Origin of the sequence: Streptomyces sp. NPDC005706 (genome assembly GCF_040631045.1) — a bacterium.
GTDB lineage: Bacteria > Actinomycetota > Actinomycetes > Streptomycetales > Streptomycetaceae > Streptomyces.
Window position 1 is genome coordinate 1 of sequence record NZ_JBEXYS010000038.1, and the last position, 56783, is coordinate 56783.

The 56783-nt window shown below is 68.9% G+C and carries 50 protein-coding genes and 12 pseudogenes (1 of these 62 running past the window's edge); 33 read left to right on the forward strand and 29 right to left on the reverse strand.

The features are described from left to right. The 9 genes and pseudogenes from ABZ478_RS34850 to ABZ478_RS34890 form a co-directional block, all read right to left on the reverse strand. Positions 1-104 (reverse strand): annotated as a pseudogene (locus tag ABZ478_RS34850) (DNA-directed RNA polymerase subunit alpha); the annotation flags it as partial. 150 nt (positions 105-254) lie between these two features. Then, a complete protein-coding gene (locus ABZ478_RS34855) occupies positions 255-1553 on the reverse strand; it encodes an MFS transporter (RefSeq protein ID WP_359556021.1) in 1299 nt (432 codons plus the stop codon). Then, complete coding sequence (locus ABZ478_RS34860; protein WP_359556024.1) at positions 1550-2089, reverse strand: winged helix-turn-helix domain-containing protein; 540 nt, start codon at positions 2087-2089, stop codon at positions 1550-1552. The genes ABZ478_RS34855 and ABZ478_RS34860 overlap by 4 nt, the downstream gene beginning before the upstream one ends. A 401-nt stretch (positions 2090-2490) precedes the next feature. Further along, positions 2491-2832: pseudogene (locus ABZ478_RS34865) on the reverse strand (hypothetical protein); the annotation flags it as partial. Between the two features lie 10 nt (positions 2833-2842). Then, complete coding sequence (locus ABZ478_RS34870; RefSeq protein WP_359556026.1) at positions 2843-3067, reverse strand: cold shock domain-containing protein; 225 nt, start codon at positions 3065-3067, stop codon at positions 2843-2845. 1309 nt (positions 3068-4376) lie between these two features. Continuing rightward, the gene (locus ABZ478_RS34875) at positions 4377-4727 is read right to left on the reverse strand and encodes a DUF6281 family protein (protein ID WP_359556029.1); all 351 of its coding nucleotides are present in this window, start codon (positions 4725-4727) and stop codon (positions 4377-4379) included. A 54-nt stretch (positions 4728-4781) separates the two neighbouring features. Continuing rightward, positions 4782-6254: a sialidase family protein gene (locus ABZ478_RS34880; protein WP_359556032.1), complete on the reverse strand. Its 1473-nt coding sequence runs from the start codon at positions 6252-6254 to the stop codon at positions 4782-4784. Positions 6255-6793: 539 nt separating this feature from the next. Then, positions 6794-7102, reverse strand: a pseudogene (locus ABZ478_RS34885) (VOC family protein); the annotation flags it as partial. 287 nt (positions 7103-7389) lie between these two features. Continuing rightward, the gene (locus ABZ478_RS34890) at positions 7390-8058 is read right to left on the reverse strand and encodes a TetR/AcrR family transcriptional regulator (RefSeq protein ID WP_359556035.1); all 669 of its coding nucleotides are present in this window, start codon (positions 8056-8058) and stop codon (positions 7390-7392) included. Positions 8059-8116: 58 nt separating this feature from the next. Here ABZ478_RS34890 and ABZ478_RS34895 point away from each other — a divergent pair, with 58 nt between their 5' ends. The 3 genes and pseudogenes from ABZ478_RS34895 (at position 8117) to ABZ478_RS34905 (ending at position 10965) form a co-directional block, all read left to right on the forward strand. Beyond that, positions 8117-9784 carry an FAD-binding oxidoreductase gene (locus ABZ478_RS34895; protein ID WP_359556037.1) on the forward strand — a complete coding sequence of 556 codons (1668 nt, stop codon included), beginning with the start codon at positions 8117-8119 and terminating at the stop codon, positions 9782-9784. A 277-nt stretch (positions 9785-10061) separates the two neighbouring features. After that, a pseudogene (locus ABZ478_RS34900) lies at positions 10062-10287 on the forward strand (hypothetical protein); the annotation flags it as partial. 114 nt (positions 10288-10401) lie between these two features. Beyond that, a complete protein-coding gene (locus ABZ478_RS34905) occupies positions 10402-10965 on the forward strand; it encodes a CGNR zinc finger domain-containing protein (RefSeq protein ID WP_359556039.1) in 564 nt (187 codons plus the stop codon). Between the two features lie 2 nt (positions 10966-10967). Here the strand turns inward: ABZ478_RS34905 and ABZ478_RS34910 are convergent, their stop codons facing one another. Together ABZ478_RS34910 and ABZ478_RS34915 are read right to left on the reverse strand one after the other, a co-directional pair. Then, a complete protein-coding gene (locus ABZ478_RS34910) occupies positions 10968-11117 on the reverse strand; it encodes a hypothetical protein (RefSeq protein WP_359556042.1) in 150 nt (49 codons plus the stop codon). Positions 11118-11283: 166 nt separating this feature from the next. Next, positions 11284-12726 carry an aldehyde dehydrogenase gene (locus tag ABZ478_RS34915; protein ID WP_359556045.1) on the reverse strand — a complete coding sequence of 481 codons (1443 nt, stop codon included), beginning with the start codon at positions 12724-12726 and terminating at the stop codon, positions 11284-11286. A 99-nt stretch (positions 12727-12825) separates the two neighbouring features. Here ABZ478_RS34915 and ABZ478_RS34920 point away from each other — a divergent pair, with 99 nt between their 5' ends. Continuing rightward, positions 12826-13137, forward strand: a complete 312-nt coding sequence (locus ABZ478_RS34920) for a hypothetical protein (protein ID WP_359556047.1) — start codon at positions 12826-12828, stop codon at positions 13135-13137. Positions 13138-13246: 109 nt separating this feature from the next. Here ABZ478_RS34920 and ABZ478_RS34925 read toward each other — a convergent pair whose 3' ends face one another. Beyond that, positions 13247-13504: a hypothetical protein gene (locus ABZ478_RS34925; protein ID WP_359556170.1), complete on the reverse strand. Its 258-nt coding sequence runs from the start codon at positions 13502-13504 to the stop codon at positions 13247-13249. On the opposite strand from ABZ478_RS34925, the pseudogene ABZ478_RS34930 reads away from it, so the two are divergent. The 6 genes and pseudogenes from ABZ478_RS34930 (at position 13392) to ABZ478_RS34955 (ending at position 17597) form a co-directional block, all read left to right on the forward strand. Beyond that, positions 13392-14393, forward strand: a pseudogene (locus ABZ478_RS34930) (alpha/beta hydrolase). The gene ABZ478_RS34925 and the pseudogene ABZ478_RS34930 sit on opposite strands and share 113 nt — an antisense overlap. 356 nt (positions 14394-14749) lie before the next feature. Beyond that, positions 14750-15238 carry a TetR/AcrR family transcriptional regulator gene (locus ABZ478_RS34935; protein ID WP_359556164.1) on the forward strand — a complete coding sequence of 163 codons (489 nt, stop codon included), beginning with the start codon at positions 14750-14752 and terminating at the stop codon, positions 15236-15238. A gap of 265 nt (positions 15239-15503) precedes the next feature. Then, entirely contained in the window at positions 15504-15956 is a 453-nt protein-coding gene (locus ABZ478_RS34940) for a phospholipase (RefSeq protein ID WP_359556050.1), read from the forward strand. 88 nt (positions 15957-16044) lie between these two features. Next, positions 16045-16824 carry a D-Ala-D-Ala carboxypeptidase family metallohydrolase gene (locus ABZ478_RS34945; RefSeq protein ID WP_359556053.1) on the forward strand — a complete coding sequence of 260 codons (780 nt, stop codon included), beginning with the start codon at positions 16045-16047 and terminating at the stop codon, positions 16822-16824. 113 nt (positions 16825-16937) lie between these two features. Beyond that, entirely contained in the window at positions 16938-17258 is a 321-nt protein-coding gene (locus tag ABZ478_RS34950) for a hypothetical protein (protein ID WP_359556056.1), read from the forward strand. Between the two features lie 48 nt (positions 17259-17306). Next, a complete protein-coding gene (locus tag ABZ478_RS34955) occupies positions 17307-17597 on the forward strand; it encodes a hypothetical protein (protein ID WP_359556059.1) in 291 nt (96 codons plus the stop codon). 304 nt (positions 17598-17901) lie between these two features. On the opposite strand, the gene ABZ478_RS34960 is transcribed toward ABZ478_RS34955, so the two are convergent. Beyond that, positions 17902-18642 (reverse strand): transcriptional regulator TrmB, encoded by a 741-nt coding sequence (locus ABZ478_RS34960; protein ID WP_359556063.1) that lies wholly within the window; start codon positions 18640-18642, stop codon positions 17902-17904. 290 nt (positions 18643-18932) lie between these two features. On the opposite strand from ABZ478_RS34960, the gene ABZ478_RS34965 reads away from it, so the two are divergent. The 4 genes and pseudogenes from ABZ478_RS34965 (at position 18933) to ABZ478_RS34980 (ending at position 21429) form a co-directional block, all read left to right on the forward strand. Further along, positions 18933-19667, forward strand: coding sequence for a DUF1254 domain-containing protein (locus ABZ478_RS34965; RefSeq protein ID WP_359556065.1), 735 nt, complete (start codon positions 18933-18935; stop codon positions 19665-19667). 224 nt (positions 19668-19891) lie between these two features. Further along, positions 19892-20354: pseudogene (locus ABZ478_RS34970) on the forward strand (DUF1214 domain-containing protein). A gap of 47 nt (positions 20355-20401) precedes the next feature. Further along, on the forward strand, positions 20402-20698 hold the full coding sequence (locus ABZ478_RS34975; RefSeq protein WP_359556067.1) for a hypothetical protein: 297 nt from the start codon (positions 20402-20404) through the stop codon (positions 20696-20698). Positions 20699-20823: 125 nt separating this feature from the next. After that, positions 20824-21429, forward strand: a complete 606-nt coding sequence (locus ABZ478_RS34980; protein WP_359556070.1) for a dihydrofolate reductase family protein — start codon at positions 20824-20826, stop codon at positions 21427-21429. A gap of 697 nt (positions 21430-22126) precedes the next feature. Here the strand turns inward: ABZ478_RS34980 and ABZ478_RS34985 are convergent. Then, on the reverse strand, positions 22127-22972 hold the full coding sequence (locus ABZ478_RS34985; RefSeq protein WP_359556073.1) for an SDR family oxidoreductase: 846 nt from the start codon (positions 22970-22972) through the stop codon (positions 22127-22129). Between the two features lie 96 nt (positions 22973-23068). Here ABZ478_RS34985 and ABZ478_RS34990 point away from each other — a divergent pair, with 96 nt between their 5' ends. Continuing rightward, the gene (locus tag ABZ478_RS34990; RefSeq protein WP_359556076.1) at positions 23069-23569 is read left to right on the forward strand and encodes a MarR family transcriptional regulator; all 501 of its coding nucleotides are present in this window, start codon (positions 23069-23071) and stop codon (positions 23567-23569) included. A 589-nt stretch (positions 23570-24158) separates the two neighbouring features. Further along, on the forward strand, positions 24159-24596 hold the full coding sequence (locus tag ABZ478_RS34995) for a hypothetical protein (RefSeq protein WP_359556078.1): 438 nt from the start codon (positions 24159-24161) through the stop codon (positions 24594-24596). A gap of 410 nt (positions 24597-25006) precedes the next feature. Here ABZ478_RS34995 and ABZ478_RS35000 read toward each other — a convergent pair whose 3' ends face one another. Then, positions 25007-26560, reverse strand: coding sequence for an alpha/beta hydrolase (locus ABZ478_RS35000; RefSeq protein ID WP_359556081.1), 1554 nt, complete (start codon positions 26558-26560; stop codon positions 25007-25009). A 417-nt stretch (positions 26561-26977) separates the two neighbouring features. Here ABZ478_RS35000 and ABZ478_RS35005 point away from each other — a divergent pair, with 417 nt between their 5' ends. From ABZ478_RS35005 to ABZ478_RS35025, 5 genes are all read left to right on the forward strand, one after another. Further along, positions 26978-27100 carry a hypothetical protein gene (locus ABZ478_RS35005; protein ID WP_359556083.1) on the forward strand — a complete coding sequence of 41 codons (123 nt, stop codon included), beginning with the start codon at positions 26978-26980 and terminating at the stop codon, positions 27098-27100. 253 nt (positions 27101-27353) lie between these two features. Further along, entirely contained in the window at positions 27354-28982 is a 1629-nt protein-coding gene (locus tag ABZ478_RS35010) for an alkaline phosphatase D family protein (protein ID WP_359556086.1), read from the forward strand. A gap of 275 nt (positions 28983-29257) precedes the next feature. Beyond that, on the forward strand, positions 29258-29392 hold the full coding sequence (locus tag ABZ478_RS35015; protein ID WP_359556088.1) for a hypothetical protein: 135 nt from the start codon (positions 29258-29260) through the stop codon (positions 29390-29392). A gap of 226 nt (positions 29393-29618) precedes the next feature. Further along, a complete protein-coding gene (locus ABZ478_RS35020) occupies positions 29619-30344 on the forward strand; it encodes an alpha/beta hydrolase (protein WP_359556091.1) in 726 nt (241 codons plus the stop codon). A 191-nt stretch (positions 30345-30535) separates the two neighbouring features. After that, on the forward strand, positions 30536-30871 hold the full coding sequence (locus ABZ478_RS35025; protein ID WP_359556093.1) for a WYL domain-containing protein: 336 nt from the start codon (positions 30536-30538) through the stop codon (positions 30869-30871). Here the strand turns inward: ABZ478_RS35025 and ABZ478_RS35030 are convergent. Beyond that, positions 30808-31656, reverse strand: coding sequence for a helix-turn-helix transcriptional regulator (locus tag ABZ478_RS35030; RefSeq protein ID WP_359556095.1), 849 nt, complete (start codon positions 31654-31656; stop codon positions 30808-30810). The two genes, ABZ478_RS35025 and ABZ478_RS35030, sit on opposite strands and share 64 nt — an antisense overlap. 149 nt (positions 31657-31805) lie before the next feature. Here ABZ478_RS35030 and ABZ478_RS35035 point away from each other — a divergent pair, with 149 nt between their 5' ends. The 5 genes and pseudogenes from ABZ478_RS35035 to ABZ478_RS35055 all read left to right on the forward strand — a co-directional run. Continuing rightward, a complete protein-coding gene (locus ABZ478_RS35035) occupies positions 31806-33209 on the forward strand; it encodes an MFS transporter (RefSeq protein WP_359556096.1) in 1404 nt (467 codons plus the stop codon). A gap of 421 nt (positions 33210-33630) precedes the next feature. Next, positions 33631-34641 (forward strand): zinc-binding alcohol dehydrogenase family protein, encoded by a 1011-nt coding sequence (locus tag ABZ478_RS35040; protein ID WP_359556099.1) that lies wholly within the window; start codon positions 33631-33633, stop codon positions 34639-34641. 41 nt (positions 34642-34682) lie between these two features. Then, complete coding sequence (locus ABZ478_RS35045) at positions 34683-35045, forward strand: DUF5959 family protein (RefSeq protein WP_359556101.1); 363 nt, start codon at positions 34683-34685, stop codon at positions 35043-35045. A 242-nt stretch (positions 35046-35287) separates the two neighbouring features. After that, the gene (locus ABZ478_RS35050; RefSeq protein WP_359556104.1) at positions 35288-37807 is read left to right on the forward strand and encodes a LamG-like jellyroll fold domain-containing protein; all 2520 of its coding nucleotides are present in this window, start codon (positions 35288-35290) and stop codon (positions 37805-37807) included. 238 nt (positions 37808-38045) lie between these two features. Then, a pseudogene (locus ABZ478_RS35055) lies at positions 38046-38222 on the forward strand (alpha/beta hydrolase); the annotation flags it as partial. Between the two features lie 143 nt (positions 38223-38365). Here ABZ478_RS35055 and ABZ478_RS35060 read toward each other — a convergent pair. From ABZ478_RS35060 to ABZ478_RS35105, 10 genes and pseudogenes are all read right to left on the reverse strand, one after another. Then, the gene (locus ABZ478_RS35060) at positions 38366-40828 is read right to left on the reverse strand and encodes a hypothetical protein (RefSeq protein WP_359556106.1); all 2463 of its coding nucleotides are present in this window, start codon (positions 40826-40828) and stop codon (positions 38366-38368) included. A gap of 168 nt (positions 40829-40996) precedes the next feature. Beyond that, positions 40997-41722 (reverse strand): DUF6333 family protein, encoded by a 726-nt coding sequence (locus tag ABZ478_RS35065; RefSeq protein ID WP_359556108.1) that lies wholly within the window; start codon positions 41720-41722, stop codon positions 40997-40999. A 260-nt stretch (positions 41723-41982) separates the two neighbouring features. After that, positions 41983-42689, reverse strand: a pseudogene (dmpG, locus tag ABZ478_RS35070) (4-hydroxy-2-oxovalerate aldolase); the annotation flags it as partial. A gap of 480 nt (positions 42690-43169) precedes the next feature. Then, positions 43170-44498, reverse strand: a complete 1329-nt coding sequence (locus tag ABZ478_RS35075; protein ID WP_359556111.1) for an LLM class flavin-dependent oxidoreductase — start codon at positions 44496-44498, stop codon at positions 43170-43172. Then, the gene (locus ABZ478_RS35080) at positions 44495-45550 is read right to left on the reverse strand and encodes an aliphatic sulfonate ABC transporter substrate-binding protein (RefSeq protein WP_359556112.1); all 1056 of its coding nucleotides are present in this window, start codon (positions 45548-45550) and stop codon (positions 44495-44497) included. The genes ABZ478_RS35075 and ABZ478_RS35080 overlap by 4 nt, the downstream gene beginning before the upstream one ends. A gap of 44 nt (positions 45551-45594) precedes the next feature. After that, positions 45595-46326 (reverse strand): ABC transporter ATP-binding protein, encoded by a 732-nt coding sequence (locus tag ABZ478_RS35085; protein WP_359556114.1) that lies wholly within the window; start codon positions 46324-46326, stop codon positions 45595-45597. Beyond that, positions 46323-47216 carry an ABC transporter permease gene (locus ABZ478_RS35090; protein ID WP_359556115.1) on the reverse strand — a complete coding sequence of 298 codons (894 nt, stop codon included), beginning with the start codon at positions 47214-47216 and terminating at the stop codon, positions 46323-46325. Before ABZ478_RS35090 ends, ABZ478_RS35085 begins: the two co-directional genes overlap by 4 nt. After that, entirely contained in the window at positions 47213-48109 is an 897-nt protein-coding gene (locus ABZ478_RS35095) for a TauD/TfdA family dioxygenase (RefSeq protein ID WP_359556116.1), read from the reverse strand. Before ABZ478_RS35095 ends, ABZ478_RS35090 begins: the two co-directional genes overlap by 4 nt. A gap of 665 nt (positions 48110-48774) precedes the next feature. Then, a pseudogene (locus ABZ478_RS35100) lies at positions 48775-48918 on the reverse strand (lamin tail domain-containing protein); the annotation flags it as partial. Positions 48919-49067: 149 nt separating this feature from the next. Continuing rightward, positions 49068-50348 (reverse strand): MFS transporter, encoded by a 1281-nt coding sequence (locus ABZ478_RS35105; RefSeq protein WP_359556119.1) that lies wholly within the window; start codon positions 50346-50348, stop codon positions 49068-49070. A gap of 347 nt (positions 50349-50695) precedes the next feature. Here ABZ478_RS35105 and ABZ478_RS35110 point away from each other — a divergent pair. Continuing rightward, positions 50696-50803 (forward strand): annotated as a pseudogene (locus ABZ478_RS35110) (hypothetical protein); the annotation flags it as partial. A gap of 453 nt (positions 50804-51256) precedes the next feature. On the opposite strand, the gene ABZ478_RS35115 reads toward ABZ478_RS35110, so the two are convergent. Then, positions 51257-51754 (reverse strand): hypothetical protein, encoded by a 498-nt coding sequence (locus ABZ478_RS35115; protein ID WP_359556171.1) that lies wholly within the window; start codon positions 51752-51754, stop codon positions 51257-51259. 85 nt (positions 51755-51839) lie between these two features. Here ABZ478_RS35115 and ABZ478_RS35120 point away from each other — a divergent pair, with 85 nt between their 5' ends. The 3 genes and pseudogenes from ABZ478_RS35120 to ABZ478_RS35130 all read left to right on the forward strand — a co-directional run. Next, a complete protein-coding gene (locus ABZ478_RS35120) occupies positions 51840-51992 on the forward strand; it encodes a hypothetical protein (protein WP_359556120.1) in 153 nt (50 codons plus the stop codon). Positions 51993-52018: 26 nt separating this feature from the next. Then, positions 52019-52827, forward strand: a pseudogene (locus ABZ478_RS35125) (SDR family NAD(P)-dependent oxidoreductase). Positions 52828-52855: 28 nt separating this feature from the next. Beyond that, positions 52856-52972, forward strand: a pseudogene (locus tag ABZ478_RS35130) (DUF5133 domain-containing protein); the annotation flags it as partial. 309 nt (positions 52973-53281) lie between these two features. On the opposite strand, the gene ABZ478_RS35135 reads toward ABZ478_RS35130, so the two are convergent. Next, positions 53282-53683 carry a nuclear transport factor 2 family protein gene (locus tag ABZ478_RS35135; RefSeq protein ID WP_359556121.1) on the reverse strand — a complete coding sequence of 134 codons (402 nt, stop codon included), beginning with the start codon at positions 53681-53683 and terminating at the stop codon, positions 53282-53284. After that, a complete protein-coding gene (locus ABZ478_RS35140; RefSeq protein WP_359556123.1) occupies positions 53680-54678 on the reverse strand; it encodes an NADP-dependent oxidoreductase in 999 nt (332 codons plus the stop codon). The genes ABZ478_RS35135 and ABZ478_RS35140 overlap by 4 nt, the downstream gene beginning before the upstream one ends. 122 nt (positions 54679-54800) lie before the next feature. Here ABZ478_RS35140 and ABZ478_RS35145 point away from each other — a divergent pair, with 122 nt between their 5' ends. The 3 genes from ABZ478_RS35145 to ABZ478_RS35155 form a co-directional block, all read left to right on the forward strand. After that, complete coding sequence (locus ABZ478_RS35145) at positions 54801-55676, forward strand: LysR family transcriptional regulator (RefSeq protein ID WP_359556124.1); 876 nt, start codon at positions 54801-54803, stop codon at positions 55674-55676. 151 nt (positions 55677-55827) lie between these two features. Beyond that, entirely contained in the window at positions 55828-56031 is a 204-nt protein-coding gene (locus ABZ478_RS35150) for a rhodanese-like domain-containing protein (RefSeq protein WP_359556125.1), read from the forward strand. 672 nt (positions 56032-56703) lie between these two features. Next, on the forward strand, positions 56704-56783 hold the 5' portion of the coding sequence (locus tag ABZ478_RS35155; protein ID WP_359556127.1) for a hypothetical protein. Its footprint extends 70 nt past the window's final position; only the first 80 of its 150 coding nucleotides appear in the window; its start codon is at positions 56704-56706; its stop codon lies beyond the right edge, outside the window.

The following is a 56783-nucleotide window of genomic DNA, read 5'->3' on the forward strand; positions in this document are numbered from 1 at the left end:
CCGAGGGTGTAGCCGAAGCCCGGCTCCAGCGGCTCGATCACGAACCGGGAGCGGAACTCGTCGACGACCTCTTCGGTCAACGAGGGACGCTGAGCAATCAGCATGACGTATTGCCTCCAAGATGGGGCGCCCGCTATATGACGCCGTGGACACGGGTAAGGGTACGGGCGGTTCGGCCCGCCCACGATGCCGAACCGCCCACGGACCACTCCGGAAGCAATCTGTCTCCCTGCCCGAGATCGCCACCGTGCCGGTTATCCGGGCCTCGAAACCCGCGACCGCTGGGAGGGATCCTGGGATGCCGGGTGATCAGGACCGCCGGCCGGGGCAGCCGCACGCAGCGCCGCTTCGACCCGGCGGTTGCTGGTCATCGACGCCGTCACGGCCGTCATCGCCAGAAGGAGGACGGCGGCAGCGTAGAGCGGGGTGCGGACGTCGTAGGTGGTGGCCAGCCAGCCGCCGAGGAAGGCTCCCATGGGGGCGGCGCACATGGCCAGCATGCGGGAGGTGGAGGCGACCCGGCCCATGAGATGGGCCGGAACAATCGCCTGCCGGAGGGAGGGCCCGAGCACCATTGTGGCACCCATGCCGGCCCCGCAGACGGCGAGCGCCAGCCCGGCCACGTACGGGTTCGGGGCAGCGGCAAGGCCCAGGATGGCAAGCCCTTCAACTGCGGCTGTGCACGTCAGGGCGGTGCCGGTGCCGAGTCGTCGGCCAAGACAGGAGGCGACGCCCGCACCGAGCAGACCGCCGGTCGCCTCCGCCGTCAGGAGCAGGCCAAAGCCGTAAGTGCCGATGCCGAGGCGGTCGTGCGCGAAGAGGGCGAGGACGGTCTCCACGGCGAGGAAGGCGACGTTCCCGACCGCCGGGCGGAGCGCGAGCCCGAGCAGCACCCGGTGCCGGAAGACGTAGGAGGCCCCGGCCCGCGCCTGCCGAATCAGCGACTCGCGGACCTTCGGCACGGGCCGGGGCATGGCGGGCAGCGACCGTACGAGCAGTGCGGAGAGCATGAACGACACCGCGTCGGCGAGCAGCGGAACCGCCCGTCCGAGCGCGAGCAGCGCACTGCCCGCAGGCGGCCCCGCGAAGCCGGACATGGCGGTCTGGGCTCCGCGCAGTCGAGAGTTGGCCCGCTCCAGGAGTGCGGAGTCGCGACCGAGCAGATCCGGCAGATAGGCCGTGGCGGCCGTGTCGAAGAAGAGCCCGCCGAGGCCGAGCAGGAAGGCGACGGCCGCAAGCAGCCCAATGCTCAGCACGTCGAATACGGCCGCTGCCGCCGGTACCGCGAGCAGCACCGCACGCGCCGCATCCATGACCCACATCGTGCGCCGACGGTCCCAGCGGTCCACCAACGCACCACCGAGCACCCCGAAGAGCAGCCACGGCAGCGTCCCGGCGGCTGTGACGGCGGCGAGCGCCATCGGATCCCGCGTCAACGTCAACGCGAGCAGCGGCAGCGCGGCGTGCGACACCCCGTCACCGAGCGAGGACACCGTCTGCGCAGTCCACAACCGTCCGAACCCCGTCGGCAACTTCCGTAAGCCTAAAGTCACTTGGCGCCCTTCTCAGCCTGCTCGCGCGGTGCCGGGTGGAACAGTGCGAAGACCAGTGACGCGTCCGGCATCGACGGATCGGACAGTTCCCGGTACTCGTCCGCCAGCGCCTGCAGCCGCGCCCCCAGCTGCGCGAACTGCTCCTCGGTAAGCCGCAGATGCGCCATCCGCACGTGCCGCTCGCCATCCACCGGCGACGCCTCCAGGTCCGCCACCGCATGCCGCATCAGCACATCCGGCCCTCCCTCACCCGGATCCGGCAATACGATCGCCCGCGCAGCCATCGCGTAGTACCGCTCGGTGACACCCCGCACCTTCCGCGTCCGTACCACCTTCACCAACCCGGCCCGCTCCAACAGCCGCACGTGATAGCTGGAACTCCCCTTCGCGAGGCCCACCCGCTCGGCGATCTGCGTAATCGTCGCCGGCTCGAAACGGAGCACGGCCATGATCCGGTGACGCGTGAGATTGGAGACGGCGCGCAACTGCTCGTCCGTCGTGACGTGAAACGTCTCGGGAAGATCATCGGTAGTCACACCAATAATGGTCAACGGTTCTTGACCATTGGGCAAGGGGTTTTTACGCGAACCTCCAAAACCCGCTGCCCGACGCGCCCAACCTTCTGTCACGCCCCCACCCGCTGCCGATCCGGGGATCGCGGCCAACGCGGCGAGCCAAAGTCCCGCACGAGCTTCGCTGAGGCGTCCCCAGCCGCGGCAGCGGCAGCATTCGGCGGCCTCGCTGCTCGGGCGTGGAAGACCTCTCGCGAGGCGAACGCCACGGCTGCCTTGCGACAGCACACCATCGAGGCAGGGCAGGTTGTCGAAGAGTTGGCGCGTCACATCTCGGGGCAGTGACTGATCGTTTCAATATGAGCTGGTGGGGCGGGCGGAACGCTCGGCGTCGGGATATGCCGTAGGTGAGCCGCCACGAACGGTCACCGACCGGTGGATGACCGCCCTACCCCGGTCTGCGCGTCGGCTGCCGCCAGCACGGTGTCAGCCAGTTCTGCGGAAGACTGTCCGCGGCCCGCGTCGATGCGATCCAGGCCCAGCCTGTCGATGGCATCGATCATGAGGGTCTGGTAGCGCTCAGTGCGGGCCAGGAACTTGTCCATGAGGACCTGTTCCTCGTCTGTGGCTGCTTCATAGCAGCCCGCCGTGTGAACGCGGGCGCGTACTACGGAGTCGTCGGTGGTGAGCCATACGGCGGCCGTGCGCGGGACGTGCAGCCTCGCGACGCGCATGGGCCAGAGTGCCGACCCCTCCAGAACCAGGCCCGTCCTGATGTCAGGCGGGCCGAGGCGCGATGCTCACGGCGCGGTAGGCGTACCCGTCTTGCTTGAAGCCAGGGGCTTCCCACGTGAGGTCAACCTGCTGTCCGGGCGACAGCGTGCGGAAGCCGGTCAGCTGGATGTCGGAGTAGTGGCCGAAGCAGCCGCCGGGAGTCTCGGGGGAGTCGAGCACGCCCCACCCTTCCTCGTCGTTCCACTCGCGGACAGTCGCAGTCACCATGGGCAGCACCATACGGCTTTCGTCTGCGCCGGCGCACTTGGTATCTCAGCTTGGGAAGCTGCGGTCCTTTGAGGCCGGTTCGGGCGCTGACCTGCGCGAACGGCGACATGGCGGGTTCATCGGGTGGGGCGATTTCCCCCGCGACTCCCCGCTTGCTCTGGTGCCGCTGTGTGCACGGATTTCAGCCCTCGAGTCCGAGCGCCGGCTCGATGATGCCGCCCCAGGCACGATGGCTCCACGGGTTGCCCTCGACACCGAGGCGTGCCGCGACAACATCATCCAGCCGCAGAGCCGTCGACGTTAGCCAACGCTGGTTGTCGTTGAGCGCCCCCGCACGGCCCACAGAGGGCCCGACTGCTATTCGCGCCCACGCCAAGTTCTGGGCTTGCTGGCGTACGTCGTACGGGGCCTCTCGACACCAGGCACGCCCACCACTGCCGGGCCAAGAGTGCGCCGGCGGCCATCGGCAGGGCCAGCACCCCGCGGGCAGAGAGTTTGCGGTCTGGCCTCGTCCTTCTCACGTCGATCACGGCAACCCGGAAAGCCGGGTGCTGCACGGCGTGGCCGCTCAGCTCCGGTCGCCGTACTCCACCTTGGTCAGCCCGTGTGCGCGGCTGTTGGTGACAGGCGTTGATGTCAGACATCAACGGACCCCTTGACGGGTTTCTTGCGAGGGGCCGTCAGCTGTTGCTCGGGGTTGGCAGCGGTCGGTCCCCGGCGCGGGGTTGCTTTCCCTCCCTGCTGTACGGAAACCGGACGCGTCATGTACAACATCGCCATGACGACTCAACCGACGCGGACAATGTGGTGAGCCGAGACCGTGGTCTTCGTTACCGTGGCCGGCGCGACCCTCACGGCGATCGCTTTCCTGGTGTCTTTGGCAGCCGGAGGCCGTCACGTGACCGTCGACGGCGTGCCGTCGGTTCTGTTGATCGCGCTGTCCATCGGCGTAGGCATCTTCGTGAGCGGCCGGTTCAGAGCGTGGGGGTTGCGTCGCAGAGCCGCGTGCCACACACAGCTATGACCCCGCCGCCTCCGCGTAATGAGCAGTGAGAACGGCCCCTACCAGGTACATCGGTCGGGGGCCGTTCTCGTGTCCAGCTATGCTGCCCAGCAGCACCGAGTCATGCTGGTAGGTCTCGTGCAACAGGGACGAGCGGCGGGTGTGGTCGTAGTAGTCGTACTCCCACTGCCATCAAGGCAGATCCCCCCGGAGTGGCTCCGCATCAGTCCGCGCACCAACAGCCCATTGGGTAAAAGGAACAAGGTAGAACCATGGGCCTGGTGGAGTGCCTCAAGGCGTTCGATATCAGGAGCGGCGGATCATTTCCTTGATCTCGGACAGCTTCTTGTCGGAGTCGACGTTGACGACGATGATGTCGTCAGATGCCTCGTTCAGCGCGAGGGCGATGCTGGGATCCACTCCCTTGATCGCATAGGCAGTCGTCGAGGTCGGCGCCGTCTTACCGTCGCTGTCATCGCTGGGGCTGTCGTCGCACGGCGGAAGTATGGCAGCACCGAGCTTGTCCCCTACGGTGAAACCTTTGGCTTCTGCGCCCAAGTAAACCCGTCGTAGCCGGTGCCGGTGAGTTGCGGCTCCCTGCATGTGCTGTTGGCCCGAGCAATCACCCCTGACGTGAATGAACGGTTCGCCCTTCATCCACCAATCGCAGCATGATCCGTCAGGCTGGACACTAGCGAAATGTTCGGGTCGTCACCGGGTGTGGAGACTGCCGGTGTACACGTCCGTACGGTTCAGTGGTGAGCCGGAGTGGGTCTCGGTGAGCACCGCCCGTACTCCCCTTCCGTCGGCCACCAGGCCTTGGTAGTCGCCGAGGAAGTAGCCCCCGGCGAACGGCGCCTGCAGCCAGTCGAAGACCCGCGAGATTCGTCGTTCGGTCCGGCGCCTCGGGTCTCCGTGCGGCAGTGTGGCCAGCTGGTAGGCGGTGGGCAGGGTGGTGGTGTCGCCCGGCTTGAGGAAGCGCAGGTCGTAGTAGGTGAGCGCGACTGTGCCGCGCTCGTCGACCGCGATCGACGGCGAGAAGGCCGGCACGCCTTCCGGGCTGATCAGGCCGGGGGTCCCCCAGGTGCGTCCGCCGTCGGTGGAGCGCACGAGCTGGACGGAGTCGAACCTGCCGCCGGAGAAGTCCGAGCCCTCGTAGGCCATGTACAACGTGCCGGTCCTGGGGTCGACGGCCGGACTGGGCAGGGTGGCCGCGGCGCGCAGCGCCTTCGTGGGGTCGTTCGGATCGACCTCCGGTACGGAGGTGTCCCGGGCCACGGTCGCCGGGGCGCTCCAGGTCTTTCCGGCGTCGGTCGACGTGACCATCTCGTAGTGGGCTTCGATGACGGTGCTCAGGTCGTCGGAGTAGGTGATCCGGTCGAAGAAGTCGTACAGGGCGCCGGTGCGCCGGTCGGCGACGATCACATGGCCGATGGTCTGCGTGTTGGGCACGGCGCTGGTCTCGACGAAGGGGCGGCCCTTGCTCCAGGTGCGGCCGCCGTCGCGGGTGAGCGCGATGTAGCCCGGACCGTCAAGGGAGCTGGGGCCGGGCGGGTCGTTGTCGAGGCGGTTCCAGACTTGGTAGGCGGTGCCCGCGCGGACCGGGTCGGCGGTCAGCGAGGGCTTGTCGTTGAAGAACGGCTGCTCGTCTACGTGGGTGGTGGTGGGGTTCTGCCAGGTGCGGCCGCCGTCGCGGGAGGTGGCGGCCAGAAGGCCGCTGCGTGTACTCCTCGTGAAGTCGACGCCCTCTCCGCCGGCGTAGACGGTACCGTCCGGGCCGGTGCTCACCCAGGGGTCGGAGGCCCGTTCGAAGTCCGCGCCGCCGGGGGCGCACAGGCTGAACGGCAGCGTGCTCCGGTGGAAGGTGTGGCCGTCAGTGGTCCAGGCGGCCGCCAGGCCACGAGCGCCGCCGTCGTTCCAGCGGTCCTGCTGGAACACGGTGACCACGCGCTTGGGGGCGCGCGGGTCGACGGCCACGTACGGTTCGACCTCGGTGCCCGGGTAGACGATGCTGTCAGGAGACCTCGCGCCGATGGTGCAGTCCGCGTACGGGTCACCCTGGGACACCTTGATCAGTGGTGTGCCGTCGGGGTTCCGGTCTGCTGCGGCGGGGTTCGCGCCGGTGACCGTGACGAGCAGGAGTGCGGTGGCGGTGACGGCGGTCAGGGGCAGGCAGACGCGCATGCGGGAGCTCCTCCGGGCCTGGCGGCCGGGGTTACGGGACATCGAGGCGGCCTGGTACTGGAGGTGTACTGGACCGACGGGGCGGGGCGACTCCGCTTGATCCTTTTCGGCGTTGCGGCCGGCGCCCTTGATGGGCCGAACGGGGAGTCCTACCCGCGGCCGTCGAGAGCATGGCGGAGCCGACCGGCGGCGCACCGTGCCGGTCGGCTCATTGGTCGTGCTGCTGTGGCGCCACTTCGTAGTGTGATGGGCGGTCAGGGCATCGGCGAAGACAACCTCGATGCGGGCAGCGGCGCGATCATCCCCCGGGCCGGAGTAAGGCCACGTCGTCGCATGCCCCCACCCACACTGCCCGCTACGCCCTGTCCGGCGCTGCTGGACCAGGCCACTCAGGGACACACGAAGCGCCGGAAAGTGGTCAGGCGCTCCCACGCGTGCGTGCAAAGTGGGTCGTTGCTAAGCCTATAAGGCAGCACACAAATGGTTCGCCTGCCAGGCCGCACTCCACCTGGAACCGACACTGACCGATTCGACGGAGCCTAGCCGGTCCGTTCGGCAAGAGCGACGATGATTCCCGAGGGACCGCGGAGGTTGCAGAGTCGGTACAGGTTCTCGTACTGCGCCACCTCGCCGAGGAGTTCGGCGCCATGGCGGCGCAGGCGGCTGATCGTGTCGTCGATGTCGTCGACGGCGAACATGACACGGTGCAGGCCCAGCGTGTTGGGTGGCGAGTTGAGCGGTCCGGCAGCGATCGCCGCGGGGTTGTGGAACCTCGTCAGCTCCAGCTTGCTGTGGCCGTCCCGTGTGCGCATCATCGCGATGGTGCTGCGGACCCCGTAGATGCCGACGGGCGCGGGTCTCGTTGTCGCCCGCCGCCTGGAGCTATGCGCTGACTGCCCACATCCGTGGCCTGGCCACCGCCCCATGGGCGGTCACCTGGACCGGCAGCACGAGGTCGGCGACCTCCTGGGCCCTCCCGCCCACCGTTCATCAGGGCGCATCGCCGGCGGCGGGGTACCCGCTGCGCGGCACGGTCCGGCCGCGGCTGCGGCGCCCGCTGAAGTCGGTGTCGCACCGCAAGAACGGCAGGGGGTCATCGACCCATGTACGGCCCGGACGCTTTGCGCAGCCGTGTTCAGGCACCGTTGCGGATCGCCGTGAGGAGGCGAGCGCAGCGTGCGCTCATGTCCTGCGCGGACAGTTCGGGATGCGAGATCCACCAGCCGAGCAGCGCGCTGACCGTACCCGTCCAGACGTGCTTGAGCACGTCGGCGTCCAGGGCGTCGTCGTTTCCCTGGACGTGCAGCAGTGCGGCCGTGCCGGTGGCCGCCAGTTCGTCGATGGCCTCGCGATGGCGACGGGCCACACACCAGGGTTCGGAGCCCGGTGGCAGGGTCCGGTCGTACAGCACGAACCAGGCGTGCCGCTGCCCTTCCAACGCCCGGAAGAGGGCGGTGAGCACTGTGTGGGGCAGCCTGGCCTCCGGCGGGTTCGAGGCCATGGCCCGGTCGATCGTCTCGAGCAGGTGCGGGCCGATGCGATCGAGACAGGCCATGCAGAGGCCGTCCTTCGAACCGAAGTAGGTGTACAGCAGGGGTTTCGTCACGCCCACGCGGCGGGCGATCTCCGCCATGGACGCTGCGGCGTATCCGTGCCTGCCGAACTCCGCAACGGCGGCGTCCAGGATCTGCTGCTCCCGGTAGGCCCGCGGTACGCCTTTGGTACCGGCACGCGTTCCGGGGCGGTTCCGTTCCCGAGCGCCGTCCAGTGGATCCGGCGGAGTCGAGGATCTTGCGGTTGCCATGAAGGAACTATACGTTGCAGTAACTTACCAAGAGGTAAATTACCGAAAGGTCAACTCCGTGGCCGACAGCCCTACCAGGAAGGCACCATCGACCGGCACTACCCCCCGCCGTTCCTGGTGGGGCTGGGGCGCCGAGAACAAGGCACTGTCCGACGCCGAGTGCACCGCGCTCGGGCGCTTGCTCCCCGGCGCAGCGCCCACTCCGCTCCCCGTTCCCGACGTCTCCGCCCTCGCCCTGCCGAAAGTTCGCGTGGAACCGCCTACGCAACTCGCCCCGTTGATGTCGGCCGAGCCCTGGGACCGCGCCGCGCACACATACGGCAAGGCGTACCGCGACGTGGTCCGCGCACTCCGTGGAGACCTCGCAGCAGCACCCGACCAAGTCGCCCACCCCCGGACCGAGCAGGACGTCATCGACATCCTCGACTGGGCGGCCGACGCCGAGGTGGCCGTAGTGCCGTTCGGTGGCGGCACTTCGGTCGTCGGCGGAGTCGAGTACCGCGCCGACCGGCATCGCGGCGTGGTGTCCCTGGACCTCTCAGCGATGAACCAGGTGCTGGAGATCGACAGGACCAGCCGCGCAGCACGGATCCAGGCCGGTGTCCTGGGCCCCTCCCTGGAGGCGCAACTGCGACCGCACGGACTGACCCTGCGGCACTTCCCCCAGAGCTTCGAACACTCCACTCTGGGCGGATGGCTCGCGACACGGGCGGGCGGCCACTACGCCACACTCCACACCCACATAGACGACCTCGTGGAGTCGCTGCGCGTCGTGACCCCGGTCGGCATCAACCAGTCGCTGCGAGTGCCGGGGTCGGGCGCGGGCCCTTCCCCCGACCGGCTGTTCCTGGGGTCCGAAGGTACACTCGGCGTGATCACCGAGGCCTGGATGCGACTCCAAGAACGCCCCCGTCACAAGGCTTCGGCCACGGTTCTCTTCCACGACATCCACGCTGCCATGGACGCGGTGCGCGCCATCGCGCAGTCGGGTCTGCATCCAGCGAACTGCCGACTCCTCGATCCGGGGGAAGCCGCCCTGGCCGGCATCGCACAAAAGGGTGAAAGTATCCTCGTCTTGGGGGAGGAATCGGCACACTTCCGCGTTGAGGAACGCCTGGCCACCCTCGTCGCCCTCGCACGAGACCACGGGGGCACACCCACCGCGAGGGAATCCGGCGGCGCGGACACTGCCGCGAACACCTGGCGCTCGGCATTTCTGAGAATGCCCTATCTCCGCGACGGGCTCGCCCGTATGAGCGTGATGAGCGAGACCTTCGAAACAGCCTGCACCTGGGACCGCGCACCGGAGTTGTACGCATCGATGCGCAGCGGGCTGGCCGAGATCGTCAAGGAGGTGGCGGGCACGGCCGGCACCATCAACTGCCGCTTCACACACGTCTATCCGGACGGACCCGCGCCATACTTCACCGTGATCGCACCGGGCAGGCGCGGCTCGGAAGTGGCGATGTGGGACGAGATCAAGTCCGCGACCATGAGCGTCCTTCACGACCACGATGCAACCGTCACCCACCACCACGCCGTCGGTCGCGACCACCGGCCCGGCTACGACCGCCAGCGCCCCGAACCCTTCGCTCTGGCTCTGCGCGCCGCGAAGCAGGCGCTCGACCCGGCCGGGATCCTCAATGCGGGTGTGCTGCTCGATCCTGCCTCATCTCATGATGTCGACGACACGGCCGCTTCCATGCCGTCCGAACGGCACAAGTGATCCGCTCGGGACAAGGGCCGGGCGGACGGGGCACCTGCGTCACGGATGACAAACGCGGGTCGTCACCCGACGAGCACGGAGCCCAGTTGGGCCATCAGCACGCCTACCGGCCGTTGTGACAGCGATCGAGACGTCGGGCAAACCGCCCTCGGGTACTCACCGAGGGCGGTGCGTTCGGTGGAGTCGGCTGAGGGACGGGTACGGCCACCGCTGGTCATCGGTGTGTGAAGACTGAAGGTCATGCGGTGGCCGCGGGTCACAGCGTGGACCTTACCCACTGGCAGGAGGCGTTCGAGGTCCTGATGGGCCGGATGCGGGCTGGTTCCCGCGGGCTGAGCCCCGGCGCCGGGTGCGGGACTCGGCGCGAGGGCTGCTGTCGGACCTGCCGCGCAAGAACTACTGAAGCATCGCGGAGTGGGCCAAAGCGGGGACGTGAAGAAGGGCAGGCACACCGTCGGTGTCCCGCGCCAGTACGCCGGCACGCCGGGAGGACCGAAAACGCGCATGCCGCTTTCTACCGAGTGCGAGAGCACGCCTCGTCCCGGATCAACGCCTGAAGACCTCCTGGAACGGTGACGAACCTTGCACGCCAAGCAGTCACCCGTCAAGATGGTGACGTGAACCCAGACCATGTCTTCGTATGCGGAAATCCGGCTCTCGACTTCGCGGCCACCCTCCGCGCCCGGCGCTCGACCCGGTTCGACATGTTCGCGACGCCGGGACGGCTCAACGCCTGGTATCTGGAGTCCGGCCTGGTGGACACGATCACGCCCGCCGGGGAGGACGACGTCCAGGAGGCGATCACGGTTCGCGAGGCCATCTACCGGCTCGTCACCGACCGGCGTCTCGGCGAGGGATTCAACCGGGAGGCTCTCGCCGTGCTCAACGGCGCCGCACGCAAGGCGCCGGCGACGCCACAGCTCACCCTGGGCGGCCGGCACACGGAGGCCACTCCCGTGCGGGCCCTGGCCACTGTCGCCCGCCAGGCCGTCGAACTGCTCAGCGGCCCGGACGTCCCCCTGCTGAAGGAGTGCGGCAACCCCGAGTGCACCCGGGTCTACATCGACCGCTCGCGGGGCATGCGGCGCCAGTGGTGCGGCATGGAGGCCTGCGGCAACAAGATCAAGGCGGCGGCCTACCGGGCGCGCAAGAAGACCGCACCCGCGACAGCCACGCACTGACCTCAGGAGCTGTCGCCGCCGAGTACGGGGTCGGGGACCGCAGCGAGGGAGACTTCGCCGCCGTCTGCATGGGTAAGCGTGACCTCGGCGGTAATGCCGGTGCTGGTGAGGCGCTCCCCCACGACGCCGACGACCGCGGTGTGGCTGACCATGACCGGCTTCCCCGACTGATCGGACGTGGAAGGTCTTCGCTCGCCTGTCGGCCATGGCGCTCCTCGCCGCGAGGCCCCATGGCAGCAGCCTTCGTCACTGACCGATACGGTGACGGCGCTCGGGGCACCTGCGGTTGCGCGCCGCCGACCGGTCGGCCGGTCCCTGTCAGAGGGTGATGGTCTTGTACTCGGTGTACGTGCCGAGGCCGACCGCCCCGTACTCGCGGCCGATGCCGCTCGCCTTGAAGCCGCCGAACGGGCCGTCGAAGGCTACGAAAGCGCCGTTGACGGTGATGGTGCCTGTGCGGACGCGGCGGGCGACGGCCAGCGCCTGCTCCTCGTCGGCGGACCAGACTCCGCCGGAGAGGCCGTACTCGGAGTCGTTGGCGATACGCACGGCATCGTCCTCGTCGTCGTAGGCGATGACCACCAGGACCGGGCCGAAGATCTCCTCCTGCGCGATCCGCATGGAGTTGTCGACGTCGGCGAAGACGGTGGGCGTGACGTAGTTGCCCTTCTCCAGACCCTCCGGGATCTGCGGGCCACCGGTGACCAGGCGGGCGCCCTCCTCGATACCGAGCCGGATGTAACCGCGCACCCGCTCCTGCTGGTCGGGGCGGATCATCGGGCCGATGAATGTGTCGGGGTCGCCGGGGTCGCCGACCTTCAGCGACTCCACCAGTTCCTTGATTCCGGCCACGACTTCCTCGTAGCGGCTACGCGGGGCAAGAATCCGGGTTTGGGCGATGCAGGACTCGCCATTGTTGAGCAGGGAGCCGAACTTCACTCCCGCGATGGCCTTTTCGATGTCGGCGCCGGGCAGGATGATCGCGGCGGACTTGCCACCCAACTCCAGGCTGACCCTCTTGAGCTGCTCGCCGGCGATCGCGGCGATACGACGGCCGGCCCGCGTCGAGCCGGTGAACGCGATCTTGTCGACCACCCGGTGCGACACCAGGTACTCACTGGTCTGCCGGTCCGCGGGCAGAACACTGATCGCACCCTCGGGCAGGCCCACCCGCTCCAGCAGCTCGGCGAGGAAGCCCATGCTCAGCGAGTTCTCCGGGGACACCTTCAGAACCACGGAGTTTCCGGCGAGCAGGGCAGGGATGATCTTCGAAGTAGCCGACGAAAAGGGGGAGTTCCACGGAATGACCGCGGCCACGACACCGACCGCCTCGCGACGCACCACACTGCGAACCGTGGACGCGGGGTCGGAGGGTGCGAGCGTCTCCTCCCAGCCGAACTCCTCAGCCGCCTTCAGGTAGGCGTTCGCCTGCCGCGTGAGGCCGGGCTGCCCAGCACGGGTGAACCAGCCGGCCGAGCCGCTCTCCAGCGAGATCAGGCGTGCGATCTTCTCTGCGTTGTCCTCACGAAGCCCGTTGAACTGCCGTAGTACGGCGATGCGTTCATCAGGTGGGGTCTGCCGCCACTCGCCCGACTCGAACGACGCTCGCGCCGCGGCGAGCGCCTGGTCGACGTCGGCGGGTCGCGCCTGCGCGGCACGGCCCACGACGGACCGGTCGTGCGGCGAGGCGATGTCGAGCGGCTCGGGGTTGCTCGGCTTCACCCAGGAGCCTGCGATGAAGAGCCGGTCGTAGGTGATCACGTGTCTTCTCCTTGGACGCTTTCGACTCGGGTCGCTCGGACACTTGAAGCGATCAGCGAAGTGCCACATTACTGTAGCATTTCTTGTATCTAGGTCCACATGTACGAGTCGGAAGCGTGGCCCGTCGGCTTGAACCGCATGCTTGCCCACGACGACGTCCGCGCCCGCCGCGAGGCCTGCGTCCAGGAGATCGACACCCTTCTTAAACGCGCCGCCGACGAGCGCATGCTGCACCCCGACACCGCGAAGCGATGGGCCGGCGCACTGCTGCCGCAACTGGTGGAGCCGGCCTCGCGCCAGCTCGGGCGCATGAACCCCGGACGGACGGCCGACGTCGTGGTCGAGGCGTATCCGCACAGCATCGGCGCTCGCACCCTCATCCGCACGAACGGCCATGCGTCACCCCTTTGACAGGTGACGCCGCTTGTGTGAGGGTCAACGACGCAAGGGCACCGAGGTCACACACCACCGATGAAGCTGCCAGACTCCGCGGGCTCGGCTCAGGTCCGTTCAGGGCACTTCAGTCACGGTCACGGCCACCGGAATCGCATGACGGAAGGCTCCTCATGATCAACAGGCGCACCTTCAGCAAGGCCGTCGGCTTGAGCACCGGCGCGGCCGCGGTCTCGCTGTCCGGCCGGCAGACCAGCGCGGCCGCCGCACCCATCGCCTCCTCTACCGCATCCACCGCGAGCACCACGCGCCAGGCGGGCAGCGCTTCCGGACCCACGGTTCCCACCATCACGCCCGGCACCCAAACCGAGTTCAGCACGATCAAGCAGGTCAAGGCGGGCCTGCCTGCTCGACATCGGATACGCGGAGGCCGGCCCCGCTCACGGCCCGGTCGTCATCTGCCTGCACGGCTGGCCGTATGACATCCACAGCTACGTCGACGTCACCCCGCTCCTGGCCGACCTGGGGTACCGCGTCATCGTCCCCTACCTGCGCGGCCACGGCAGCACAAGATTCCTGTCCCGCCACACCCCCCGCACGGCAGAGCAGTCCGCCGTCGCGCTGGACATCATCGCCCTGATGGACGCCCTCGAAGTCGAGAAGGCCGTTCTCGCCGGGTTCGACTGGGGCTCACGCACCGCCGACATCATCGCCGCGCTGTGGCCCGAGCGAGTCAAGTCCCTTGTCTCGACCAGCGGTTACGTGATCACAAAGATCAGCGCGCAGCTCGAGCCCGCGCTCCCGGCCGTGGAGCACAACTGGTGGTACCAGTGGTATTTCGCACTGACCGGGGGAAGAAGGCCATGGAGAACGTCGACCACCGCATCGCGCTGTGCCGTTACGTGTGGACCCTCGTCTCCCCCAACTGGAACTTCGACGACGCCACCTTCGAACGCACCGCCCAGGCCTTCATGAACCCCGACTACGCCGCCATCGTCCTCTTCAACTACCGCTGGCGCATCGGCCTGATCCAGGGTGAGCGCCGTTACGACCGCTACGAGAAGCCGCTCGCGTCTCAGCCGCCGATCGCCGTACCCACGATCACCCTCGACCCGGCCCTGGACCCCTTCACGCCGCCCGGTGCCGGCTCCACCTACCGCGGCCACTTCACCGGCCCTTACGAGCACCGCACCATCACAGACATCGGCCACAACCTCCCGCAGGAAGCACCGACCGCCTTCGCACAGGCCGTGGTGGACGCCGACCACCTCTGAGAGTCGGCGGAAGGCCTTCGGCAGCACGTATGCACGACCGGGAGAAGCGCCACTGCCTCCCGGCCGCGCCTACTCATTTCGTCACCACCTTGAATGTGGCCAAGAGATCCTTACTCGTCACCAGTTGAAGCGGTGCGCATTGGCGGAGAAAGGGCCGACGATCACGCACGGACTGACCACCGCAGTTTCCTGGGCACTGCAACCCTCATATGTCACTCACCTGAGCCACTTGATCTCCATGGCTCCACTCCACAGAGGCGTTAGATGCCTCAGACTTCACATCGGTGGCTAGACTCGGCGCGGTGAGAGCCGACGCAGCGCGCAACCTGGAAGCCGTCCTGACCACCGGAGCTCGTATGCTCGCCGCCGACCCCGGCGCCAGCATCGCGAGCATCGCCGGCGAAGCAGGCGTGGACCGGCGCACCGTCTACCGCCGCTTCGCCTCCCGCGAAGATCTTTTGGCGGCCATCTACGAATCCCGCCTCACGGCCATCGAGCACGCCATCGCAGACGCCCGGCTCCGCGAAGCCCCCGCCGCCGTGGCCCTGCACCGCTACGTCGAGAACATCATCGCCGTCAACCGCACCTGGCCAGTCGACCTGAACCGCATGCTCGCGGACGACGACGTCCGCGCCCGCCGCGATGCCTCCGCCCGCGAAGTCGACGCCTTTCTCCGACGCGCCACGGACGAAGGCTTCCTGCGCCCCGACCTCCCCGCGGGATGGGTCAGCGCGCTCCTCCCCCAGCTCATGCACCTCGTCTCCCGCCAACTACCCGAACTGAGCGCGGGCCAGGCGGCAGACGTCGTCGTCGACACCTTGCTGAACGGCCTCGGAGCGCCCTGACGCCCGGGCACCCGGATGTCCGGGCGGACGTGCGGGACCTGTCGGCTCGGTGAGTGAGTGGAAGTTGACGCAACCCCGGACCGCGCGTCAGGCCCTGCACCGGGGCAGGCGGCGAGACCATCGGTCGGCCGAGGACTCTCGAGCAAAGCCGAGAATTCACCAATCAGTGGGGACCGTGGGGTTGGCAAGTCCTGTTGATGCATCAATCATCTTGTCATGAACCTGCGGTCCGACGGGCGGATCGCGGTTCCGTGGAGGTGTTGGGATGCACCGAAGACTCTCCGTAGGCCTTTCCGCCTCGGCCCTGGCCGTCCTCACCGTCGTCGGCACCGCGACCGCCGCCGACGCCGCACCCGCCGACAAGCCCCAAGCCCTCGCGAACTGGACCCAGACCAGCGCGTCGAGCTACAACGCCTGGGCCGCCGCCCGCGGGAACCAGGCCGCCTGGTCCGCGTACGCGTTCGACTGGTCCACCGACTACTGCTCCTCCTCCCCGGACAACCCGTTCGGCTTCCCCTTCTCCATGTCCTGCGCCCGTCATGACTTCGGCTACCGCAACTACAAGGCCGCAGGCACCTTCAGCGCCAACAAGGCCCGTCTGGACAGCGCCCTCTACGAGGATCTCAAGCGCGTCTGCCTCAACTACACGGGTGGCACGAAGACCTCGTGCAACAGCACGGCATGGACCTACTACCAGGCGGTCAAGGCGTTCGGCTGACGAATGCGTCGCGTCCTCGCCGGCCGGCAGCGGCCGGCCGGTATGACCAGGGCCGAGGAAGCACGGAAAGGGATGTGGGATGGCGGGCATGAACGCAGCGGAAAGTGCGGACGGTGGCATCCGGCGTCGCACCTTCCTGCGTGGCGCGGCAGGCTGGTCGGCGGTGGCCGGGGTGGCGCTTGCCGGCGGCGTCGGGGCGGCCGGCACGGCTTCGGCGTACGGCTGGACACGCACACTCCAGCAGGGCATGAGCGGTGCCGACGTGACGGAACTGCAGGTGCGCGTCGGCGGCTGGGCCGCATCCGGCGCCCAGCAGACGTACGTCGCCTGGGACGGCGCCTTCGGACCGGCCACCGCGAGCGCGGTCAGGCGGTTCCAGTCCGCGTACGGCCTGACGGCGGACGGTGTCGTCGGACCGCAGACGCAGAGCGTCCTGAACAGTTTGGAGAGCAGCGACGGTTCGTCCGCGCACTTCGACTGGAGCGAGTTCTACTCCAACGACGGCTCGGGGTTCGGTGGCGGCAAGGTGAGCGCCGCGCAGGTCAAGGAGAACGTGCGCCGCCTGATGTACAAGCTGGAGGCCGTGCGCAAGAAGGCCGGCAACAGCTCGATCACCATCAACTCCGGCTTTCGCAGCATCGCCCACAACTCCTCGGTGGGCGGCGCCTCGAACAGCATGCATGTCTACGGAGTCGCCGCGGACATAGTGGTCGCGGGCCACACCACGCTGCAGGTGTACAAGATCGCCGAGACCTGCGGCTTCTCCGGTCTGGAGGCCTACAGCCACTCGTGGCAGCACGTGGACAGCCGGGTGCAGTACTCCTCATACGGCTCCGGCTCCTGGTGGTGGGAGAGCGGCGTCGTGTGACCCGTCGCCCGGGCCCCTACGCCGACGAGCGCGCACAAGGCTCAGCACGCAGCACTGCACTGCACTGCGCTGCAAGCCTCGACTGGCTCTGTGAGAATGGGAGTTGGTATCTGGTGCAAGCCCTGAAAAGGACGTTCGCCGTGGCGGCCGCCGCCGTCGCCGCCGTCGCCGTCGCCCTGCAGCATTCCGCTGCCCGGGCCGACGTCCCACCGCAGCACGCGATCATCGTGTGCCAGACCGCGAGCTTCTACGCCAACTACAACAGCGCGTCCGGCCCGACCGGTTACCTCCGCACCCTCACCTACGGCAACAAGGTCGGCCATACCCAGGGCGCGCATCCCGTCTACAACGGATGGGCCGCCACCTTCGACTACGGCCCCAACGACTGGGGTTACGTGCGCTACGAATGCATCGGCGGCTACGACTCCTGGTGAGCGGCCACCGCACACCTCCCCAGCGACGCAGAGAAAGGACTCTCCTCGATGCCCGTCTTCCGTGGCGGCCGTGCGGCCGCCGTCGTCACCGCGGCCGGCGCAGCACTGCTGCTGGGCGCCGGACCGGCGCTCGCCTACTCGAACGGCACCGTCGGTGTGCGTGAGACAGTGTGCGCCACCGACCTCTATGTCCGCACCGAACCGGTCGGCGCCTGGATGGGCACTCTGTACCAGGGGCAGACCTTCCTGGTGGAGAGCAAAAGGAGCGGATGGGCGTACGGCTTCGCGTACGGAGACATCAACCGCCGAGGCTGGGTCCAGGACGGCTGGTTCTGCTGACGAGCGGATCCTACGGATCGAGCCGGAGATGGTTGAGCGGTCCACCGCGTAGAACTCCGCCAATGCAGCGGGCGGCGGCCCCAGCCGCAGATGCGCACGCGTGACCAGGAGTTGGTCCAGGGGTACCAGCCGCCGCTTGGGTCACGCCCGTGCGGCCGCCGACTCCTCTCACGTTCCTCAAGTCGCCCAGCGCGCCCGGAACATGACCGTCAGGCTCATCCTCATGACCGGGATCACGGGACTGAGCGCCGGTCGCCGGTCGCCGGTGCGACCCGAGGCAAGCGACGGTGAGCCGCGCGCAGCGTTACGCCTGCCTCGGTGCCGCCGGCTCCGCCCAGCCGTGGCGCACGGCGTGACCGCCGAGCTGCATCCGGGTGCGGACTCCGGACAGGTCCATGAGGTGGCGCAGGCGTCGGTGCGGCGTGCGCGATGACAGACCGAGTTGCACCGCGGCCGTCGAGTCGGTCACGCCGGCCAGCAGGAGCGCGAGGATCTTCCGGTCGAGGTCGGTCGGGCCGTCCGCCCCGAGTCGGATGGGCTCGGCCTCCTGGCCGGGCCCCGGCACTTCCAACGGGTGGGCGGTGCGCCACACCGTCTCGAACAGTGCGTCCATGGCGTCCAGCAGGCCGCCGCGGTGCAGCAGTACGGCGTCGGGCTCCCCGGCCGACGTGGTCGCGAGCGGGACGAGGCCGAGTTCGGCGTCGGCCAGCACGAGTTTCATGGGCAACCGCTCGGCGACCCGCAGCCGCACACCGTTGTGCAGGGAATCGATCGCGTCACGGACGATGCCGGGCTCGGCCGGCACGTCCCGGTCCAGTACCGCCCGGAAGCGCACGCCGCGGCCGATGGCCATGCGTTCGACCGTGTTCTCGTCGGGCGGCACGGCGACGAACGGTGCGGTGATAAAGGTGCGGACCTGCGTGCGAGCCGCCTGCTGCACCTGAAGGGAGCGATGGCGGATGGCGTCGACACCGGTGACCACCCCGATCAGGTCGACGATGCTGCTGCCGGTCATCGCCGCCCGGTGTTCTTCGGCGAACGTCACCCTGGTAAATCAGAGAGCCACGTCGTCGTCACCTAGAGTGATCAATACGTGTTCATGCGTCGCGGCTCTCCGGCCCATATGTGCGGGGCTCCGGCTGCGGCGACCAGGCGACGGGCGGAGGATTTGGGTGGGGGGTGGGTGGGCCCGGAAGGCCTGGCAGCCCGCCGGTCGAATTCCGCACAGCGAAGTGATGCGACATGGTCGACATACCGAAGGCGCCCGACGGGGGACGTATCGCACGAGGGGCTGCGGATGCCGCGACAACGTTCGCGCGCGTCGCGGGGCATGCGGTGCGTCACCCCACGGCCGCGATCGCACGCGCACGTCACCTGCCCGAGGTCCTGCCCGCGCTGCGCCAGGCGATGAGAACGTCCCTCACCGGACGCATCGACAATTGGCACGGCGAATACGCCTACACACTGGGTGAACAGGCGTTCATCTATGGGTTCCCCTACATCTACAACGCCCAGCTCCGGCATGCTTGGGTGACGCAGCGACGCAACCCGGAAACGGTGCCGTACGCGGCGGTCAACCACTTCTGGCACGCCGGACGACCGATCGACGCCGGCTACCGGGACGGCGGGTGCCCCAACAACGACACGCTCTACTCGGTGGCATGGGTGCATCTCCGTCACGAACCGGTCGTCCTGTCGCATCCGGACATGGCTGACCGCTACTTCACCTTCGAGCTGGCCGCCATCACATCCGACAACTTCGACTACGTCGGTCAGCGCACCACCGGGTCGCGGGCCGGCGATTTCGCCCTCGTGGGTCCGGACTGGAACGGCGAGCTGCCCTCCAGGGTGCGGCGCCTTCGGACCGCTCCCACTCCCTGGGTCCTCATCCTCGGACGCACCCTGGTGAACGACAAGGACGACGTGGCGAATGTCCGGGCTCTTCAAGTGCGGTACCGGCTCACGCCGCTCAGTATGTTCGGCGAGCCCGGGGCGGAAGCCCTCGAAAGCCGTGACGTACTGGAACCGGTCACGGCCGAACAGGATCCCCTGGGGCCTGGAAGACCCTGAACGCCATGCTGGCCGAGAACCCTCCCCCGCCCCACCACAGCGTCCCCCTAGAGCAGTTCGCCCAGATCGGCATCGGACCCGGGCTTGATGTCGACGCGCAGCCCGACGAGGTCAAGCGGGGCCTGATCCGGGCGGCCGCCGCGGGCCCTCCCCTGTTGAAACAACAGGGAGAGAGCGGCGAGTGGGCCCGGGTGGTCAACGGGTGGTGCCACCCGCCCCCGGAGATGGGCCGTTTCGGCGACGACTTCCTCAAGCGCGCCGCCGACCAGTCCCTGCTCGGCATAGCGGCCAACGATCCGGCCGAGGCGGTGTACCTGGTCAACCGCGAGGACGCGGACGGCGAAAGGCTGTCGGCCGACGGTCGGTATCAGTTGCACTTCGACGGCGGCGGGCTGCCTCCCGTCAACGCCTTCTGGTCCCTGACCGTGTACGGCGAGGACATGAACCTCATCCCCAACCAGGCAGACCGTTACTCGCTCGGCGACCGCACAGACGGGTGTGATGACGGATGCGCAGGGCGGACTGACCATCTACCTGCAGAAGGAGTCACCGGGCGCTGACGAGGAGGGCAACTGGCTGCCCACTGCCGCGGAGGGCACCTGGTTCGTGGTCCTGCGCATGTACCGGCCACGAGCCGAGGTGCTGGACGCGATGTGGGAGTGCCCTCCGCTGATCCGTGCCGAGTAACAGCGGATCGTCGTCGGCCACATGTTCAGGCCGGTGAGCCGTCCATCATGCGGAGCGGTCACGGTGAGCGCGGGCGGCTCGGCACGGGCTGCGACGAGAAGGCGGACGGCGCGGGGCCCGCGATCCTGCGGCAGGCTGGTCATTCCGTCACTGGTCTCGGCTACATCGACGAGCGCATCCACGGCCTCCGGCAGTCGGGCACGGCCACGCAGTTCTCCCTCGACCTGCGCGACCGCGGCGGACGGCTCTGCATGGCCGGCTCCGCGGCCGGCACCAGGACGGTCGTCGACATGTGCGTGGCTCCCGCGACCGGCCCGTTCGTGCCGCGACAGCGGAAGCGGTGATGCCAGGACCTGCGGGGTGATCACGGCGAGTGCACCGGACGGTGATCCCTGCCGCGCCGCGAAGGCCCCGCCGATGAGTTTCCGGTGGTCGCCCAGTCCACCCGTCGACACGAAGGGAGCCCACCATGCGTAAGATCATCATTTGCACGTTCCTGTCGCTGGACGGCGTCATGCAGGCACCGGGCGGTCCGGACGAGGACGCCGAGAGCGGCTTCGAGCACGGCGGCTGGCAGAAGCCGGTGTCCGACGACGAGGTCGGCGCGGCCATCGCCGGCTGGTACGAGCCCTCCGACGCGATGCTGCTCGGCCGCAAGACGTACGACATCTTCGCGGCGTACTGGCCGACCGCCGATGCCGGCAACCCGTTCACCGAGCGGATGAACAGCATGCGCAAGTACGTGGCGTCCCGGACCCTGACGTCCCTGGAGTGGGAGAACTCCACGCTGCTGGAGGGTGACGTCGTCGACGCCCTGCGCGAACTGAAGGCGTCCGACGGCGGTGACATCAACGTCGTCGGCAGTGGCGACCTCGCCCAGACGCTCATGCGGCACGACCTGGTGGACGAGTACCGGCTGACCATCCATCCAGTGATCATCGGCACCGGCAAGCGACTGTTCGCCGACGGAGCGGTCCCCACCGCTCTGGAGCCGGTCAGTGTCTCGACGACGAAGAGCGGCACCGTCGTCGGCGTCTACCGGCCGACCGGCAAGCCCAGCTACGACAGCTACTAGGTCCTGGACTGACTGGTCGTCCTCCGCCGGGTGGAGCAGCTCCGCGCGCCTCCGGCCGGCGCTCCCGGCCGGAGTCCCCCGGACGGTCAGTCGAGGAGCAGGGGATCGGGCAGGGAAGCCGCCGGGTGCATGCACAGCAACGTGTGCACGACGCCCGCGAGCCCTGACATGAGGCTCGGGGAGAAGGCTTCCCGGGCCAGCCCGCCGACTCCCGGAATACCGTAGAGCTGCCAGGGCGAGTAGTCGATGTTGCTGTGGTGGGCCAGGGCCTGTATCAGCGCGCCTGCCGGGCTGAGGGAACAGGACGGCGGCGTTGGCGGACCAGACGCAGATGATCGCCAGGGGGAGGTGAATGAGCGGTGATGTTGCCGCCGACGCCGGTGTGGACGGGTGCGCGGCCGGCCAGGCGGACGTGGCGCGAGGTGTAGGCGTGGCCGTACTCGTCCCGCAGGGTCTAGCCGGTGCTGGACGGCCTCCGCCGGTGTCTTGCGGAAGTTTCACCGGCCTGGATGCAGCCAACGGGTGTGCCCAGCACCGACGTTGACGCGGCCTGTGGCGAGGGCGGTGACAACTCCGCCGTCCGAGTGCAGGTCACTGCCGATGATGAACGCCGCGCCGGGGCCGAGGAGAAGGGAGGCGACGGTGGCGGCCTCACCGCGCTCCAAGCGTGCTGCCCCGGCGCCGACCAGGCGGCCGGTCAGCCGACCCAGGAACCGGTGAGGGCCTGCACGGCGGAGCCGTCCGTGTCGGTCAGCTTGGTGCCCACGAAGGAGCGGGCCCAGTCGGTGGTCTGGATCCGGAACGCGGGCCGCTCGGCGTTGAGGGCCTCGATGACCGCCTCCGCCGCACTGGCCGGGGTCTGCGCGGTGCCGTCCAGGAACTGCTCCACGGTGCGGTCGATGTAGTGGCGCAGCGCTTCGGTGTACGCGCCGGCGTCGATACGGGCTTCGATGTCGATGCCGATGTTGTTGGCGAACTCGGTCGCCACGGCGCCGGGTTCGACGACGGACACGCCCACACCGAGCTTCTTGGCGACGGGGGCAAGGCTCTCCATGTAGCCCTCGACGGCGAACTTCGCGGCGCAGTAGGCCTCGTTGAACGGCTGGCCGACGACGCCGCCGACGCTGGTGACGGTGATCAGGCGGCCGCCGACGGCGCGCAAGTGCGGCAGCGCGGCCTTGGAGACGCTGAGCACGCCGAAGAAGTTGACCTCCATGACCTTGCGGACATCCGCGAGTGAGTCGTTCTCCAGAGTGCCCAGGTGACCGGCGCCGGCGTTGTTGACGACGGCGTCCAGGCGGCCGTAGTCGGCGATCACGCCATCGATCGCTGCGGTGACCGAGGCCTCGTCGGTGACGTCGAGCCGGCGGATGTCGAGCTCGACGCCCGCCTCCGCGGCCGCCTTGCGCAGCGCGTCGGCACGCGTTGTGTCCCGGAGGGTCGCGACCGTGCGCCAGCCTGCCCGGGCGGCGGCGACGGCGGCGGCGAGGCCGATACCGGAGGAGGTACCGGTGATGAGGACGGTTCGGGGGGTGGCGGACATGGCGGGGCCTTTCGAGTGATGAAGCAGCTTTTATGTGCGTGCACACACAACATAGCTTTATGTGTGTGCGCACGCAACCCGCCTATACTTCATCGCATGCCGAAGAAGCTGCCGCAGGCCGAGATGCCCGCCGCCGACTACGCCTTCTACGGGCTGGTCTGGGCCGGCACCGTGATGACCGAACGCGTCGACCGGGCCCTCATCAAGGCACACGATCTCCCTGTGTCCTGGTTCGAGGTCATGCTCTGGCTGTCCTCCAGCCCCGATCCGGTACCCGCGTCCATCCTCGGCAACAGCACCATGCTCAGCCGTAGCCAGGTGTCGCGGGTGGTCGACGCCCTACAGGCCAGGGGCCTTGTCAGGCGCACCGCGTCCGCACGCGACGCGCGGTCGGTCGAGATTTCACTGACCGAGGACGGCCACCGCCTCTTCGAGCGAGCCGACGCCACCCGCCGTGAATCCCTGGCGCCGGTGTTCACCGACCTCCTCGATCAGGACGACCTCGAGGCGCTGGGCACGGTGTGGCGAAAGCTCAAAGCCGAGAAGGAGCGGCTGGCGCAGGAGCCGACAACCAGATCCTCCGGCCCACGGCGGTGAGTCACACCTACAAATGAGGTGCCCCGCCAGGCGGGCGCGCACTGAGCTGCGCGTCCGCGTACGCCGAACTCCCACCGTGAGACCTCGCTCCCGGCTGCGTGATCGATGGCGTCGGCGAGGTGGTCCCATTCGTTGCCGTCAGGCCCTGGGTACGCGAGACGGCGGCAGGAGCAGGTGGCGGCGGGACCGACGGCATCGGGGCCGAACGTGTCGCGGAAGCGGTCCAACGCGTGTTCGGCGGCCGGCCAGGCGTCGCGCGCCTCAGCCAAGGTGATGTGCGCGCCTTCGGATCCACCCGCCCGGCGCCCGGCACCGTTCCGGCGCACGGTGCCGCGCCAGCCGCCTCGGCTCGGGGCTACGGCCACCCCGCCTACACCTACTGGCCCGCCGACCGACCGCGCGTTTGGCGGGGGTTGACGCCCGGCCACCACAGCGCCCCGACCGCGGAGCAGTGTCCAGGATCACCTGGTCTTCGCGGCTCTGACCGGCCTCATCAATCAGCGGTTCCAGTCGGCGGGTCAGTGTCCTACGGGGACTGGCACTCCCCGACGGATCGCCCGTCGCGCTGTGTGGGCACAGCTACGGCGGAATGGTGATCGCCGGCGTCGCCGATCTGCTCAGCGACCGCCTCGATCAGCTCGTCTTCATCGACGCCTACGTCCCCGACGACGGGGATTCGTGCTGGTCTTTGACCAGCGACCGCTTCCGGGAGTTGTTCATAGCCGGCGCCCGCGCCGACGGTCGATGGGTTGAAGTTCCCGAAGGACTCGGCCCTCGCGCACGACCGCACCCACTGGCGAGCTTCGTCCAGTCGATCAGGCTGGGTGACAACCCCGGCCGCGCGCCCGGCCAAACGTTCATCAGTGGTGGCGCGTGGCCGGGCAGCCCGTTCGTGACCCTGGCCGAACGGTTGCGCAACGACTCGAACTGGCGGTTCCACGAAATCCCCGTCGGCCACAACATCGCCCGCCGCGACCCGCATGGCCTCGCTGCCGTTCTCAGCACATTGCCGCCCGACTGCGCCTGACCACAGCCGCTCACTCCTCGGTCCAGCAGGACGGGACCGTCGGCGTACTTGTAGGCGTCGGTGACCGACTCGCTCACCACCAGCCGCGTTATTTCCAAGGCCGCTGGGAGACGGTGGCACCGTGCTCAGTGCGCATCGAGGCCAGGGATTCGGCGGCCAGGTGACGCACATCTGCGCGAACGGCAGCCCGACAGCTCGACGCCGGCCACGACCAGGTGGCCGCGTCCCCTCCGCGCAGCGACGCCGGCCTTACCGCAACATCAGGTGCTGTCGCCGCAGGATCTGCAGGATCTCTCGCCGCCGTGAGAACGGTCTCTGCAAGCTGTCCGCCCTCGGTGAGCATGAACGGATCCGGCTCTGCGGCGACCGTGAGGGGGTACTCGAAGCCGCCCGGCGGATCCGTAGGGGCCTCAGGACATGCTGCCCCGGCACACCGTCCCCGGAGCCGGGGTGCGGCCCGTGCGGAGGTAGTGGTCGACCATCTCCGTGACGCAGCGGTTCTGCGGATATGTGCCGTGGCCCTCCTCCTGGGCCGTCAGGAGGACGCCGACGCCGTCGCCCAGGGCGCGGGCCATGTGGCGGGCGCCGGGGTATGGGGTGATCGGGTCGCCGGTACCGCCGACCACCAGGACGGGGGCCGCGCCGTCGGCGTTCACCTGGAGCGTGGCGCGCTCGCCGTCGAACGGCCAGTCGTAACAGAGGTAGACGCCGGTGGACCAGGCCGCGCCGAAGACGGGTGAGGCGGCTTTGATGCGGGCCGCGTCCCGGTCGAGGCGTTCGAAGCCGGGGCGCAGGCTGGAGTCCGCGCAGGTGATCGCGGTCCGCGCGGCGCGGCTGTCGTCGCCCGGGGCCGCCACGCGGTCGGCGGCGCCGATGTCGTCCGCGCCCTTGCTCAGCGGACGGCCGTCGTTGTGGTCGATCAGCGCGGTGAGGGCCTTGGCGAGCGGCGTCCAGCCGTCCGTGCCGCGGTCGAGGTGGTCGCTGATGGCGTGCACGACGTCGTCGGCGTCGAGGGCCCTTCCGGCGCCGGCCGGGGCGGGCTTCTTCGCCAGGCGGTCGGCCAAGCGCGCCATGCGCCGCGCGGCCTCCTCGGGCCCGTCGCCGGTCGGGCAGTGGCGGATACGGGCCGCGCAGTGCGCGGCGAACCGGTCGAACGCCGCCTGGACCGCCTTGACCTGCGACACCTGCTCCTCGTCGAGATCCTCGGTCGGATCGACGGACGCTTCCAGGACGAGCCGTCCCACGTGCGACGGGTACAGGTGGGCGTAGACCGCGCCGAGCGCCGTTCCGTACGAGACGCCGAAGTAGTGCAGCCGCTCGTCGCCGAGCAGGTAGCGCATCAGGTCGAGGTCGCGCGCGGTGTGCGAGGTGCCGATGTACGGGAGCAGCGCCCCGGAGTGCTCGGCGCAGGCGTCGGCCCCGTCGTAGCCGGTGTCGTCCGCGGTCTTCCCGCAGCGCACGGGGATGGTCGCGCCAACGCCGCGTGGGTCGAAGGAGACCAGGTCGTAGCGGTCGAGGAGCGGCTCGTACTGGTTGAGGCGTTCGGGCAGTCCGCTCACGCCGGACACGCCGGGGCCGCCGAAGTTGAGGACGAGCGAGCCGATGCGCCGGGCGTTCGGGCCGGTGGCCTTGCGGCGGATCAGGGCGACGTCGATCGTCCTGCCGTCCGGTTTTCGATAGTCGAGGGGGGCCTTCATGGTGGCGCAGTCGTAGCCCGTGCGCGCGGTGGGCGGCGAGGTGCAGCGGGACCAGTGGAGGTGCTGGCCGGTGGTGAGCGCGGTGGGCAGACCGGCGGGCGGGTTGGTCGCGGTGAACTCCGTACGCGGCTCCGCACTCCGGCCGGGAGCGTCGTGCTGGAGCCAGGCGCCGACGGCCCCGATCACGGCGAGAACGACCCCGGCGATGATGCACGCGCCCGCCGAGAGGCCCGGTCTGCGGCTTCGTATCGGATGTGCGTCGCTCATCTGAATCCCCGCGCTCCCGCCCCTGGACACCCGCCCGCATGCCCGCATGCCCGCACCCGTGATCGTCCGATCGTCGAATGAGTGCAGGGTACAAGCCGCCTCCGACAGCTCGGCTCGCGAGAGTGCCCAGGACTTCAGACCGCCTCCGGCAAGACTGCTCCACCGTGTCGACGTCGACACCGGACCCACCCCACACGCCGCCACGAACGAGGATCTACTCACACCGGTCGAGCAGCCGCCACACGAACAGGACGTCAACGCCCCCGATCGCGCCCGCGACCGGGAGATGCCGACCGACGTGACAGACCGACGGCACTACGACGTCATCCAGGCCGCGAGCGAAGGCCGACGCGACGAAGCCGCCCAACTGGCGGCCATCGGCGAACGCGGAGACACACCGAACCGGTCGGCGCCTGGATGGGCACGCTGTACAAGGGCCAGACCTTCCTGGTGGAGAGCAAGAAGAGCGGCTGGGCGTACGGCTTCGCCTATGGAGACATAAACCGCCGCGGCTGGGTCCAGGACGGCTGGTTCTGCTGACGTCACCCCGGTCCGGGCCCTCGACGTCAGGGGCCGCCCTCATGGAGCAGGGACCCTGCCCCGCCGTCCCGTACACCCGCGCCTCGGGAAACGGCGCTTGTGCCCGCCCGTGGCCGCGTCGCCCGGAGCGGTGGATGCCGCGGGGCCGCCACTTCGGCCCCACTGCCAGGGGTGGCACGGACACGGGCCCCGACTGCCCCTGTTGCGCTACCGTCGTTCCTTGCCCTATGCGCGAGATCAGGAAGGCGGTCAAGTGGTCGAACTGCGCCTGGGACCACTGCTGAGGTGTACCGACGGCTCGTTCGCCACGGTGTGGGTCGAGACCAGCGAGTCCTGCACGGTACAGGTGCGCTGCTCCGACGGCGCGGTGGGCACGGCCCCCACCTTCCAGGTGGCCGGGCACCACTACGCGCTCGTCACGGTGACCGGCCTGCGTCCCGGCGCGTCCCCCTCCTACGAGGTGCTCCTGGACGACACCACGGTGTGGCCCCTTGCCGACTCCCCGTTCCCGCCCTCGGTCATCCGTTCGCCCGCCACCGGCGGCACCGTCCGCGTCACCTTCGGATCGTGCCGCTGGGCCGCGCCCCCGGCCCGAGGCAAGGATCCGATCGGCCCGGACGCCCTCGACACCCTCGCGACCCGGCTGGCAACCGACCCCGACGCCGAGCGCCCCGACGTCCTGCTCCTGTTGGGCGACCAGATCTACGCGGACGAGACCTCCGAGCAGACCCGGCGCTGGCTCGCCGGCCGCCGTGACCTCGACCAGCCACCCGGAGGCCAGGTCACCGACTACGAGGAGTACTGCCACCTCTACTACGAATCCTGGCTCGACCCCGAGATCCGCTGGCTGCTGTCCACCGTGCCCAGCCTCATGATCTTCGACGACCACGACGTCGTAGACGACTGGAACACCTCCGCCGCCTGGCTCGCCGACATGCGCACCACAGACTGGTGGCAGGAACGGCTGCTGAGCGGCCTGATGTCCTACTGGGTCTACCAGCACCTCGGCAACCTCTCCCCCGCGGAACTGGCCGACGACCCCGCCTGGACCGCCGTCCACGCCGCGCCGGACGGCACGCCGGCACTGCGCGCGCTGGCCGAGCGGGCCGACGCCGATTCCGCCTCGGTCCGCTTCAGTTACCGTCGCGACTTCGGCCAGGTCCGGATCGTGATGGTGGACTCCCGGGCCGCGAGAGTCCTCGCCGAGGAGCGCCGCGCCATGCTCGATCCAGGCGAAGCCGCCTGGCTGCGCGAGCAGGTCTTGTCCGACGAGCAGACCTACGACCACCTCCTGATCGGCACCTCCTTGCCCTGGCTCCTGCCGCACCTGGTCCACGACGCCGAAACCTGGAACGCCGCCCTGTGCGCCGGGGAACGCGGCAAGCGCTGGGCCCGCTTCGGCGAATGGCTGCGTCGCGGAGCCGACCTGGAGCACTGGGCGGCCTTTCCCCGCTCCTTCGCCGACCTCGCCGACCTCATCGCCGAGGCCGGGTCCGCCCCGGCCTCCCCGGCGACCGTGTGCGTCCTGTCGGGCGACGTCCACCACGGCTACCTCGCCAAGGCGTCCTGGCGGTCGGGCGGCCCCCACATCCCCGTTGTCCAGCTCACCTGTTCACCCGTGCACAACTCCGTGTCCCTGATGATGCGGATCGGCTTCCGCTTCGGCTGGAGCGCTCCGGCCCGTCTGCTGGGACGCCTCCTCACCCGGCACGGCCACTGTCCCCGGCCTCCGGTCAGCTGGCGCAAGCAGGGCGGCCCCTGGTTCGGCAACCAGCTGATGACCCTGACTCTGCGCGACCGCTCGGCCCACCTCCGTCTGGAGCGCACCACCTCGGACGCGACGCTGCACACCGTGCACGAATCCGTCCTGACCGACGACTAGGACTTGTCCGTCGAGAGGACTTGTCCCGCCGGTCATGTGCGGAGCCGGATAACCAGGCTGCCGATGCGGTGGTTCCGATGGGGACGCAGCCGCGCCTGCCGTACCCGGTTGCGACCGCCCGGAGCGGCAGCGGCCGTCCTTGCTGATTCCGCAGGCCCGAAGACGGCCCGCGGGCGGTAAGGAGGGCATTCGTTCGGATCTGGAGTGGCTCATTCGCCCTTCTCCGTGAACACGTTGGTCAGACCCTGGGCTGTGTTGTCGCCGGAGTCGATCCGGTGGACCTCGGCACCTTCGCGAGTGGCGATTTGGGTGCTGCGGTGGAACATGGTCTGCTCGTACTCGGTGATCGCGGCCTCGATGTCATCGGGGTGCGCAGCGAGGGCCTGGCCGAGTTCGGCGCCGTCGGATGACGCCTCCGTTACGGCTGTCGGAGTCTGCGGGGATCCGTAACCACCAACCGATGAGAACAGGCGACCTCCCTACGATGTCACCACGATGATCTCTGGACAGGGACGGCCACATATACGTGTCCTGCATGACGAGTCGCGACGTAGCCTGCGGGATCCGACTCGCCCGCGCCCTGTCCGTCTTTACCTTTGGGAGCCGAGCCGCCCACAGAGTGCACCAGCTCCGCTGGTGATCGTCTCTCACGGCACCGGTAGCTCGGGCAGCAACATGGAGTGGCTGGTACGACCGCTGCACGAGGCAGGTTTCCTGGTGGTTGCTCTTGATCATCACGGCAACAACTATGTCGACGGCTACGAGCCGGAGGGCTTTCTCCATATATGGGAACGGCCTCGGGACGTCGCCTTCGTTCTCGAAGCACTCTCCCAGGAACAATTGCTTGGTCCGGTCGGTGTGGCGGGTTTCTCCCTCGGGGGCTACGCGGCGGCGGCTCTTGTCGGGGCCCGGGTCGATCCGCAGATCGTTTGGGGCGTCCTGACCGGAAGGATTCCTCTGCCGGAGGTCCCTGAATTCCCCGGCGCGCTGGAGGCGTTGCGGAACAAGCACCCGCTGGACGAGTCGTCACGAAGTGCGCTGGATGCCGCCGCAGCGGACCTCTCAGATCCCCGAGTGCGGGCCGTCTTCCAGGTTGCCCCCGGAGCCGGCGGCCTCGTGACCTCAGAAAGCCTGGCAACCGTGCGGGTCCCTGTGGGCATCCGCTGGGGTGGAGCAGACACCGTCAACCCATACGACGTCGACACTAGGCCGTACCTGGAGCACATCCCCACGGCGAGCGGAAGCTCGGCCGGCCCCGATGTCCGCCACGACGACTTCTTCGCCCCGGAACCTGCGGATCCGACCGTCCGCGTTCGAGTCGGCAGGGAGGCGGCCGCCTTCTTCCAGCAGCACCTGGGCTGACCCCTCCGCGACCAGGAGTCGCCGTTGCGAGCGGCCGACCTGTTCGGCGACGTACGCGACGGCCCCTGAGGTGGCGTCCCTAGGTGTTGCGACGGAATGTGCCGCGACGCCCGGCTCTCGGGTCAGCACGAGGCGGGTGGTCATGTGGTGGGCTTCAGGAAGCGGAGGACGGCGTCCTTCTCCCCTACGGCGTGGTCTTCCACACCGGCCGCTGGTACGTCGTCGGCCACGACCACCTCCGCGACAGCCTGCGTACCTTCCGCATCGACCGCATCACCTCCGTCACCCCCCGGGCCGACAACTTCACTGCACCGGACGGCTTCGCCCCGGTGACCCACTTGACCTCGATCCTGGCCCAGGGGCCCTACCGCTGGCATGTGGAGCTGACCATCCATGGCCCCCTCGATGATCATGACGGCGTCGAGGGACGCTCCGGCGGCCGTCGACCGCCCTTCAGCCGCCCTCAGGCACTGCCGGCGAGGCGGGCAAGTGCTGCGGCGTGGGGAGAGGTAGGCGCCGCGGTGTAGGTGACGATGGTCAGGCCGGGGTCGGCGGGAATTTCGAGGGCGTCGTAGTCGAGGTCGAGGTCGCCGACGCGGGGGTGGCGGAAGCCCTGCTTGCCAGAGCGGTAGTACTCGACATCGTGTGCATCCCAGCCCATCGCGAACTCGGCGCTGTAAGTGACCAGTTCGTCGATGAGGTCGGCGAGGTCGGTATCGGCGGGGGTGCGGGCGGCCTCGGCGCGCAGACTGCCGACGGCGTCGTGGGCGATGCCCTCCCAGTCGCGGTAGAAGCGTCGGGCGCGGGGGTCGCGGAAGACGAAGCGGGCCAGGTTGGGCGGGTGGTCATCGCTGTCGAGGGCCTCTGCGTACAGGGCGCGGGCGAGAGTGTTGGTGGCGAGGATGCCCAGGTGGGCGTTGCGGACGAAGGCGGCGGCCCCGGTCATTGCGTCGAGGATCTGCTGGAGGCTGGGCCGTACGTGGCTGGTTCCGCCGTCGCGGTCGGTGACGCGGTGGGGGTTGGTGGCGGCGCGGACGAGGGCGGCCAGGTGGGCGCTTTCGACGTCGTCCAAGCGCAGGGCGCGGCTGAGGGCGTCGAGGATGTCCTCGGAGACGCCGCCGACGTTGCCGCGCTCGATGCGGGTGTAGTACTCGACGCTGATGGCGGCGAGCTGGGCGACCTCTGAGCGTCGCAGTCCGGAGACCTGCCGTCGCCCGCCGAAGTCGGGCAGGCCGGCCTCCTTGGGGGTGATACGGGCGCGGCGGCTGGTGAGGAAAGTGCGGATGTCCTCGCGGACGGTGTCGTCTGGCACTGCTCAAGCGTAGGCCGGTGTTCTCCGCGGGGGTCCCTGCGAGTACCCCTCCTGGCAGGGACTCCCAGGTCAGAGGGTTGCGTGGTTGTTTGGACGGGCGGCCGGACCACGAGGTCGGCCCCCCTCCCCCGTAGAAGGAACCCACCCCCATGTCCCTCATCGCTTCCCTGCGGCACTCGCCGGGCGCGGACGCAAACATGTCCGGCAAAGAGCGGCATGTCGTGGCGACACTCGCTGCGGCTGTCCTCGGTTTCTTCGTGATCACTTTGGACGCGACCATCGTGAACGTCGCGCTGCCCTCGATCCGCGATGCTCTGGGCGGTGGCATCACCGGTTTGCAGTGGGTGGTCGACTCCTACACCCTGATGTTCGCAGCTCTGCTGCTGTCGGCAGGCTCCTTGTCCGATCGCATCAATGCGCGGCGGGCCTTCTGTGGCGGATTGTCGGTCTTCGTGCTGGCCTCGGCCGCCTGCGGATTCGCGCCCACGCTGTCGATGCTGATCATTGCCCGGCTGGTGCAGGGCATCGGTGCGGCTGTCACCATGCCGACGTCGATGGCCCTGGTGCGCCTTGCCTTCCCCGACCCGGCCCGCCGGGCGCGCGCGGTGGGGGTGTGGGCGATGGGCGGTGCCGTGGCCGCCGCCGCAGGTCCGGTCCTCGGTGGCCTGCTCAGTCTCGCCTCGTGGCGCATGATCTTCTGGATCAACCTGCCCGTCGGTCTCGTCACGCTCCTTCTGCTCACCCGTACTCCGCACTCTCCGACGCGGCCGGCGCCGTTCGACTGGATCGGACAGATCACCGCGGTCATCGCGATGGGCGGGCTGACCTTCGGTGCGATCGAAGCCGGGGAGGCCGGGTTCGCGGCGCCGCGGGTGCTCGGAGCACTGGGCCTGGCCGTCGTAGCGTTCGTCGTCTTCGTCATCGCGCAGGCCAAGGTGGCGCACCCGATGGTGCCGCTGGAGCTATTCCGCTCGCCTGTGATGCTGATCGCCACCGCGATCGGGTTCGCGTTCATGGCCGGCTTCTACGGGCTGCCGTTCCTGTTCAGCCTGTACTTCCAGCAGCAGCACGGCCTGTCCGCGCTGGGAGCCGGCATCGCGTTCGTACCGATGATGCTGTTCAGCGCCTGCCTGACCCCGTTCTCGGCGCGGATCGCCGAGCGCACCGGGCCGCGTGTGCCGGTCATCGCGGGCCTGGTCCTGATCGCCGCCGGCTCCGTTGTCCTGGCCGTGGTTCCGGCGTCGGCGCCGGTGTGGCTCACCGCCTTGCTGCTCATCCCGGTCGGTCTGGCGGGCCCGCTGGTCATGCCCCCGACCACCGCACTGCTGCTGGAGCACGTTCCCGGCCACCGGACCGGTACGGCCAGCGGTGTGTTAAACACCAGCCGGCAAGTCGGCGGAGCCCTGGCCGTCGCGGTTTTCGGCGCCCTGCTGTCCGGCTCGGCCGGGTTCGAGCACGGCCTGCGCCTCAGCCTCCTGCTGGCCGCCGTCGTGGCCCTGGCCGCCGCGCTGATCGTTCCCCGCATGGGCGGTGCCCGCCGCCCCGAGGCATGAGAACGCGGCGGCCTTCGCTGCCGAAAGCGCGAAGGTGTCCCGGCCGGCACCGACGAGGACGCCATCGCTCCGGCCGCCGACGACCTGGCCGCCCGGGGGCACCGGGCCCTGCCGGTGGTCTGCGACGTCGCTGCCCAGGATCGGCGTCCATCCCAGCAGCTCGGCCGCCCGATCGCTCTTCGTGCAGCTCCCGGCGACGTCATCGGGCCGCCGATCCGCGTGGAGAGCCCGGCCGCCGCATACATCACCGGGTCGGCGCTCCTCGCCGGCGGCGGACTCCCGGTGCACCGCGGTACACGTGTCAAGCCCCGGTTGTGTGGCAGTGCTTCCGGCTGCGCACGAGACTGAGAGGTACCAGGTCCCGAAGGCAACGACGCGTGGCGAGACGGGGTGACACATGGCGAGGCGCATACCGGAGACAATGGGAGCGTGGGAGGTGGCGGAGCCGGGCCCAGTGGAGGCGGCGCCGCTGCGCTTCGTCGAGAAACCCGTGCCGGCGCCAGGCCCCGACGAACTCCTTGTACACGTGCGCACCTGTGGCGTGTGCCGGACCGATCTTCACGTAATCGAGGGCGATCTGCCGGTGCACCGGCACCTTGTGACACCAGGTCACGAGGTGGTCGGTCTGGTGATTGCCATGGGTGAGGCAGTCACCGGGTACACGGCCGGGGACCGGGTCGGTGTCGCCTGGCTGCGGCGCACGGACGGTACGTGCGCGTACTGCCGGCGCGGGAATGAGAACCTCTGCCCGGACTCGCAGTACACCGGCTGGGACGCCGACGGCGGCTACGCTGAGTACACGACCGTTCCGGCGGCTTTCGCCTATCCGCTGCCCGGCGGAGTCGAGGATGTCCCACAGTCTCCACTGCTGTGCGCGGGCATCATCGGTTATCGCGCGCTGCGGCGGGCATCGCTGCCCCCGGGCGGGCGACTCGGGCTGTACGGGTTCGGAGGCAGCGCCCATCTGTGCGCCCAGGTGGCGCTCGCGCAAGGCGCGATAGTGCACGTTCTGACACGTGGCGAGGCGTCACAGCGGCTCGCGCTCGAACTGGGCGCGGCGTCCGCAGGCGGAGCCTTTGACATGCCGCCGGAACCGCTCGACAGCGCGATCCTCTTCGCGCCGGCCGGCGAATTGGTCCCGATCGCGCTGCGCGCCCTGGATCGCGGCGGAGTACTGGCGGTCGCGGGTATCCATCTCACCAACACACCGCCACTGGACTATCAGCGAGAGCTGTTCTACGAGAAGGAGTTGCGCAGCGTCACGTCCAACACTCGGGTGGACGGCCGCGAGTTCCTGGCGACGGCTGCGCGCTACGGGGTCCGCGCCACCACCCACCCGTATCCCCTGTCCCAAGCGCCGGACGCGTTGCGGGACTTGAAGACGGGCCGGTTCGACGGAGCAGCGGTGCTGGTCAACGACCTTTCGGGCTAGCCGTCCCCGGGACGTCTCCCATGCTGCGACAGGGGTGGCTGATGCATTCCGACGGGGGGGACGATCTTTCGGTACTCGCCGACGAAGGCGCAGCCCTGAGCGGCATCGCTCCTCGGGAGTTCATCTCCGTCGCCGATGACGCAGGGAACAGTGTCACCGTCAGCGTCCTGGGGCGCAATGCCAAGTGGGCTGCCGGGCTCGATGCAGAGATCGTCGTCGGGACGCCCTTCGTATCGAGCCGCAGAAGGCAGCCTCGTGAACACCGTCCCGGATCTCCCGGCGGATCCGCAGCCAACCGCTCCCACCCCGACCGGCGTGTAAACGACGAGGGCGTTGTGCTGCCGGTGCAGCAGCAACCCGCCACAACGGCCCGGCGACTGGCGGTCCTTGGTCACGTGCTTTGAGTGACGCACGAGGTCTGGACAGGCTCCCGGGGGGCGTGCTGTCATGCTTCCGGTTCCTCGTTTCCAACGTTGTAAGTCACCTCTAGCCCCGGTAGGCCCTCGACGCTCAAGCACCACCGGTCGGGCGGGCGGACCGCAGTAGCCGCCTGCCCAGCCGCACTCGCTGAGACGCAGTGACAGGAGGATTTGTGAGACGAAGCAAGCCATGGCACCCCCTGGGTCCCGGTCGCCGGCGATGGCGCGTGCTGGCGTCGACGGCAGCGGCCATGGGCCTCGTCGGCGCGCTGTTCGTGGGTCCCGCCGTGGCCAGTCCTGACAGCGGCTCCGGCGCGGCTGCCCAAGGCTGGACGTCCAAGACGCCACCGCTCACGACTCCGTGGACGGACGAGGTCGGCCCGGACAACGCCCACCCGGAGTATCCGCGGCCGCAGTTGACGCGTAAGCAGTGGCAGAACCTCAACGGCGTGTGGCAGTTCGCCGGTGCCCAGGCCGGTGACGCGCCGCCCTTCGGCAAGAGTCTGGACGAGCGCATCCTCGTGCCGTACCCGGTGGAGTCGGCGCTGTCCGGCATCAAGCGCCACGAGGACCGGATGTGGTACCGCCGGACCTTCAGCGTCCCGCGCAGCTGGACAGCGGTGCCCGGTCAGCGACTCCTCATGCACTTCCAGGCCGTGGACTATGACGCCAAGGTCTGGGTCAACGGCCACCAAGTCGCCACCCACCGAGGCGGCTACGACGCGTTCTCCGCGGACGTCACCGACGCGCTGAAGGGCGCCGGCCCGCAGGAGGTCGTGGTCGGCGTCACCGACGAGACCGACAAGACCTGGCAGCCGGTCGGCAAGCAGCGCAATGTGGCCGACCGCGGCATCTTCTACACCTCGAACTCCGGCATCTGGCAGACCGTCTGGATGGAGCCGGTGTCCACCGGGCACATCGACTCGCTGCGCATCACGCCGGACCTCGGCACCGGCACCGTGTCCGTCACACCGCGCCTCACCGGCGCGGACGGCATGACGGTGCAGGCGACGGCGTACGACGGCGACGAGGCCGTGGGCAAGGTCACGGGACCGGCCGGGTCGACGCTCAAGGTGCCAGTCCCGCATGCCAAGTTGTGGAGCCCCGACTCGCCGTTCCTGTACGACCTGCGGGTCCGACTGCTGCGCGGCGGCAAGCCGGTCGACGACGTGGGCTCGTACTTCGGGATGCGCGAGATCGGCACCGCGAAGGGCTCCGACGGCAGGATGCACATCACGCTCAACGGCAAGCAGACGTTCCTGCTGTCCACGCTCGACCAGGGGTTCTGGCCGGACGGCATCTACACCGCACCGACCGACGCGGGCCTGAAGTTCGACCTGGCCGAGCACAAGCGGCTCGGCTTCAACACCGTCCGCAAGCACATCAAGGTCGAGCCCGACCGCTGGTACTACTGGGCGGACAAACTCGGCCTGATGGTGTGGCAGGACATGCCGTCGATGAAGGTCGACTTCTCCAAGTCCCGGGCCGAGAACACCCCGCCCGAGGACGCCCGGCAGGAGTTCGAGCGGCAACTGCACACCATGGTCGACCAGCACGCCAGCTGGACCTCGATCATCGGCTGGATACCGTTCAACGAGGGGTGGGGCGAATGGAGCCGTGAGGCCACCGGCCGGATCGCGGACGACGTGGCCCAGCAGGACCCGAGCCGCCTGGTCAACGCCCACTCCGGGGTCAACTGCTGCAACTCGCTGGGCGACTCCGGCAAGGGTGACGTCGTCGACTTCCACCAGTACGTGGGGCCCGCCTCCCCCGTACCGGAGGGACGGCGCGTGGCCATCGACGGAGAGCACGGCGGCTTCGGTCTCGAGGTGCCCGGCCACATGTGGTTCGACGACGGCGGCGCATACGAGATGGAGCCGGACTCGGCGACGCTGACCCGGCGCTACGTCGAGAACCAGCGCGACCTGCTCACCGCCGCCCGGCAGTGCGGCGTCTCGGGCAGCGTCTACACCCAGATCACCGATGTCGAGCACGAGGTCAACGGCTTCTTCACCTACGACCGGCAGGTGAAGAAGATGGACTTCGACCAGGTGCGGGACATCAACGACAAGGTGATCAAGGGCGCCGACGGCTCCGCACCACCGCCGCAGTTCCCACCCGGCACACCCGGCCTGACCGGTGAGGGTGCCTGGCCCCTGGACGAGGGCAGCGGGACGGTCGCCAAGGACGCAGCCGGTGACCGCGACCTGAGCCTGCGTCAGGGCTCCACTTGGGGCACCGGTGTATCCGGTGGGGACCTGCAGTTCGACGGGGTCGACGACCACGCCGAGACGGCGGGACCCGTCCTCGACACCTCTGGCAACTTCACGGTGTCGGCGTGGGTCAAGCTGGACCGTCTCGACGGCTGGCGCACCGCGGTCGGCCAGGACGGGGAGGTCCAGTCGGCCTTCTTCCTGCAGAAGACCGGCGACACCAACAAGTTCGCGTTCAGCACGAGCGGCGGGCGCGCCCTGTCGACGTTCACGCCGCAGACCGGCAAGTGGTACCACCTGGTGGGCGTGCGGAACGCCGAGACGGGCGAGCACTCGCTCTACGCCGACGGTGTGAAGCAGGGCTCGTTCAGTCAGTGCCTCAACCCGGCGTCCGACGGCCCGCTCTCGGTCGGCCGGGCCCGGTTCAACAGCGGCAAGGTCGACTTCTGGCCGGGCGGTGTGGACCAGGTGCGCGTCTGGGACCGGGCACTCAGCAGCGCCGAGATCTCCCAGCTCTACGCCTCGGGCAAGTAGCCGAGCGAACACCCCCACGAGGGCCGGGCGGCGCTGTGCCGCCCGGCCCTCGTCCGCCTCATGAGTCGACCTTCGCCACAAACTCGTCGAGTCCGCCCAGCAGCGGTGGCGGACCGTGAATGCACCCCACCTCGTGGCCCTCGTCCGGGCAGACGCCCGCTTCGAACGCGGTCAGCTCGTCAAACACTCCGAGGCAGTTGCGGCATGATCAAGGCCAGCCGATTCCCTGGGGGCCGACATGGCATGGTCTGAACACGTGGTGGTTCGAGACGGCGTCCGGCTTGCCTGCCGGGACCGGGGCGGGCCTGGACAGCCGATCGTGTTGCTGCACGGCCTGGCCGGACACGCGGGTGAATGGGACGCGCTGGCACGGAGGTTGAGCCCCAGGTATCGGGTCGTCACGGTCGACGAGCGCGACGCCCACACCCGCACCTACCCCGACACGGCGATCCGCCCCGCTGGATGAGATCCAGCGGGGCGGATTCATGGGCAGCGTCCCGTGCGGCCGGAGGGAGCCCCTTCGCGTGGTCGGCGCGCTGGGACTCTGCTGGTGGATTCTCAGCCGGTGGTGCGGCGGCGGCGCATCCACCACCACAGGGCGCCTCCGGCTGCGACGAGGGCGGCGGAAATGCCGGTGATCAGGCCGATGGGGGCGGTGTTGCCGGTGTGGGCGAGGTCGCCGTCCGGATCGGGCGTGTTCGGCGCGGAGGTGGCCGGTGCCTGTCCGCCGCCGCTCCGGGTCGGCTGCGGGGTGACGGGGTCGGTCGGCTTGCCGGTGGGCTTGCCGCCGCCGGTGTGGGTCGGCGTCGGGGTGGGGTCGCCGCCCGGGTCATTGCCGGTGGCCTTGGCCGGGCCGCCGCCGAGGTAGAGGGTGTCGGTGTCCCGGTAGGACGTGTCATCCGACTTGGTGGAGTTGCGGGTGGTGTTGTCCAGGTCGCGGTTCTCGACGTTGAAGCGAGTGCGGGTGATGTTCTGCTTGGGCTGCTTGGAGAAGTCGACGCCACCGACGCCCTGCTGGTAGACCTTGCCGCCGTACTTCAGCTCGAACCACTCGATGCCCTTCTTGATCGAGTCCATGTACCGGTTCCAGACCTGCTCGCGGGTCCAGTTCTGGTTCGGGGCTCGCAACGGCCACGCGGACACGTCGTTCGAGTCGATGATCTTGTGGAAGTCGTTGGGGGACTTCGCGTCCTGCTGGCGGATGTACTCGGCGGCGACGCGGGCGTTGTAGACGGCGCGCAGGTCGGCGTACTTGGGGTCCTTGTTCACGCGGTCACGGATGAGCGGGATCACGTTGAGGCGGACGCTGTCCTCGATCGCGGTCTTCTCGGCCTTGGTCAGGTCGGTGCACTCGGTCGAGCCGGGCACGTGGTAGTCGACGTCGAGCCACTGGTCGGAGACCTTCATCGGCGAGTCGAGGATGTAGATGCCGCCGTCCTGCTCGCGTACCTTGGCGGGCTCGGGCTCGATCCAGAAGCGGGTACCCGGGAAGCAGGGGATGCCGTTACGCCGGGGTGCGGTGTCCCAGTACCGCTTGCCCTCCACGTGCTTGTCCGGGTTGAGGGCCTCGGCGAAGTCGTACTTCATCATGAGGTCGGCTTCGAGGAGGACGCGGCCGGCGTCGGTCTTGCCGAACGTGGCGTCCATGACCTTGTCCGGCTGGTCCGGGTTCAGGTTCACCCAGAACTTGTCCGGGGTGAGCGCCAGCCACGTGAACAGTGCGTCGGAGGACAGGTTCATGCGGGTCTGACCGCCGTAGCCGGGGTTGTTGTCCGGGTCGGGCATCTGGTCGGCGCGCATGGAGTACTGCATGCCATTGCCCTTGCCGAGGCCACCGACGTACCGGAGCTCCATGGTGGTGAAGTCGACGCCGCCCGGGCCGCCGCGTGGGAGGGTGCCGCGCGGGTCTAAGCGGCGTGCTCCGGCCTGGATCTGTTTGGCTTCGTTCAGGGTGCGGCCGGAGTTGTTGATGCGCTCGTTCAGCGGGCCGCGGGTTCCGCAGGTGGACGCGGAGCCGAGGGAGGCGAGGGTGGTGGTGCCGGCGCCCTGGCATCCGGGGGCGAACCACCGGTCGTAGCGTGAGTAGCCGCGGATCGGGGTGGTCTGCGGGAGCGAGTTGTACAGGCGCTGATTGCCGCGGACCGGGTTGACGGCGCCGGGACGCAGCCGGGTGACGTACCGGTTGAAGTCGTTGATCTTCTTCTTCTGGCCGTCGGTGAAAGGCTTGGCGCCGGTGAAGCGGAACTTGTGGTCCGGCATCAGGCGTGCGATCTTGCGGTCCTTGCCGAGCTGCTTGTTCGTCAGCTCGCTGTTGGACTTGAACTCGTTGAATTCCTTGGACTTCTTGTTGTAGGCGTCGTAGCGGCGCGAGTCGACCACGTTGCCCTGCGCGTCGATGAGGTCGACGGTGACCTCACACAGCCAGTCCGGACCGATGAGACGGAAGTCCTTGACCAACTGGCGCTCGAACGCGGAGCCCTTGGAGTTGTTGGTCTGATTGCGGATGTACCGGTTCTCGAACCAGTGGTCGAAGGTCAGGCCCTCGTTGTTGTTGAAGAACCGGGCATAGATCTCCATGGCCCGGTCAGCGGGGTCACCGGACGCGTCGGCGACCTTCTGCCACGCCTTGTAGTTCTTCTCCGTGTTGTTGGGGAATTTGGACATGGCCTTGGCCTTGTCCGCCGCAGTCGGGGGCCTGAGCCCGTCGTACGCTCGTCCGGGCAGCTTGTAGTTGAAGTTCTTCGGCAGGCTGGACGAGGCGTTGAAGTTCCCACCCAGTGGGTCGTTGGGGAAGCCGGAGTCGCGCGGCGTGGTGCCGTAGGTCTTGCCCAGGTTGCGTTCGTCGCAGCGCTTCGCGCCGGGACGGATCTTGGTGGTGACGGCGGGACCGGCGGCGACTGCGGTGCCGGTGGTGTCGACGCCGGGCAGGCCGGTCACGGTGACCGCCGAGGCGATCCCGAACGCGGCCAGGACGCGGCCCGCCAGGCGCCACCGCTCGGGTATGCGCAGTGCTGTATTCAAAAGTGTGGTCTTCCCTCTGGTGGGGCCAGGGGTGTGGGCGACGCCATGGGGCCCCCGTGGCATGTACGCGCCGCGCTGCCACCCTAGCCCCAACTACTGTCAGATAAAGAGCAGTTAAGGCCGTGTCCGCGCGTCACCCCCGACAGCACAACGAGAGTTGACGGTCTGTCATCGGCTGAAGAACAAGGACTCCATGCGGCTGGTCGCCACGTCGGTGTGCCTCACCCGCAGCGACGACGAGAAGAGCCCCGACCGCCCCCACGGGTCCGCCTCGCCCAGGCACGCCGTCGCCAGCGCCCCCCAGTCGTTCTGGTTCGGGTCGTCGTCCAGGTCGAAGATGACGTCCAGGTCTTCCAGCATCTCGGCGGTGACACCGCAGGCCGCCATGACGGCGGCCGGATCGCCCGATACGACGAACGGCTCATCGCCCGGCCAGCCGCACGCGTGGAACATGGGGCCGCCCGGCAGCATCACGAGGTCTTCGGTGTGCTCGGCCCCGCAGTGCACCTCCACTCGACCCACGACGAGTGCATCGGGGAAGCGTTCACGCAGCAGCTCGGCCTGATACAGCATCGGGGTGTCATTGCCGTCATCCGCATAGCCGGGGTCCGATACCGATATGACGTTCCCCCACACCCCCACCTGCACGATGTCCAGGTCGGCACGTGAGCGCACGGTGAGCCTGTCGCTGCCCTGGCGCGACCCGAGGTCCTCCAGCACCTCATCGATCATGTCAAGGGAGCGAGCGAACTCCAGGGCCGCCGCAGCGTCGTTGGGCGGCAGGTCCCCGGCGTCGACGGTGACCGGAGGCCGCACGACGGTGAGTTCGTAGCGGGTCCCACTACCGGTCGTCATGCGGTCTGCGGGAACAGTCCAGAATCCGTTGCCAGTCATGGGCGTTACCGTAGTGGCATCTGCTCCGCCCACGCGGAGATGCCCGGGACCTGCTGTGGTCATCGCGTTCGGATGCCGCAGCGGGGCGAGGCCGGGATCACCGATCGCGGCGTGTCATTCGTGCGTCCGGCCCGTCATCGGGGGGAACCTCACGGACGGGAGGAACGCCTCACACGCACAAGCCCGGCGAACCCGGCGCCGCGCCTGGACGTCACCGATCCGGGCTGCCTCCCCCACAGACATACCTGTGCTGTGCACGCTCACGCAGGTGTGCCGACCGAGGCGAGGTCGAGAGCGATGTCCGTGATCATGTCCTCCTGGCCGCCCACCAGCCCGCGCCGGCCCACCTCGACGAGGATGTCGCGCGTGTCGACGCCGTAGCGGCGGGCCGCCGTCTCGGCGTGCCGCAGGAAGCTGGAGTACACACCGGCCCAGCCGAGGGTGAGGGTCTCACGGTCGACGCGGACCTCGCGGTCCTGCAGGGGGCGGACGATGTCGTCGGCCGCGTCCATCAGCGGGAACAGGTCGCAGCCGTGCAGCCAGTCCATCAGGTCGGCCACCGCGACGAAGGCTTCGAGGGGGCAGTTGCCCGCGCCCGCCCCCTGGCCGGCGAGCGAGGCGTCGACACGGGTCACGCCGTTCTCGACGGCGACCACCGAGTTGGCCACTCCCAGACCGAGGTTGTGGTGGGCGTGGATGCCCAGTTCGGTGTGCGGGTTCAGTACCTCGCGGTAGGCACGGACCCGGTCGGACACTCCGTCCATGGTGAGCCGGCCCCCGGAGTCGGTGACATACACCCACTGGGCGCCGTAGGACTCCATCAGCACCGCCTGGCGGGCCAGTTCGACTGGTCGGCCATGTGGGACATCATCAGGAATCCGGCGACGTCCATGCCCAGGTTGCGGGCGGCGTCGATGTGCTGGGCGGAGATGTCGGCCTCTGTACAGTGCGTGGCCACGCGGACCGAGCCCGCAGCGCGGCCGGCCCCTTCGTGTGCCGTACGGCATTGGACACCAGCTCCGTCGCTGGCGACCTCGTGCACGGTTGGCCGTGGTTCGGCGCCCGATAGTTCGTTGAACTGGGCATGATGGAGGCTGGAGCGCCCGAGTTGATCGTGGCGGAGTACCGGGTCGCAGGGCTGTCGCCGGAGGTGATCGCTGAACTCATCGCAGAGGTCAGGCCGTTGTGGCACGAACAGCATCTGGCACGCCTGACGGCTCGGCCGCGGCGACGGGCTGTAGGGGCCGGGGCGAAACACAAGTTCGTCTTCGTCGGCCGGCTGCTGGCCACCCTGGTGAGCCTGGGGGAGGTCGGCGATGCCGACAGCTCGGTGGCTCGGGTTCATGGGTTCGACGGCGACAGCCAGCCCGTTCGGCAGCATGTGCCTCCAGGTTGGGTCGGCCGCTGTGGCCCCGCCGGCCTGCCGGGCGGCGGGGGTCCGAGCGGGTCAGCTGTGGAACTGGTTAGGCGGGACGGGGAGCCCGTAGTGTTCGCGCAGGGTCGTGCCTTCGTACTCCTCGCGGAACAGGCCCTTGCCGCGCAGGATCGGCAGGACGTGCTCGGCGAAGGCCGCCAGGCCTGAGGGCAGGGCGGGTGCCATGATGTTGAATCCGTCGGCGGCACCGCCTTCGAACCAGGCGATGATCGTGTCCGCGATCTGCTCGGGTGTGCCGACGAACTCGAAGTGGCCGCGCCCGCCGCCGAGCCGGGAGATGATTTGGCGGACCGTCAGCTGCTCGCGCACCGCGAGGTCGATGATCAGGTCGGAACGGCTCTGCGAGCCTTCCAGCTTTGGCTTGGAGAGGATGAAGGCCGGTAGAGGGTCGTCAAGAGCGAAGACCGACGGCTCGGTCTCGAACACGGCGGCGAGCTGGCGCAGCCCGTACTCCGGTACGCGCAGCTCGTCGAACTCTCGTGCGAGCGCGCGGGCTTCCGCCTCGGTCGAGCCGATGTAGGGGACGATGCCTGGCAGGACGATGACGGTGTCCGGATCGCGACCTGCGGCCTTGGTGCGGGCCCTGATGTCGGCGTAGAAGCCGGCGGCGCGCTCGTACGTCGTGTGGGCGGTGAAGATCGCCTCGGCGTGGCGGGCCGCGAAGTTCTTGCCGTCCTCGGAGGAGCCGGCCTGGACGAGCAGCGGGTGGCCCTGTGGGGGGCGCTCGACGTTGAGCGGGCCGGCCAATTTGAAGTGGGTGCCTTCGTGGCCGAGACGGTGCAGCCGTGCGGGGTCGGCGTAGCGTCCCGTGGCCCGGTCGGCGATGACGGCCTCGGCCTCCCAGCTGTCCCACAGTGCCTTGGTGACGCGCAGGAACTCGTCAGCGCGGGCGTAGCGCTCGGCGTGGCCGGGGCGGTCGTCGAGGCCGAAGTTGGCGGCCTCGTCCGATCCGGCCGAGGTGACGATGTTCCAGCCGGCGCGGCCGCCGCTGACGTGGTCGACGGAGGCGAGGCGGCGGGCGAGGTTGTACGGCTCGTTGTAGGTCGAGGAGACGGTCGCGATGAGGCCGATCATGCTCGTCGCCTGAGACAGTGCGGTCAGCAGGGTCAGCGGTTCGAGTTGGCCCGGCGGGCGGAATTCGCCTGTGCCGATGAGGGCCGGGCCGTCCGCGAGGAACAGTGAGTCGAACTTGGCGCTCTCCGCCAGCCGTGCCAGCTCGATCCAGTGCCCGAGGTCGAAGTCTGCCCGGGGGTTGCTGTGCGGGAGCCGCCAGGCTGCTTCGTGGTGGCCTGCTTCCATGAGGAAGGCGTTGAAGTGGAGTTGGCGTCGTCTGCTGCTCATGAGCTGACCTTCAGCTTGGAGCTGTCGTAGCCGGCCGGGAGGAGGTTGTCGGTGATCGACTTGACGTCGACGTTCTTGGTGATCTGACCGGCTTCCCGGAAGGCGTCGGCGAGCTTCTGCTCGAGTTCGATGTCGGAGGGTTGTACGGGGGTGAGCCGGTTGGAGTAGGCGGCGAGTTCCGCCTTGGCGTCGGCCAGCGGGATGCCCTGTTCCTGGGAGAGTGCTTGCGCGTACTTGTCGGGGTTCTTCACCGCCCAGGCGAACTCCCGCGAGAGCCGCTTGAGTACGTCGGTGAGAGCCGCTCGCTTGGTCTTGTCCTTGAGGAGCTTGTCGTTGGCGATGTAGTAGTTGCTCGTCTGGTCGATCGGCGGGAGGCCCTTGACCAGGACGCGTGCGCCGTTCTTGACCGCGATCGCCGACTGCGGGTTCCAGATCGACCAGGCGTCCACCTTGCCGGTGTTGAAGGCTGTCGCGCCGGCCGCGGGGTCGAGGAAGACCAGTTTCACGTCCTTGGGGGTGAGGCCGACGCTCTTCAGTGCGTTCAGGGCCAGGCCGTGGGCCGAACTACCTTGCGGGATGGCGATCTTCTTGCCTTTGAGGTCTGCGGCCGTCTTCAGCTTCGACTCCTTGGGCACGATGATGTTTTCCAGTGCCTGGTCCGGTGTGAGCGAGCGGTTGACGGCGACGATTTTGAAGCCGTACTCCTTCGCGGCGCCGGTGATCGGCGGTACGTCGCCGACGCTGCCGAGGTCGATGTCGCCCGAGGCGGCGGCCTGCACCAGCGGCGGACCGAAGGTGAAGCGGGCAAACTTGACCTTGTAGGGGGCGTTGTCGAACACGCCGGTCAGCTTGGCCAGCGCCTCGGTGCCGTCACCGCCGTTGTCGCCGACGGTGAAGGTGTACTTGCTCCACTCGGGGTGCTTGGCGTCGCCGGCCTGGGCGGCGTCGCTGAGCGGTGCGGCGGTCTCCGACTGTGAACCGCAGCCGACCAGGACACCGGCGAGGACGAGCGAGGCGGCGGCGCCGACGACGCGGCTGGTTCTTTCATGCATGGGATTCCGTGCCTTCTGTGCTGGGTGAGGGTGCTGGCGTGAGGTCAGTGCCGGCCGGCGAGACCGAGGTCTTCCAGGAGCCGCGCGCGCAGGTCTTCGCGTGCGGTGCCCGCCTCCCGGTCGGCTGCGGTGAGGTGGACCTCGTGGGAGGCGCCGATGCGGCCGTCGCTCATGACGACGATGCGGTCGGCGAGGGCGATCGCCTCGTCGACGTCGTGGGTGACGAGCAGCATGGCGGCATGGTGCCTGGTCCGCAGTCCCCGCACGAGGTCATGCATACGCAGCCGGGTGATGGCGTCCAGTGCCGCGAACGGCTCGTCGAGCAACACGAGTTCGGGTTCCGATACCAGGGCCCGGGCGAGTGAGACGCGTTGGGCCTCGCCTCCGGAGAGCTCCTTGGGCCATGCCTTCTCGCGGCCCGCGAGTCCGACTTCCTCAAGTACGTCGCGGGCTCGCTGTTCCGCGTCCGCCCCGTGGAGGCCGAGGGTGACGTTGCGCAGGACGCGTTGCCAGGGCAGCAGGCGGTCGGCCTGGAAGACGATCGCCCGCTTCGCCGGGACCTCGACACGCCCCGCGTCGGGCCGGTCGAGTCCGGCGAGCAGCCTCAGCAGGGTGCTCTTGCCGCAGCCGGACGGGCCGAGCAGGATCACCAACTCCTCGTCGGCCAGGGTGAGGTCGAGGTGGTCGAGGACGATCCGGTCACCGAACCGGCGGACCACCTGCTCGACGACGGCCCCGGTGCGGCGGCGGGGCTGTGTCGCGGTCGTGCTGCTCATGACGCCTCATAACTGGGCCGCCACCGCAGCAGCACCCGCTCGAGAGCCCGGACGAACTGGTCGGCGAGCAGGCCGAGCAGTGAGTAGATCACCAGCCCTACGAAGACCTGGTTGGTCTGCAGGTAGGTCTGCCCCTGGGTGATGAGGAAGCCGAGTCCCTTGTCGGCGTTGATCGTTTCAGCGGCGACGAGACCCAGGACGCTGTAGGCGAGGGAGAAACGGAGGCCGACGAGGAACCCGGGCAGGGCTCCGGGCACCAGCACGCGCGTCACCAGGCGCCGGCGGCCGGCGCCGGTGGTGCGCGCCATCTCGATCAGGCGCTGGTCGACGGCTCGGATAGCGGCGAACAGGTTGAGATACATCGGGACACCGGCGCCGAAGGAGATCAGCAGCACCTTTGTGAGTTCGTCGATGCCGAACCACACGATCATCAGTGGCAGCACCGCGAGGAGGGGGATCGTGTTGAACACCTGCACGATCCCGTTGAACAGGTACTCACCGCTGCGCAGCAGTCCGCCGAGCACCCCGGCGGCGATGCCCACCGTCAGGCCGAGCGCCAGGCCGGTGCCGGCCCGCTGCAGCGAGATGGCCAGGTCCGGTCCCAGGACGCCTTGTTGCCACAGGTCGACGGCGGACTTGACGATCGAGGTCGGTGCCGGGGCGCTGGTTTTGGGCAGCGCTCCTGCCCTGGCGAGCACCTCCCAGGCGATGAGGATCACGACCGGGGTCGTGTAGATGCCCAGCGGCCAGCGCAGTCGCTCGCGGATCCTGGTGAGCGGCGTGCGGCGGCGTGCGCCGTCCGGCACGAACACCTCGCGTTCCGGCTCTTTCGGTCTTTCGGCGCCCGGACCCTTGGTCAGGGCCGGCGCCGGAATACGGACGTCGGTCACGCCGCCACCGCCAGGACCTTGGTGTAGTGCGAGGCGTCGCCGATGAGTTGCTCGCTGCTACGGCCGTCGGTACCGACCGGCACCTCTCCGGCGACCGTCACGCGGTTGAGGCGGCGCGGGTGGTCGTCGTAGTTGTCCACCGCGTAGTGCTGGGTGATCCGGTTGTCGAAGATCAGCAGCTGGTTCGGGAACCAAGTCCAGCGCAGGACGTTCTCCGGACGTGTCACGTAGGACTGGAACAGGCGCAGCAGGTCGGTCGAGTCGCTGGGCGACAGGCCCACGATCCGCTTGGCGAACCCGCCGATGAACAGGCCGCGTTCGCCCGTCAGGGGATGCACCCGCACGAACGGGTGCTCGGCCTCGTACGGCGTCGAGACGAAGATGCGGTCGTACTCCTGCCGCTGCGCCGTCGCCGCGGCGGGGCGCGCGTAGTCGTGCTGGTTGGTGTGCACCACGCGCAACGAGTCCGCGAGGGCACGCAGCGGCTCGGGCAGGTCGCTGTAGGCCGCGGCGGCGTTGGCGATGAGCGTTTCGCCGCCGTACGGCGTGGTCAGCAGGGAGCGAAGCGTGGTGAGCTGCGGCGGGTTGACGACGAAGGTGACGTCCGTGTGCCACTCGTTGGCCTTGGACGTCTCGCTGTCGACGGCGAGCACGTTCGCCGTACCGTCGGCGGCCGGCACGTTCGGGTGGGCGGTGGTGAGGTCGCCGAACCAGCCGGCCACGCGCTCCTGACCGGCGTTGTCGAGGTCGACGTCGTCGAAGACGATCGCCTTGTGCTCGTTGAGGGCGGCTCGCAGCGCTGTGACCGTCGAGGGGTCGGGCGTCACCGCGAGGTCGACACCCTCGACGACCGCACCGATACGGCCGGTGAGCTTACGGATGGACACAGACATGGAGAAGTCCTTCTGGAGGTAGGTGCGCGCACCACCAGGTGCTGAGCAGTGAGAAGTTGGCGTGAGCACGCGGCTCACCGGCCGAGCGACGGGGGCACTTGGCAGGTCGGTGCGGCTACGGCGCAGGAGCAGCCGCCGCCACGGCGCAGGATCGGTCGCCGATCCGCGGCGCAGGAGCAGCCGAGGATCAGGCGGGAAACGTGACCAGGCGGATCGAGCCGCCTGAAGACCGCTGCTGAATCACCGAACGCGAGGACGCACCGGGCAGGCGCTCAGCCTGCCCGGACGACGACGCCGGGGGCCGCGTGCCAGGTCAGCGACAACAAAACGCGCTGGAGACGTGCGCCAGATCGATGTGGCGCCGCCGGGTGAGGTCCACGCGCGGGTTCATGGGACGAGAGTTCAGCAGAGGTCCACCACACCGGTCAATGCTTTCCCGGACAGGTCTTGCATTGCGGACACAGAGAACGTGCGGCGGCCGGTGGGGAACGCATCTGCGGCGGGGCAGCGTGCTCGTGAAGGGGGCGTGCCCTGCGGTTTCCGTCAGGCCCCCCGCGGTGTAGGCATCTAGCTGGTCTGACAGCGAGTGCGCCTTCCCCGGCGGAAGGCCCACCCGTTGTACACGGGCTCATGCGCCGGTGCCAACTACCGCCGCCTGCGGAGGGTCAGCGGCGGTGTGCGCAATGGCGGCCCCAGGAGACGTCGTCGACGAATCGGCCGCGGTTGTTGCGCAGGGTCGCGGTGTCGTGGTCGTTGTTCCACACGTACGCGCGACGGTCCTGAAACAGGTCGGTGCGGGTGTCGCGGCCGACGGCACACGACCGGCAAGAGCTCCGGCCCGGACGGCAAGGACTTCACGGAGCAGGCAGGTCGGGCGGGGAGCGACCCGTCCCGAGTTCCCTGGCCTCCACTCCCAGGCGTCAGCAAGTCCACGCAGGCCGTGCCTGGACCGCTGCCACTACGTGAGGGGTCCATCCGTGGCCTGGGACGACACCGGGTCCGCCACGGGTGCTGGAATGTCCTCGGTGGAGGTGCGCGCCTTCCGCCATGGCAGGAGCAGCGCGCTGGCCATGCACAGCAGACCGGCGATGAGCAGGGCGCCGCGGACTCCGGCTGCGGCGGCGATGAGGCCGCCGGCGATCATGAAGGCGGCCTGGCTTGTCTTCGCGCTGACGGACCAGGAGGTGCCGACGCGGGACATGAAGGCGTCCGGTGTGGCCTCCATGCGGTACGTGGTGAACGATGGGTTGAAGACCCCGGCGGAGAAGAGCAGGCCGAAGTCGGCGGCCACGATGACCAACACGCCGGGGGCACCGGAGGGCGTCAGCGGCAGCAGGATCGTCCAGAGCGTGCGGGCGACACCGGACAGCAGCAGAATCCGGCGCTGACCGAACCGCCGGGTGAGCAGTGGGGTCAGGCGTGAGCCCAGCACGCCGCCCAGGCACGGCAGCCCCAGGGCAAGTCCGTACTGCCACGGTGCCAGACCGAGGTCATCCAGCATGAGGACGGCCATCAGCGGTGACGCCATCATGACGGACCCGCCGAAGAGCAGGGCGTTGAAGAACAGCGGGCGCAGTACTGGGTGTTGTAGGAGGTAGTGCCAGCCGGCGGCGATGTCGCGGCCCAGGTGAGAGGCGGCGGCACGTGCCGGTGGCGCGGGTTCGGGCTGCCGGATGCGGCCGATGCCCAGGGCCGAGGCGAGGAAGGACAGTGCGTCGACCACCAGCGTGGCGGCCGCGCCCAGCGCCCCGGCCAGGAGCCCGCCGACGGGCGGGCCGGCGCTGACGCTGATCCAATTGGTGGTCTCGAACAGGCTGTTGGCACGAAGGCGGTGCTCGGGCAGGACCAGCGCCTTCAGATGTGCTCCGCCGGCCGCGTCGAACGCGACGGACGCCGCCGTCTGGAGAATGCCGACGACACACAGCTGAGTGAAGGTGAGCCGGCCGAAGGCCATGGCGATGGGAATGCTCGCCAGCACCACGCAGCGGGCCAGATCAGCGGCGATCATGACCGGCCGCTTGTACTGGTGCTCGATCCGCACACCGAGCGGCAGAGCGATCACCGCGCTCGCCACAGCAGACATCGCGGCAAGCAGGGAGACCTGGAACGCCGAGGAATCCAGCACCAGCAGAGCAACCAGCGGCAGCGCCCCCATGCCGACGGCACTGCCCGCCGCGCTGACCGCATAGGCGCCCCACAACCGCCGGAAGTCCCGCCCGAGCGCGCTCCGCTGTCCCAACCGAACCCTCCCGAGGTGCGAAGACGCTCAGCGTAGTGACTCGGCCCACCCACCACCCGCGATCAGGCCATCACCGGACGCACCTCAGAGCTGGGATCAGAAACAAGTAATCAGGCCCGCGGTGGTCCCGGGGAATCGCCTACTGGCCAACGGGCTTGAGTACCCGCCCGAGGGCATCCTCCTGGGCTCATACGCTGGTGCGGGCGGACGCCGCGCCATCCGCCGCGCACGGCACTAGGGCGCGTATCGAAAGTGGATCTCGGGTGTTGGATGATCGTGGTTCATGGCGCGGGGTGATCCCACAGATGAACAGTGGGCGGTGTTGGAGCCGTTGTTGTCCAAAGGGAATGAAGGGCGGGGCGGCCTCCCCTCTGGCCGCGGCGGCAGCTGATCGATGGCATACGGTTTCGGGGGTTCCGTGGCGGGACGTACCCGTCGAGTACGGGCTGTGGGGCCGGGTCTACGATCTGCTCCGCCGATGGCAGCGGGACGGCACCTGGCACCGGGTCCTCATCCAACTCCAGTCCCGGGCCGACGCCAAGGGTGCGATCACGTGGGTCCTGAACGTCGACTCCACAGTGTGCCGCGCGCACCAGCACGCGGCCGGGGCCCGCAAGCAGGGTGACCTGCAGAAGGAACCGCCGGGCGGTGTCGTCACCGAGCCCCGTGACCACGGACTGGGGCGCTCACGCGGGGGGTTCACCACCAAGCTGCACCTGGCCGTCGAGCAGGGCCAAAAGCCTATGTCGATCGTGGTGACCGCTGGGCAGCGAGGGGATCACCGCAGTTCGAGCCCGTGCTGGAGAAGGTCCGTGTGCCCCGCCAAGGGCCAGGCCAGCCGCGCATCCGCCCCGATCGAGTACGGCATGAAGGTGCCGACGCAAGACCGTCCTGGGTCCTGCGGCGGTTCAGCGCTCGATGCCCAGGCCGTCCAGGAACTCCTGGAACAGATCCTCCACGAACGGGTCGGACCGCTTCGACAGGACATCGGCGATCGTCTTGGGCAGGGGGGTCAGGCCAGCCGCCCGTGCCCAGGCCACAGCGCGCTCCGCAGTCTCCTCCGGCCCCAGGAACCAGTCGTCGACGGATTGGCCGCCCTCCGCCATGTAGGCGGACATGGCTGTCCGGTCGAGACATGCGCGCCAGGTTGCCCGGTCCCTGGTTCTGCCTTCCAGCACAAGGCAGTCACTGTCCATTACGAATCCGGCAAGGACCGGGCGGCCAGTGACTTCCACAAGCCCGATGAGAGTCTCCTCGTCGATTGAGGTCCGCCCTTCCAACGACCAGAGCCGCCAGTCATCAGCGCGCTCCTGAAGCAGCTCCATGTGCACCCCGTCGGTGAAGGTTGCCGCCCCGTTCAGCGGGTGCCGATGGCGGGCGACGATGAGAGAACCCCAGTACCCCATGTGCTTGCTCCATGTCCGAGAGCCGCTGCCTGGCGGCGCTCGCCGCAGCCACCCAGAGCCGCGTTTGCGCTGAGAGGTGCGATTCTTGCAGAAGTCGCACCTTGTCGGCCCCGGCCCTCTCATCCAGGCCCTGGACCTCCACGACTGGGCGGCCTCCACCGGCCGGGCCATGGCCTCCAACCTCGCCCACACCGCCCGCGCACTGGCCGAGAACCCCCTGCCCGCCCCGCCCTCCTGAAACGATCACACCGAAGAGAACGTGCCATGAACGATGCCACACCCCTCGCCCTGGTCACCGGCGCTTCCAGCGGCATCGGACTCGAACTGGCCAAACAGCTGGCCGAACTCGGCTACGACCTCGTCATCAACGCCGAGGACGACACTCGCCTCCAGCAGGCGGCCGCCCAGATCCGGTCCGCCGGCGCGCAGGTGGACGTCATCCAGGCCGACCTGCGGGACTACGACCAGACCGAGCACCTCGTCGACACCGTCCAAGCCATCGGACGGCCGCTGGACATCGCGGTACTGAACGCCGGCGTGGGCCGGGGCGGCGCCTTCGTCGACATCGATCTGGCGGACGACCTGGAGGTCATCGACCTGAACGTCAGGTCGACCGTGCACCTGGCCAAACGCGTCGTCCGCACCATGCCGCCCGCAACGACGGACGCATCCTGGTGACCTCGTCCATCGCGTCGACCATGCCTGGCTCCTTCCAGGCCGTCTACAACGCCTCCAAGTCGTTCCTGCGGTCCTTCGTTCAGGCGCTGCAGAACGAGCTCAAGGACACCGGCGTCACCTTGACCTCGCTGATGCCCGGCCCGACCGAGACCGACTTCTTCCACCGGGCGGACATGGACGACACCAAGGTCGGCCAGCAGGACAAGGACGACCCCATGCAGGTCACGCGGCAAGGACTCGACGCGCTCCTCGCCGGCAAGGAGAAGGCCGTCGCCGGCTCCGCCAAGACCGCAGCCCAGGAGATGGCGAACAAGATCCTGCCCGACAAGGCCAAAGCCGAGACGCATCGCAAGATGGCCGAACCCGGATCAGCAGAGAACGAGAAGACCGACTGACAGGGCTTGCCCCTGCCGGTCAAGCGGCCTGGCCTACACACTGTGTGTGCCGACCGGCGCCCGCGACATCGCCGCAGCCCTCATGTCCGCCCGTCGCTGGCCCCCCGGCGCACGTCGCGAAGACGACTCCCTGCTCACGGCCTAACCGCCCGCCCCCATCTCCCCACGCCACCGGCCCCCTGAGCCCTGGGGTCCACCCCATACAGCGGCACCAGGACCGGCGGCGTCACGGCCCCACAGTTGGGTCGTCGAATGTATCGCCGGTCGGCGGAACACCCCCGCGTCGGCGGGGAGGAATGCCGGAGGGCAGCCGACCCTGCTGGCGTTCAACACCGCGTCGACCGGCTGATCACCCCATACAGAGGGCCGTACTGTTCGTCGTCGGCCCAATCGGTACCCGGGCGTCCGCCGGCAGGCACCCGATGATCCGCCGGACACACTGCCGAGCCCCGCGCTAGAAGGCGTTGTCCAGCGCCAGGGTGAGCTCGGCGATCCGCCACCCATAGTCGGACCGTCGCAGGCTGAACGTGTAGATGCCGGTCGAGATCATCTCAATGCTTTCGCCGGTGTTCCTCGTCTGCAGCAGATAGGCCCGTATCTCAGCGGTGGCGGCGTCCGTCGTCGTGACCACGACATTGCTGAGGTGGTGCCGCACCCTTCCGGTCTGGGCCGTGTGCCCGTCACGGATGAAGTCGAGCACCGCCGTGCGTCCGACGACCGGGCCGAGCACTCCTTGTCCGGGCATCGTGAAGGTCCAGGTGGTGTCCTCGGTCAGGACCGCTTCCAACTGGGGCACATTCAGCTCGTCCAAGGCATGTGCGTAGTCCGCCACCGCCTTCTGGACTTCGGCGATCACAAGACCACCGTCAGCACGATCTTGCCTTGGATGTGGCCCTGCGCGGCTCGCGTGTGTGCGCCGGCCGCTTCGGGCAGCGGGTAGGTGCTGTCCACCCCGACCTGGAGCTTGCCCTCGTCGAACAGGCGCCCGATCTCGGCGAGCTGGGGGCCGTTGGAACGCACCTGAATGTTCGAGACTGTGATGCCCAGACGCGCCGTCTCTTCAGGGTCGTACTGGGCGAAGAACACCGGAAGCATGGTGCCTCCGCGCTTGAGCACGGTCAGGAAGCGTGAGCTGTCCGGGCCACCGACGGTGTCGATCACCAAGTCGACGCCGCTGACCACGTCCGCGGCCTCCGTCGTGGTGTAGTCGATGAACTCATCGGCGCCGAGCTTGCGCAGGAACTGCTCGTGTCGGCCGGAGGCCACCGCGATGACGTGTGCTCCCTTCCACTTCGCCAGCTGCACCGCGAAGTGGCCCACTCCACCGGCTGCCCCGTTGACCAGCACGGTCATCCCCGGCGTGATCGGCACCGGCTGGTGCACCTGGCCCGTGAAAGGAGACGGCACGTCGTGGCCGAGATCAACCAGGTACTGCCAGGCCGTAAGCACGGCCATCGGCGCCCCGGCCGCCTGCACGTGGTTGATACCGGCCGGCTTGTGAGCCAGGTCAGAAGCGGGCGCGGCCACGTACTCGGCGTATGTCCGGCCGTCGAATCCGGGGAACCGCAGCATACCGAAGACCTCGTCGCCGACGGCGAACCCCGTCACGTCCGGAGCGACCGCCTGGACCACGCCCGACATGTCCGTTCCAGGAATCAGGGGGAACTGCAGCGCCGGCCTCATCTCGGCCGGCATGACCTTCATCCCCTCACGCAGGTACCAGTCCGGCGGGTTGATGCCCGCCGCGTGCACCCGGACGAGCACTTCGCCCGGGCCGATCTCGGGGACCCGTACCTCGTCGTACTGCAGAACTTCCGGCCCGCCCGCTTCGTGGAACTGGATCGCCTTCATCGCGCCTGTCGCTTTCTCGGGGAAACGTTGCTCCTTCAGTCAAGGTCCAGGACGGCATGGCCGTCCAAGACCGGTTCGGCAACCTGATCATTCCGAAACAGCATGACGCGTACGCTGGAGGGGTGAACGATCTCGGACAGGACCTGGAACTGCGGCTGGTGCGCTACTTCACCGTGGTGGCGGCGCACCAGCACTTCGGCCGGGCCGCCAGCGACCTGCACGTGGCCCAGCCGGCGCTGAGCCGCCAGATCCAACGGCTCGAGAAATATCTCGGCACACGACTGCTGGAACGCTCATCCCAGGGCACCCGGCTCACTCCGGCCGGCAAGACCTTCCTCCCTCGGGCCCAAGCCCTGCTGCAGGCCGCCCGCCAGGCCGAGCTGGCCGTGCGTGAACAAGCCCGGACCGAACGCATCGCCATCGGCTACGTTGAAGATCTGGTGATCACTGCCGCCGTACGGGAACTGCGCCGCCGTTACCCGGACGCCGAGATCGCCACCCGGCATCTGAGCTGCCGCGACGTCGGGGCGCTGTCCGACGAACGCGTCGACGCCCTGATCGCGCGGACCCCGCTGCCGCTCGCCGCCGACGACGTGTTCACCACCCCGCTGTACGAGGAGCCCCGGGTGCTCGTGGTCCCCCGTGGCCACCCCTTGGCCGGCCGGGCGTCGGTGACCGCGGAAGAACTGGCCGGCGAAGAGGCGGCGCCGTGCGCGTTCGAGACCGCAGACTGGACTTCCTACCGGATCCTCGGGGCCGGCGTGCCGCCGATCGAGAACTACGAGGACAAGCTCGAACTCGTCGCGAGCGGCGAGGCGATCGCCGTGATACCGGTCGGCGATCGGCGTAGCTCACTGCGTCCCGACCTCATCACCGTCCCGATCGAGGGCGCTCCCCCCAGCCAGGTCGTCCTGGTCAGCCGCAAGGGCGACCCGAATCCGATGATCAGGAATCTCCGGCTGGCTGCCAAGGCGGTCCTGACCGCCCCGACAGCGTGACCGGGACCAGGTCACCCCGCTGCGACGTCGACAAGACCGTCAAACGCCCCGAGACTCTCAAGGCCATCGGCAAGCCCGGAAGAGATCTTGGTAGATAGCAACAAGCTCACTATCGAACCGGCCCGTCCGCATGGCTTGCGCCATCTTCCTCATGCGTCTCATACAGGAAGACACCCCGTGCGGAAACGCTGCCGCCCGCGAGCAGTTGCTGAAGAGGGTCAAGGCCGGCACTGTCACCGTCATCGACGTGCGCCCCGCCGAGAAGTTCGCCGCCGGCCACATCCCCGGAGCTCCATACCGCTCGACGGGCTCAAGGCGCGCCTGGCCGAGCTGCCCGCCGATGCCGAGGTCGTGACCTACTGCCGCGGCACCAACTGCGTCCCCTCCCCCGGCACCGTGCGCCTCCTGACCGCCCGCGGCCGCAGCGCTAGGCGGATGGCCGACGGCATGCTCGAATGGCGCCTCGCGGCCCTGCCCGTCGAGGCCGGCGCCATGCCCTCCACCCCGCGCCCGGCGGCGGGCAGGTGGTCGTGGACGGCACCGGCATGCTGTGTGTCACCCTGCCGCTGCACCTCCGCAAGCGCATCGCCCACGCCACGGTCGGCACCGTGGTGCACGTCGTCGCCACCGCCCAAGCCGCCCCGCTCGACCTGCCGGCCTGGTGCCACCTCACCAGGCACACCTACCTCGGCCCCGTCCCCGACGACCGGCCGCGACGTCTACGCCCTGCGGCTGGCCGCGGACCCGACGCCGACACGTCCGGACGCCCCCTGGCACCCTGCACCGCGCTTACACCCCTGATGAGGGCGACGCCGGCCAGGCTGAAGCCGCCATCCAGGGTCTCAAGATCCGGGCGCAGGAGACAGGCGCCGGCGTGCAGCAGGGTGCCGAACCGGGCCGGCCGCCAGTCGCTGTCGGCCGACGTCGGGAACCTCACGTCCCGGCTGTCTCTCCGCACACATCGCCCAGCTCGAACGACGCCCGTCCGAAGCACTCGGACAGGCAGTCTGGGAAGCCTCCGGGCTCGGTGCCCCCGCCGACATCGAGACTCACCCGCCGGATCGGCGAGCTGGTGCAGCGGATCCTCGACCTCCGCTCCGAACTCGC

Excerpts from the sequence above, each read along its gene's own strand:
- ABZ478_RS35080 (WP_359556112.1), bottom strand. The coding sequence starts at position 45,550 with ATGCATGAAAGAACCAGCCGCGTCGTCGGCGCCGCCGCCTCGCTCGTC.
- ABZ478_RS34975 (WP_359556067.1), top strand. The coding sequence starts at position 20,402 with ATGCGGAGCGGTCACGGTGAGCGCGGGCGGCTCGGCACGGGCTGCGAC.
- ABZ478_RS34995 (WP_359556078.1), top strand. The coding sequence starts at position 24,159 with ATGGTGATCGCCGGCGTCGCCGATCTGCTCAGCGACCGCCTCGATCAG.
- ABZ478_RS34940 (WP_359556050.1), top strand. The coding sequence starts at position 15,504 with ATGCACCGAAGACTCTCCGTAGGCCTTTCCGCCTCGGCCCTGGCCGTC.
- ABZ478_RS34890 (WP_359556035.1), bottom strand. The coding sequence starts at position 8,058 with ATGGCAACCGCAAGATCCTCGACTCCGCCGGATCCACTGGACGGCGCT.
- ABZ478_RS34955 (WP_359556059.1), top strand. The coding sequence starts at position 17,307 with ATGCCCGTCTTCCGTGGCGGCCGTGCGGCCGCCGTCGTCACCGCGGCC.
- ABZ478_RS34870 (WP_359556026.1), bottom strand. The coding sequence starts at position 3,067 with ATGGTGACTGCGACTGTCCGCGAGTGGAACGACGAGGAAGGGTGGGGC.
- ABZ478_RS35095 (WP_359556116.1), bottom strand. The coding sequence starts at position 48,109 with ATGTCTGTGTCCATCCGTAAGCTCACCGGCCGTATCGGTGCGGTCGTC.
- ABZ478_RS35085 (WP_359556114.1), bottom strand. The coding sequence starts at position 46,326 with ATGAGCAGCACGACCGCGACACAGCCCCGCCGCCGCACCGGGGCCGTC.
- ABZ478_RS34980 (WP_359556070.1), top strand. The coding sequence starts at position 20,824 with ATGCGTAAGATCATCATTTGCACGTTCCTGTCGCTGGACGGCGTCATG.
- ABZ478_RS35040 (WP_359556099.1), top strand. The coding sequence starts at position 33,631 with ATGGGAGCGTGGGAGGTGGCGGAGCCGGGCCCAGTGGAGGCGGCGCCG.
- ABZ478_RS35115 (WP_359556171.1), bottom strand. The coding sequence starts at position 51,754 with ATGGGGTACTGGGGTTCTCTCATCGTCGCCCGCCATCGGCACCCGCTG.
- ABZ478_RS34935 (WP_359556164.1), top strand. The coding sequence starts at position 14,750 with ATGCTCGCCGCCGACCCCGGCGCCAGCATCGCGAGCATCGCCGGCGAA.
- ABZ478_RS35065 (WP_359556108.1), bottom strand. The coding sequence starts at position 41,722 with ATGACTGGCAACGGATTCTGGACTGTTCCCGCAGACCGCATGACGACC.
- ABZ478_RS35005 (WP_359556083.1), top strand. The coding sequence starts at position 26,978 with ATGGGCACGCTGTACAAGGGCCAGACCTTCCTGGTGGAGAGCAAGAAG.
- ABZ478_RS35035 (WP_359556096.1), top strand. The coding sequence starts at position 31,806 with ATGTCCCTCATCGCTTCCCTGCGGCACTCGCCGGGCGCGGACGCAAAC.
- ABZ478_RS34880 (WP_359556032.1), bottom strand. The coding sequence starts at position 6,254 with ATGCGCGTCTGCCTGCCCCTGACCGCCGTCACCGCCACCGCACTCCTG.
- ABZ478_RS35000 (WP_359556081.1), bottom strand. The coding sequence starts at position 26,560 with ATGAGCGACGCACATCCGATACGAAGCCGCAGACCGGGCCTCTCGGCG.
- ABZ478_RS35045 (WP_359556101.1), top strand. The coding sequence starts at position 34,683 with ATGCATTCCGACGGGGGGGACGATCTTTCGGTACTCGCCGACGAAGGC.
- ABZ478_RS34920 (WP_359556047.1), top strand. The coding sequence starts at position 12,826 with ATGTACGAGTCGGAAGCGTGGCCCGTCGGCTTGAACCGCATGCTTGCC.
- ABZ478_RS34945 (WP_359556053.1), top strand. The coding sequence starts at position 16,045 with ATGAACGCAGCGGAAAGTGCGGACGGTGGCATCCGGCGTCGCACCTTC.
- ABZ478_RS34875 (WP_359556029.1), bottom strand. The coding sequence starts at position 4,727 with ATGAAGGGCGAACCGTTCATTCACGTCAGGGGTGATTGCTCGGGCCAA.
- ABZ478_RS35150 (WP_359556125.1), top strand. The coding sequence starts at position 55,828 with ATGCGTCTCATACAGGAAGACACCCCGTGCGGAAACGCTGCCGCCCGC.
- ABZ478_RS34985 (WP_359556073.1), bottom strand. The coding sequence starts at position 22,972 with ATGTCCGCCACCCCCCGAACCGTCCTCATCACCGGTACCTCCTCCGGT.
- ABZ478_RS35075 (WP_359556111.1), bottom strand. The coding sequence starts at position 44,498 with ATGAGCAGCAGACGACGCCAACTCCACTTCAACGCCTTCCTCATGGAA.
- ABZ478_RS34910 (WP_359556042.1), bottom strand. The coding sequence starts at position 11,117 with ATGGTCAGCCACACCGCGGTCGTCGGCGTCGTGGGGGAGCGCCTCACC.
- ABZ478_RS34990 (WP_359556076.1), top strand. The coding sequence starts at position 23,069 with ATGCCGAAGAAGCTGCCGCAGGCCGAGATGCCCGCCGCCGACTACGCC.
- ABZ478_RS35140 (WP_359556123.1), bottom strand. The coding sequence starts at position 54,678 with ATGAAGGCGATCCAGTTCCACGAAGCGGGCGGGCCGGAAGTTCTGCAG.